The 51,260-nt window shown below is 30.2% G+C and carries 44 protein-coding genes; 33 read left to right on the top strand and 11 right to left on the bottom strand.

Going from position 1 to position 51,260, the window contains the following annotated elements; genetic code table 11:
• Window positions 1–112 precede the first annotated feature (112 nt).
• A complete protein-coding gene (locus CLOBL_RS15025) occupies window positions 113–994 on the bottom strand; it encodes a helix-turn-helix domain-containing protein (RefSeq protein ID WP_077859784.1) in 882 nt (293 codons plus the stop codon).
• Between the two features lie 203 nt (window positions 995–1,197).
• Here CLOBL_RS15025 and fabF point away from each other — a divergent pair, with 203 nt between their 5' ends.
• The 11 genes from fabF (at window position 1,198) to CLOBL_RS14970 (ending at window position 18,482) form a co-directional block, all read left to right on the top strand.
• Window positions 1,198–2,433: a beta-ketoacyl-ACP synthase II gene (gene fabF / locus CLOBL_RS15020; RefSeq protein ID WP_077859783.1), complete on the top strand. Its 1,236-nt coding sequence runs from the start codon at window positions 1,198–1,200 to the stop codon at window positions 2,431–2,433.
• A 664-nt stretch (window positions 2,434–3,097) separates the two neighbouring features.
• Window positions 3,098–3,928, top strand: a complete 831-nt coding sequence (locus CLOBL_RS15015; RefSeq protein WP_077859782.1) for a transketolase — start codon at window positions 3,098–3,100, stop codon at window positions 3,926–3,928.
• Window positions 3,921–4,853, top strand: a complete 933-nt coding sequence (locus CLOBL_RS15010; protein ID WP_077859781.1) for a transketolase C-terminal domain-containing protein — start codon at window positions 3,921–3,923, stop codon at window positions 4,851–4,853. The genes CLOBL_RS15015 and CLOBL_RS15010 overlap by 8 nt, the downstream gene beginning before the upstream one ends.
• Before the next feature lie 115 nt (window positions 4,854–4,968).
• Window positions 4,969–6,465, top strand: a complete 1,497-nt coding sequence (locus CLOBL_RS15005; protein WP_077859780.1) for a glycerol kinase — start codon at window positions 4,969–4,971, stop codon at window positions 6,463–6,465.
• A 30-nt stretch (window positions 6,466–6,495) separates the two neighbouring features.
• A complete protein-coding gene (locus tag CLOBL_RS15000) occupies window positions 6,496–6,684 on the top strand; it encodes a hypothetical protein (RefSeq protein ID WP_077859779.1) in 189 nt (62 codons plus the stop codon).
• Complete coding sequence (locus CLOBL_RS14995) at window positions 6,671–8,095, top strand: L-fucose/L-arabinose isomerase family protein (RefSeq protein ID WP_077859778.1); 1,425 nt, start codon at window positions 6,671–6,673, stop codon at window positions 8,093–8,095. The genes CLOBL_RS15000 and CLOBL_RS14995 overlap by 14 nt, the downstream gene beginning before the upstream one ends.
• A gap of 181 nt (window positions 8,096–8,276) precedes the next feature.
• Entirely contained in the window at window positions 8,277–9,557 is a 1,281-nt protein-coding gene (locus CLOBL_RS14990; RefSeq protein ID WP_077859777.1) for a DUF4038 domain-containing protein, read from the top strand.
• Between the two features lie 160 nt (window positions 9,558–9,717).
• Entirely contained in the window at window positions 9,718–10,740 is a 1,023-nt protein-coding gene (locus CLOBL_RS14985; protein ID WP_077859776.1) for a LacI family DNA-binding transcriptional regulator, read from the top strand.
• A gap of 477 nt (window positions 10,741–11,217) precedes the next feature.
• Complete coding sequence (locus CLOBL_RS14980; protein WP_077859775.1) at window positions 11,218–13,062, top strand: beta-glucoside-specific PTS transporter subunit IIABC; 1,845 nt, start codon at window positions 11,218–11,220, stop codon at window positions 13,060–13,062.
• 1,047 nt (window positions 13,063–14,109) lie between these two features.
• A complete protein-coding gene (gene helD / locus CLOBL_RS14975; protein ID WP_077859774.1) occupies window positions 14,110–16,377 on the top strand; it encodes an RNA polymerase recycling motor HelD in 2,268 nt (755 codons plus the stop codon).
• Between the two features lie 335 nt (window positions 16,378–16,712).
• Window positions 16,713–18,482, top strand: coding sequence for a carboxylesterase family protein (locus CLOBL_RS14970; protein ID WP_242953853.1), 1,770 nt, complete (start codon window positions 16,713–16,715; stop codon window positions 18,480–18,482).
• A 120-nt stretch (window positions 18,483–18,602) separates the two neighbouring features.
• Here CLOBL_RS14970 and CLOBL_RS14965 read toward each other — a convergent pair whose 3' ends face one another.
• Both CLOBL_RS14965 and CLOBL_RS14960 read right to left on the bottom strand, forming a co-directional pair.
• On the bottom strand, window positions 18,603–19,238 hold the full coding sequence (locus CLOBL_RS14965; protein WP_077859773.1) for a hypothetical protein: 636 nt from the start codon (window positions 19,236–19,238) through the stop codon (window positions 18,603–18,605).
• Between the two features lie 266 nt (window positions 19,239–19,504).
• Window positions 19,505–20,035: a nitroreductase family protein gene (locus CLOBL_RS14960; protein ID WP_077859772.1), complete on the bottom strand. Its 531-nt coding sequence runs from the start codon at window positions 20,033–20,035 to the stop codon at window positions 19,505–19,507.
• Between the two features lie 291 nt (window positions 20,036–20,326).
• Between CLOBL_RS14960 and CLOBL_RS14955 the strand changes: the two genes are divergently transcribed.
• From CLOBL_RS14955 to CLOBL_RS29160, 8 genes are all read left to right on the top strand, one after another.
• Window positions 20,327–20,719 carry a helix-turn-helix domain-containing protein gene (locus tag CLOBL_RS14955; protein WP_077859771.1) on the top strand — a complete coding sequence of 131 codons (393 nt, stop codon included), beginning with the start codon at window positions 20,327–20,329 and terminating at the stop codon, window positions 20,717–20,719.
• A gap of 266 nt (window positions 20,720–20,985) precedes the next feature.
• The gene (locus tag CLOBL_RS14950) at window positions 20,986–22,461 is read left to right on the top strand and encodes a hypothetical protein (RefSeq protein ID WP_077859770.1); all 1,476 of its coding nucleotides are present in this window, start codon (window positions 20,986–20,988) and stop codon (window positions 22,459–22,461) included.
• Window positions 22,462–22,988: 527 nt separating this feature from the next.
• Window positions 22,989–23,798, top strand: coding sequence for a TrmB family transcriptional regulator (locus CLOBL_RS14945; RefSeq protein WP_077859769.1), 810 nt, complete (start codon window positions 22,989–22,991; stop codon window positions 23,796–23,798).
• A 28-nt stretch (window positions 23,799–23,826) separates the two neighbouring features.
• Window positions 23,827–24,186, top strand: coding sequence for a sulfite exporter TauE/SafE family protein (locus tag CLOBL_RS14940; protein WP_077859768.1), 360 nt, complete (start codon window positions 23,827–23,829; stop codon window positions 24,184–24,186).
• A complete protein-coding gene (locus CLOBL_RS14935) occupies window positions 24,186–24,572 on the top strand; it encodes a sulfite exporter TauE/SafE family protein (RefSeq protein ID WP_179117765.1) in 387 nt (128 codons plus the stop codon). Before CLOBL_RS14940 ends, CLOBL_RS14935 begins: the two co-directional genes overlap by 1 nt.
• 226 nt (window positions 24,573–24,798) lie before the next feature.
• Complete coding sequence (locus tag CLOBL_RS14930) at window positions 24,799–25,098, top strand: helix-turn-helix domain-containing protein (RefSeq protein WP_242953852.1); 300 nt, start codon at window positions 24,799–24,801, stop codon at window positions 25,096–25,098.
• A gap of 156 nt (window positions 25,099–25,254) precedes the next feature.
• Window positions 25,255–25,692 (top strand): hypothetical protein, encoded by a 438-nt coding sequence (locus tag CLOBL_RS28550; RefSeq protein ID WP_143323878.1) that lies wholly within the window; start codon window positions 25,255–25,257, stop codon window positions 25,690–25,692.
• 5 nt (window positions 25,693–25,697) lie between these two features.
• Window positions 25,698–25,865 (top strand): hypothetical protein, encoded by a 168-nt coding sequence (locus tag CLOBL_RS29160; protein ID WP_347472854.1) that lies wholly within the window; start codon window positions 25,698–25,700, stop codon window positions 25,863–25,865.
• A 952-nt stretch (window positions 25,866–26,817) separates the two neighbouring features.
• On the opposite strand, the gene CLOBL_RS14915 is transcribed toward CLOBL_RS29160, so the two are convergent.
• Window positions 26,818–27,420, bottom strand: coding sequence for a LysE family transporter (locus tag CLOBL_RS14915; RefSeq protein ID WP_077859766.1), 603 nt, complete (start codon window positions 27,418–27,420; stop codon window positions 26,818–26,820).
• Between the two features lie 129 nt (window positions 27,421–27,549).
• Between CLOBL_RS14915 and CLOBL_RS14910 the strand changes: the two genes are divergently transcribed.
• Window positions 27,550–28,434, top strand: coding sequence for a LysR family transcriptional regulator (locus tag CLOBL_RS14910; RefSeq protein ID WP_077859765.1), 885 nt, complete (start codon window positions 27,550–27,552; stop codon window positions 28,432–28,434).
• Between the two features lie 380 nt (window positions 28,435–28,814).
• On the opposite strand, the gene CLOBL_RS14905 is transcribed toward CLOBL_RS14910, so the two are convergent.
• Both CLOBL_RS14905 and CLOBL_RS14900 read right to left on the bottom strand, forming a co-directional pair.
• Window positions 28,815–29,759 carry an NAD(P)-dependent oxidoreductase gene (locus tag CLOBL_RS14905; protein WP_179117764.1) on the bottom strand — a complete coding sequence of 315 codons (945 nt, stop codon included), beginning with the start codon at window positions 29,757–29,759 and terminating at the stop codon, window positions 28,815–28,817.
• A gap of 89 nt (window positions 29,760–29,848) precedes the next feature.
• Window positions 29,849–30,964 carry an alkaline phosphatase family protein gene (locus CLOBL_RS14900; protein WP_077859763.1) on the bottom strand — a complete coding sequence of 372 codons (1,116 nt, stop codon included), beginning with the start codon at window positions 30,962–30,964 and terminating at the stop codon, window positions 29,849–29,851.
• Between the two features lie 129 nt (window positions 30,965–31,093).
• Between CLOBL_RS14900 and CLOBL_RS14895 the strand changes: the two genes are divergently transcribed.
• The 5 genes from CLOBL_RS14895 to CLOBL_RS14875 all read left to right on the top strand — a co-directional run bounded on the left by CLOBL_RS14895 (window position 31,094) and on the right by CLOBL_RS14875 (window position 35,455).
• Window positions 31,094–31,990 (top strand): LysR substrate-binding domain-containing protein, encoded by an 897-nt coding sequence (locus CLOBL_RS14895; RefSeq protein ID WP_242953851.1) that lies wholly within the window; start codon window positions 31,094–31,096, stop codon window positions 31,988–31,990.
• Between the two features lie 173 nt (window positions 31,991–32,163).
• Window positions 32,164–32,721, top strand: a complete 558-nt coding sequence (locus tag CLOBL_RS14890) for an rRNA adenine N-6-methyltransferase family protein (protein WP_077859762.1) — start codon at window positions 32,164–32,166, stop codon at window positions 32,719–32,721.
• Between the two features lie 197 nt (window positions 32,722–32,918).
• Window positions 32,919–33,602 carry a response regulator transcription factor gene (locus CLOBL_RS14885; RefSeq protein ID WP_077859761.1) on the top strand — a complete coding sequence of 228 codons (684 nt, stop codon included), beginning with the start codon at window positions 32,919–32,921 and terminating at the stop codon, window positions 33,600–33,602.
• Entirely contained in the window at window positions 33,599–34,678 is a 1,080-nt protein-coding gene (locus CLOBL_RS14880) for a HAMP domain-containing sensor histidine kinase (protein WP_242953850.1), read from the top strand. Before CLOBL_RS14885 ends, CLOBL_RS14880 begins: the two co-directional genes overlap by 4 nt.
• A gap of 147 nt (window positions 34,679–34,825) precedes the next feature.
• Window positions 34,826–35,455 (top strand): VTT domain-containing protein, encoded by a 630-nt coding sequence (locus CLOBL_RS14875; RefSeq protein WP_077859760.1) that lies wholly within the window; start codon window positions 34,826–34,828, stop codon window positions 35,453–35,455.
• Between the two features lie 329 nt (window positions 35,456–35,784).
• Here the strand turns inward: CLOBL_RS14875 and CLOBL_RS14870 are convergent, their stop codons facing one another.
• Window positions 35,785–37,521, bottom strand: a complete 1,737-nt coding sequence (locus CLOBL_RS14870) for a solute:sodium symporter family transporter (RefSeq protein WP_077859759.1) — start codon at window positions 37,519–37,521, stop codon at window positions 35,785–35,787.
• A gap of 279 nt (window positions 37,522–37,800) precedes the next feature.
• Here CLOBL_RS14870 and CLOBL_RS14865 point away from each other — a divergent pair, with 279 nt between their 5' ends.
• From CLOBL_RS14865 to CLOBL_RS14855, 3 genes are all read left to right on the top strand, one after another.
• Window positions 37,801–39,540 (top strand): sensor histidine kinase, encoded by a 1,740-nt coding sequence (locus CLOBL_RS14865; RefSeq protein WP_077859758.1) that lies wholly within the window; start codon window positions 37,801–37,803, stop codon window positions 39,538–39,540.
• A gap of 98 nt (window positions 39,541–39,638) precedes the next feature.
• Window positions 39,639–41,264 carry a response regulator gene (locus CLOBL_RS14860; RefSeq protein ID WP_077859757.1) on the top strand — a complete coding sequence of 542 codons (1,626 nt, stop codon included), beginning with the start codon at window positions 39,639–39,641 and terminating at the stop codon, window positions 41,262–41,264.
• A 144-nt stretch (window positions 41,265–41,408) separates the two neighbouring features.
• Window positions 41,409–42,401, top strand: a complete 993-nt coding sequence (locus tag CLOBL_RS14855) for a substrate-binding domain-containing protein (RefSeq protein WP_077859756.1) — start codon at window positions 41,409–41,411, stop codon at window positions 42,399–42,401.
• Between the two features lie 78 nt (window positions 42,402–42,479).
• On the opposite strand, the gene CLOBL_RS14850 is transcribed toward CLOBL_RS14855, so the two are convergent.
• On the bottom strand, window positions 42,480–43,004 hold the full coding sequence (locus CLOBL_RS14850; RefSeq protein ID WP_077859755.1) for a TetR/AcrR family transcriptional regulator: 525 nt from the start codon (window positions 43,002–43,004) through the stop codon (window positions 42,480–42,482).
• A 115-nt stretch (window positions 43,005–43,119) separates the two neighbouring features.
• Between CLOBL_RS14850 and CLOBL_RS14845 the strand changes: the two genes are divergently transcribed.
• Window positions 43,120–44,148: an aldehyde reductase gene (locus CLOBL_RS14845; RefSeq protein ID WP_143323877.1), complete on the top strand. Its 1,029-nt coding sequence runs from the start codon at window positions 43,120–43,122 to the stop codon at window positions 44,146–44,148.
• Between the two features lie 280 nt (window positions 44,149–44,428).
• Here CLOBL_RS14845 and CLOBL_RS14840 read toward each other — a convergent pair whose 3' ends face one another.
• Window positions 44,429–45,334 carry an AraC family transcriptional regulator gene (locus CLOBL_RS14840; RefSeq protein ID WP_077859753.1) on the bottom strand — a complete coding sequence of 302 codons (906 nt, stop codon included), beginning with the start codon at window positions 45,332–45,334 and terminating at the stop codon, window positions 44,429–44,431.
• Window positions 45,335–45,600: 266 nt separating this feature from the next.
• On the opposite strand from CLOBL_RS14840, the gene CLOBL_RS14835 reads away from it, so the two are divergent.
• Both CLOBL_RS14835 and CLOBL_RS14830 read left to right on the top strand, forming a co-directional pair.
• Window positions 45,601–46,635, top strand: coding sequence for an NADH:flavin oxidoreductase (locus CLOBL_RS14835; RefSeq protein ID WP_077859752.1), 1,035 nt, complete (start codon window positions 45,601–45,603; stop codon window positions 46,633–46,635).
• A 40-nt stretch (window positions 46,636–46,675) separates the two neighbouring features.
• Window positions 46,676–47,152 carry a flavodoxin family protein gene (locus tag CLOBL_RS14830; protein ID WP_077859751.1) on the top strand — a complete coding sequence of 159 codons (477 nt, stop codon included), beginning with the start codon at window positions 46,676–46,678 and terminating at the stop codon, window positions 47,150–47,152.
• On the opposite strand, the gene CLOBL_RS14825 is transcribed toward CLOBL_RS14830, so the two are convergent.
• Together CLOBL_RS14825 and CLOBL_RS14820 are read right to left on the bottom strand one after the other, a co-directional pair.
• Window positions 47,138–47,374 (bottom strand): hypothetical protein, encoded by a 237-nt coding sequence (locus CLOBL_RS14825; RefSeq protein ID WP_077859750.1) that lies wholly within the window; start codon window positions 47,372–47,374, stop codon window positions 47,138–47,140. The two genes, CLOBL_RS14830 and CLOBL_RS14825, sit on opposite strands and share 15 nt — an antisense overlap.
• A gap of 437 nt (window positions 47,375–47,811) precedes the next feature.
• Window positions 47,812–49,173, bottom strand: a complete 1,362-nt coding sequence (locus CLOBL_RS14820; protein ID WP_077859749.1) for an amino acid permease — start codon at window positions 49,171–49,173, stop codon at window positions 47,812–47,814.
• Between the two features lie 255 nt (window positions 49,174–49,428).
• Here CLOBL_RS14820 and CLOBL_RS14815 point away from each other — a divergent pair, with 255 nt between their 5' ends.
• On the top strand, window positions 49,429–50,151 hold the full coding sequence (locus CLOBL_RS14815; protein WP_077859748.1) for a DUF421 domain-containing protein: 723 nt from the start codon (window positions 49,429–49,431) through the stop codon (window positions 50,149–50,151).
• Window positions 50,152–50,269: 118 nt separating this feature from the next.
• The gene (locus CLOBL_RS14810) at window positions 50,270–50,992 is read left to right on the top strand and encodes a ferritin-like domain-containing protein (RefSeq protein WP_077859747.1); all 723 of its coding nucleotides are present in this window, start codon (window positions 50,270–50,272) and stop codon (window positions 50,990–50,992) included.
• The last annotated feature ends 268 nt before the right edge of the window (window positions 50,993–51,260 follow it).

Below are 51,260 nucleotides of genomic sequence, written 5' to 3'. Positions count from 1 at the left end.
TGATGAAAAATATCCATGGCAACTTTGGACTTGTTATTTATTTTCATGTGCCTAAACTTAAAAAAGATATTACTTTTGATTAGATTAAAATCAAAGTAATATCTTTTTTTATTTAAATATCCTCTATTGGCTGAAATACATATAGCTCACAATAATTATCCTTTGATCTTGAATTATCTATATATTCAAATCTAAAGGTATCTGCAAACTTATATCCTGATTTGAAAATCCATTTTCTATATAGTTGAACTAAAAGACGTCCCAAATGCCTAGCATTAAGATTGTCAGGGCAAAAGAAGCCAACAAAGCGGAATACGACATATTTATGCGCTGGGATAGATATACTCGTCATTCCTTCTGGAACAGAATTTAAATCTGATACCTGAGCACTTGGAACATAATATATAAAACCATCGCTGCTCCAATCTGTAAATCCAAAGTATTCTTCTGGATTGATTATGTTTTGAATTTTATCCTTATGATTATAAAAGAAATCTCTTCCATATATGTTTGCACTCTTATCACCAGATTTACTTAATATTTTGTGTTTAATTCCAATTAAATTGAATTTTTGTTTGAATACAAAATGAGGAGTATAGGTGATTGAGTCGCCTATGGATAAAATATCATTAATATTAATTTTTTCTTTAAGTACTAAGCTAAGTGAAGAATTATCAGATCTCACTTTTACAGGAGTATGGCCAAAACATTTTTTAAAAGCCCTAATATAGGATTGTTCATAATCAAAGCCATAGCTTAAGGCAATATCAATGATTCGCATACTTGTATTTATAAGTTCATTAATACTATTTGTTAATTTGCGTCCTTGAACATATTCAATGATAGATTCCCCTGTTAACGATTTAAAAATCCTGTGTAGATAATACTTTGACAGTCCAGTATGAAGAGATATATTATCTAAAGTGATTTTATCATACAGGTTATCTTCAATATATTCCACGGTTTCAATAATAGTTTCTTTCAAGTCTTTCATAATTTAAACACCTTTTCTTAGAAATAATTGCAATAATAAAAAGCAACATCTGTTAATTTTAATGGATAATTTTAATTATAATTGTATTAAAGGCGATTAGGTATTATTCGTTTTAATTCATTATATAGGATTATAGTTATTAATGTAAATACTATAAGATCTAAAAATATTTATAGACTTTATACATTTAGGAGGGTTTTACTATGAAAAGAAGAGTAGTAATCACAGGGATGGGATCTGTTTCATCTCTTGGAATAGGAGCAGATAAACTTTGGGAATCAATTAAAAGCGGGAAATGTGGAATCAGTGAAATTGAAAGAATAGATGTTTCCGATATACCAGCTAAAGTTGCAGCAGAAGTAAAAGATTTTAATCCGGAAGATTTTATGGATAAAAAGGAAGCTAGAAGAACTGATAGATTTGCACAATTTGCTTTAGCAGCAGCTAAATTAGCAGTTGAGAATTCAAAGCTTGATTTAGAAAAGGTAGATAAAGATAGGCTTGGAGTGTTTATTGGAAGTGGTACAGGTGGAATTGAAACTGTAGAAAATCAATGTAATCAATTTTTAGAGAAAGGGTACAAAAGAGTAAGTCCATTTTTAGTACCAATGATGATATGTAATATGGCTTCTGGACTAGTTGCTATAAAATTTGGCGCAAAGGGTTATAATGAATGTTCAGTAACAGCGTGTGCTTCTTCAACTAATGCAATTGGAGATGCATTTAAGGTAATTCAAAGAAATGATGCAGACATTATGATAGCAGGAGGAGCAGAAGCATGTATCACAAGGCTTACTATATCAGGTTTTTGTGCTAGTAAAGCTATGACAACAAACCCAGATCCTAAAACAGCCTGCAGACCTTTTGATACTGAAAGAGATGGTTTTGTAATGGGGGAAGGTTCAGGAATACTTATTCTTGAGGAACTTGAGCATGCGCTAAGCAGAGGTGCTAATATAATTGCAGAAGTTGTTGGATATGGTTGCACAAATGATGCGTATCACATAACTGCACCATCAGAAGGTGGAGAAGGAGCGGCAAAATGTATGCAGAGCGCAATTAAAGATGCAGATATAAATCCTGCTGATATTGGATATATAAATGCTCATGGAACTTCTACACCAGCAAATGATAAAACGGAGACAGAAGCTATAAAAACTGTTTTTGGAGACTATGCACATGAAGTTCAAATTAGTTCCACAAAGTCAATGACAGGACATTTACTAGGAGCTTCAGGGGCTATTGAGGCAATAATAACAGCATCTTCAATTAAAGATGGCTTTATTCCTCCAACAATAAATTATAAGAATCCAGATCCTGAGTGTGATTTAAACTATGTTCCTAATGAAGGTAAAAAGTCAGAATTTACTTATGCTTTAAGCAATTCATTTGGATTCGGTGGACATAATGCATCAATTATTTTAAAAGCTTTTAATTAATTAAGAGAATATCTACTACACCAAAAATATTTTTTGGTGTAGTTTTTATTTTAGGAGCAACGTACTTAGGTTGTTGCTCCTAAATAAATTACACGCTATGAACTGCCCATTGAATAATAGATGTATCTAATTAAGCAATTAAAATGGAACCTATGAAATAGACACAAGAAAAGGACTATTTTATAGGTTTCTTTTTTGTTCAATAATAGTAACGTTTTGAAAAGAAATCTTTTTAAGAAATATATGTAGCTTTTCAATGTATTTGGGTAAATTTTATTGTATATAAGGTTCTATTTCTCATTCATAAATAATCATTCTGACATACACTTGACTAATCTTAATATATAAATATTTAATGAAGTCCATGTGTATAATAAATATTTAGTACAATTTGAAGTGAAAATTTAATTAATGATATCTGATAGTAGAAAATAAATTATACAGTTATTATTTAAAATAATTGGCGCTATAAGCGGAAAAGATAAATAAAGAAGGAAGAAAATTAAAGTACTGAATAAAATTCATATAAATATTTAGCAAAATAACGAAAAATATTTACTAAAATGTTTGGCGGTGTTATAATGAAATTGTAAAAAAACTAATCATATGAAAAGTAAGTATTTAAAAATTTTTAGAGATAAGCTAAATATTTAGGAGGGATGTTATGGAAACAACAGTAAAAAACTTAGAATTTAAAGCGAGACAAGTCAGGAAAGGTGTTTTGGACATGGTTTATGCATCTAAAGCGGGTCATGTTGGAGGCTCAATGTCAAGTGTAGATATACTAACAACATTATATTATAAAGTACTAAATGTTGATCCTGAAAAATTTAGTGATCCAGATAGAGATCGGTTTATATTAAGTAAAGGTCATATTGCAGAATCTCTTTATTATATCTTAGGCGATAAAGGCTTTTTCAATAAGGAAAAATTAAAAACTTATAGCCAATATGGCTCTGCACTAATAGGTCATCCTAATAATAAAAATAATGGAATTGAAGTAAACACAGGATCACTCGGGCATGGGTTACCGGTAGCTGTAGGAATGGCTTTAGCAGGAAAACGTGATAATAGAAATTATAGAGTGTTTACATTAATGGGGGATGGAGAACAAGCAGAGGGTTCTGTTTGGGAAGGTGCTATGGCAGCTGCTAACTATAAGTTGGATAATCTTATTGGAATAATTGATAGAAATGGACTTCAGATATCAGGAACTACTGAAGAAGTAATGGCATTGGATAACTTGAAAGATAAGTGGACAAGTTTTGGATGGGAAGTCATAGAAGTTAACGGGAATAACATTGGAGAATTATTGAAAGCATTTGATAATATTCCTGCTAAAATAGGAAAACCAACAATGGTTATTGCCAAAACGATTAAAGGTAAGGGAATTTCTTATATGGAAAATAAGACTAAATGGCATCATGGAGTGCTAACAGAAGAAGAATATAACCAAGCAGTTAAGGAATTAGAAGGAGGGCTATGTAATGAATAAGATTTCTAATCGTCAAATCATATGCGATACATTAATTAAACTATCAAAAGAAGATAAGGATATTATGGTTGTAACTTGTGATTCTAGAGGTTCTGCTTCCATGGAGAATTTTGCAAATGAATTTCCTGAACAATTTGTTGAGGTGGGAATTGCAGAACAAGATGCTGTTGGAATTGCAGCAGGGCTTGCAACCTGTGGAAAAAAGCCGTATGTAACATCTCCGGCTAGCTTTTTATCAATGAGAAGTGTAGAGCAAATTAAAGTTGATGTTGCCTATTCGAAAACTAATGTTAAATTAATTGGAATTAGCGGTGGTGTTAGTTATGGAGCTCTTGGAATGACTCATCATTCTCTTCAGGATATTGCAGTTATTAGAGCTATTCCAGGCATTGCAGTGTTGATTCCAGCAGATAGATTTGAAACTAAAAAGATGATTGAAGCATTTCAGAAATATAATAAACCGGCATACATTCGTATTGGAAGAAATGCAGTGGAAGATGTTCATGAAAATGAAAATTTTGAATTTGAAATTGGTAAGGCTAATCTTCTTCATGAGGGTAATGATATTACAATAATTGCTACAGGAGAAACAGTTAAAGCTGCACTAGATGCAAGCAAAGAATTAGAAACCAATGGGATAGGTTGCAGAGTTTTAAGCATGCACACTATAAAACCATTGGATGAAGAAGTGATTATAAAAGCAGCTAATGAAACGAAAGGAGTTATCACAATAGAAGAACATAGTATTTACGGAGGGCTTGGAGCAGCCGTATCAGAAGTTGTTTGTCAAACGACTCCAACAAAGATGAAAATCCTTGCAATTGCAGATGAAGCTCCTGTAACAGGAAATACTAAGGAAGTGTTCAATTATTATGGATTAACCGCAGAAAATTTAGTGAAAGTAGCAAAAGAAATGCTAAAATAATGAAGTTAAAAATTGGCTTATGTTAGTCTAGGGCGTAAGATAGTAGGAGATAAATCCTATTATGAATCGAATCGAATGCAGAAGAAGTGGGAAAAGTAGCAATGGAGTTGATTAAATGGCAAAGTATATTATTGGAATAGATCAAAGTACTCAGGGAACAAAGGCTCTTTTGTTTGATGAAGAAGGAATGCTTTTACAAAGAACAGATTTGCCACATAAGCAAATTGTTAATGACAAGGGATGGGTATCTCATGATCCTATGGAAATATATCGAAATACAATTGAAGTAGTTAAAAACTTGGTTGAAGAAACTAAGATTGATAAGAATGAAATTGTAGGCGTAGGAATCAGTAATCAAAGAGAAACCTCGCTTGTGTGGGATAAGGAAACTGGAGAGTCAATTGACAGTGCTATTGTATGGCAATGCTCGAGAGCTACGGAAATATGCGAGCGAGTAGAAAGACTAGGAAAAGCAGAGTTAATTCGTCAAAAAACTGGCATGAATTTATCACCATATTTTCCGGCATCAAAACTGGCATGGTTACTTGAAAATATCGAAAGAACAAAAAAGGGGACAGAAACTGATAAATTATGTTTTGGTACAATTGATAGTTGGTTGATTTATAAGTTAACAAATGGGTTGTCTTACAAAACGGATTATTCTAATGCTTCTAGAACTCAACTATTCAATATAATAGAATTGAAATGGGATGAGGAGATATGCGGAATATTTGGAATAAATCCCAAAAATCTAGCAGAAGTATGTGATTCTAATGCAAACTTTGGTGAAACAGATTTTGAAGGATTTCTTGATAAATGTATACCTATTCATAGTGTGATGGGTGATTCTCACGGCGCTCTTTTTGGACAAGGGTGTTTAGAGCGAGGGACGATTAAAACCACATATGGTACAGGTTCGTCAATTATGATGAATATTGGTGAAAATCCAGCTTTGAGTACTCATGGAGTAGTAACATCATTAGCGTGGGGAATGAGTGGAAAAATTAATTATGTATTAGAAGGAAATATTAACTACACAGGTGCAGTTATCACATGGCTAAAAGATAATTTGGAACTGATAATTTCACCAAAGGAAACTGAACAAGCTGCATTAGAAGCAAATCAAGACGACCAGGTATATTTGATACCTGCATTTACCGGACTTGGAGCACCTTATTGGGATAGTAAAGCGACTGCAGCAATTACAGGAATTACAAGAACGACTGGTAAAGTAGAGATAATAAGAGCTGGACTTGAATGCATTGCTTATCAAATTAGTGATGTAGTAAAAGCAATGAGTGAAGATGCAGGTATTACAGTTAAAGAGCTTCGTGTAGATGGTGGGCCGACGAAAAATAAATATTTGATGCAATTTCAAAGTGACATACTTAATATTACAGTGCAGGTTCCGGATACAGAAGAATTATCAGGAATCGGAGTTGCCTATGCAGCAGGCTTAGCTCTTGGTGTGTATGATAATACAATTTTTAACAGGATTAAGAAAAGTGAATTTAGATCTAAAATGGATGACAATTGTAGAAACAAAAAATATCAGGGATGGTTGGCAGCTGTAAAATCTGTTTTATTAAAAAATAATATAAATAAAATGTAGAAATGGATACAACATTTGGATGGCATAAATATGTTAAAGATGTTTATTCGTATATATAAATTTGGTACATCTGCTCTGGCAGAAGAGGTTATAGAAGATACGGATTTACTGTTGAAAGTATTATTTAAAGGTTTAAAAGCCTTTAATAGCATTTATGTGACAAATGTAAAAGAATATTTAGAAATAATAACAGGAGGAATTAACAATGAAGGAATTTAAAATTAAATTAGGTGTTGCAGCAACACGAAGATCAATATTTAGCAAAAATGACGCTATAAAATATAAAGATTTAACTTGCGAAAAGTTAAAAGAATTAGGAGTGGATTTTGTAAATATAGATGATATAAATGAAGAAGGTTTGTTGTTTGCAGAATCACATTTGGAAGCAGTAATAGAAAAATTCGAGAAAGAAAAGGTTGATGCTTTATTCTTTCCACATTGTAATTTTGGGACAGAGGATTTAGTTGCTAAAGTTGCTTCAAAGATGAAATTACCAGTATTATTGTGGGGACCTCGTGATGATGCTCCTTTAGAAAATGGAACAAGACTTAGAGACAGTCAATGTGGATTATTTGCAACTGGTAAAATATTAAGACGTTTCAAAGTACCATTTTCTTATATTCCAAATTCATCATTACAGGATGAAGCTTTTGAAAGAGGACTCCGAAATTTTATAGCTGCTGCTAATGTAGTTAAAGAAGTTGGTAGCTTGAGAATACTTCAAATTTCAACACGTCCATCATCATTCTGGACAATGATGTGTAATGAAGGTGAATTGTTAGAAAAGTTTGGAGTTCAAATTTACCCGATTTCAATGACAGAATTTGTAGCTAAAGTTAAAAAAGTTAAAGCTGAAGAGACTGAAAAGGTACAAGAAACTATTAAATACATGAAAGAAGTTTTGGATATTACTGTTTCGGATGAAATAGTTGAAAACGTTGCAGCATTAAAAGTTGCATATGCTGAATTAACAGGAGAATATGGGTGTAGTGCAGTTGCTATTCAATGCTGGACAGCCCTTCAGGATGAATTGAAGATTATGCCATGTATGGCTAATGCGTTGATGACTGATGAAGGAATTCCGGTTGCATGTGAAACTGATATTCATGGAGCAATAACTTCGGTTATAGCTCAAGCAGCAACTATGGGACAAGCAGCACCGTTTTTTGCAGATTGGACGGTAGTGCATCCAACTAATAAAAATGGAGAGCTTCTTCAACACTGTGGATGCTTCCCAATATCTTTAACTAAGAAAAATCAAAAGGCAAAAATTGCAACACCATTTGCTTTAGAAAGTGGATGTAGTGGAGCTTCTTATGCAGAAATAGAAGGCGGAGATATATCGTTATTAAGATTTGATGGAGATAATGGAGAGTACTCAATACTACTTGGACATGCTAAAGGCATTGAAGGGCCATATATTCAAGGAGCATATTTATGGGTTGAAGTAGAAAATCTATCAAGACTTGAAGATAAACTTGTGACTGGGCCATATGTACATCACTGTACTGGAGTTCATAAAGATATATTGCCAGTCATATATGAAGCATGTAAGTATATTCCTAATTTAAAACCGGATTTTTATGATGATGTTGAAGAAGAAGTAAAGGCTTGGATTCGCGGAGAATAAAAAGTGAGAATTATGAAAATATAGAGGGAAAAAACAAAAAAATATTTGCCTTATTTATAAATGATAAATTATGTATAATACTACTATATCGTAATTTATCATTTTTGTTATATATTTTATTTAAGAAGAAATACTTTTATTGATTGAGAATGTTAAAGAAAAAATATTTGAGGTGAAAAACATGTCACAAATTACAGTTGAAAAAAATAGTCGTATATTTAAAAAGGATGGGAAATACTTTTTTTATTTAGCAGATACTTGCTGGAGTGCATTTACTAATATAACTTTAGAAGAATGGGAATATTATTTGAATTTGAGAAAATATCAGGGGTTTAATGTAATTCAAATAAATATTCTTCCTCAATGGGATGCCAGTGGAACAGATCTAAATTTTTATCCATTACCATATAATGGCATGGAATCTAAAACATTTGAATTTACCGAATTTAATCAAGAGTATTTCAATCGTGCGAGGCATATGTGCAAAATAGCTAAAGAAAAAGGTTTTGAATTAGCTCTTGTTGTATTATGGTGTAATTATGTGCCTGGTACATGGGCAAGCAAAATATTTGGAAATAATATCATGCCTTATGATTTTGTAGATAAATATGTTGAAAAAGTACACGAAACTTTTTCGGATTTAGATCCAATCTATGTAATTAGTGGAGATACTGATCTTGATGGAGAAGATATTGAAAAGTATTATTTAAAAGTAGCAAATAAATTAAGAAAGTTAGCACCTGATTTATTGCAGACTTTGCATATAAAAGGGAGGCTGGATGTAATCCCTAAAAAATTTATTGATGTTATGGACTTTTACATGTATCAATCAGGACACAATGCTCAAAATCCAGCTATGCCGTATTTGCTTGCTGAGACTTTTTATAAAAAATATCCGGTTAAACCTATAATAAATTCAGAGCCATGTTATGAGCAAATGGGTTATAGTAGAAATATGTATGGAAGATTTTATCAATTTGATGTAAGAAGAGCTGCTTGGATGAGTCTGCTATCAGGAGCATGTGCAGGTGTTACATATGGAGCGCATGGAATCTATAGTTGGCATAAGATAGGAAAAACATTTGGTTTAAGGTTGGGAGAAGGATTTGATAGTCCTAATCCTTGGAATGATGCTGTTAAATACCCGGGGGCATGGGATTATGGATATATAAAATACTTATTAGATTTATATAGGATTCATGAATTGGTTCCAATGTATAAAATCAAAAATTCAAGTAGTGATATTAGGATGGCGTCTACTAAAAATGAAGAGAAAATATTAATTTATGTTCCCGTAAATACAAATGTTAAAATAGATAAAGATTTATCAAGATATGATATTAAAGTTATTGATTTAGTAAATAAAAATATTTGTATTCCTAATATGGAAGTTCAGGATGGAGAAACAACAGTTTATATGCATAACTTTGAACAAGATGTGTTGATTATTGCAATAAGTTAGAATTATAAGTGTACACATGCTGCAGTATGTGGTGATTGAATAAATATTTTAATAAATATTTAGCTGAGTGTGTTTTGTTTTTAGTAATAATAGGTTATACTATAGTTATGAAAATTTGAAAAAATATAATAGTAGTCAATGAATAGGTAGGAGAGTATAAATGAAAACTATAATGCAAGACATAGCTAAATTGGCAGGTGTATCTCCAGGAACAGTATCAAACGCGCTCAATGATAGAAAAGGTGTGGGAAAAGAAACTAAAACTAAAATTATTAAGATTGCAGAAGAATTAGGATATTTTCGTAATCATAAAAAGAATGAAGAAAAAGTAATGAGATTAATTCTCTTTAAGAAACATGGATATGTAGTTTCAGATACACAATTTTTCTCTGCATTACTTGAAGCATGCGAAAATGAATGCAGGCAAAATGGATATGAATTACTAATATCACAAGTGATACATGGAGAACATGATAAAGAGAATGTTTTCAAAATTATAAATCAAGGTAAGATAGATGGAATATTACTTTTGGCAACAGAAATGAATGAAGAAGATTTTTGTTACTTTGAAAATCTAGACATTCCAGTTGTTGTGTTAGATAGCTATTTTGCACTTAAAAGTTATGATTACGTGGTGATTAATAATACAAGTGGTTCTTATAGAGCTGCTAAGTATTTTATTGATAATGGACATGAGAGAATAGGGATGGTAGGAAGTTCTGTTAATATTAGCAACTTTGAGTATCGTTATAAAGGCTTTAGAAAAGCAATTGAGGAATCAGGACTAAAATTTAAGCAAGAGGACGAAATTTTAGTTGAGCCTACTTTAGAGGGGGCTTACAGAGATATGAAAAAATACTTAGAAGAGAATAAGGGAAAGGAACTCCCTACAGCTTTATTTGCTTTTAATGATATCATTGCGTTAGGCGCTATGAGAGCAATGCAGGAGCAAGATATAAACGTGCCTAAAGATATATCAATAATTGGGTTTGATGACATACCGTTTTCTTCATTGAGCAATCCTAATATGACAACCATAAAGGTTTATACGGAAGAAATGGGAAGCATAGCGGTAAGAAGACTTATAGACAAGATAAATGATGAAGATGAATCTATTACGCTAAAAATAGAAATTGATACCAAACTTATAGAAAGAAATAGTGTAGCTAAAATAGTTAAGTAAAATATCAATGTTTAATTAAAAAAAGTAGGAAGATGATTAAGAATATTATTATTAATCATCTTCTTACTTTTTTGTGTATGAAGCTAAAAATTTATAAAAATAAAACAAAAAATTTACTAAATATATATTGAAAAATTTATGAAAACGATATATAATTAAGACATACTCAATGAAGAATTATTAAAAAATTTAATTAAAATACTTATATAAAATTTAGAAAAATATATTTATAAGGGGAGTTGATAACGGATTTAAGCTGGTATTAAGTGTACTATAAGAGTCTCGCAAATATGGAAATTATAAATTTAAAATTATTAAGAAGTCAATACAAATAAATTTATTTTTTATAAATATACATTATTTATAAGTATTTTAATCAAAAATATAATAACTATTTATTTTGTTTGCAGAGCAATAAATATTTATTATATTTGTGGAAATTTATATCTATAATTAAAGATGAAGGAGAGGAAACTAATGGCTAAAAATTATGATCAATTAGCGAAAGACATAATTAAAAATATTGGTGGAAAAGAAAACGTTTTATCATTAGTACATTGTGCTACAAGGCTTAGATTTAAATTGAAGGATAAAGAAAAGGCTAATAAGTCAGCAATTCAAAGATTAGAAGGCGTTATTACAGTTGTAGAAAGTGCTGGACAATATCAAGTTGTAATTGGTAATTCAGTAGGAGCGGTTTATGAGACTATTGGAAGAGTTACAGGAGTTGTAATGAATTCTAGCAGTGAAGAAGGTTCAAAGGATAAGAGAGGATTTGTAAGTACTGCAATCGATATAATTTCATCAATATTCACACCTGTATTACCAGCTATGTGTGGTGCTGGTATTTTAAAAGGATTACTTATGCTTTTTACAACTATGGGATGGTTAGCAAATACAAGTGGTACTTATCAAATTTTATATGCAGCATGTGATAGTATCTTTTATTTTTTCCCAGTGGCTCTTGCTTTTACGGCAGCTAAGAAATTTAAGGCTAATCCCTTTATAGCAGTAGCTGTAGCTGGTGCACTTTTATATCCAGCTATTATAACAACTTTTACTAATAATCAAGCAATTGATTTTTTAGGAATTCCAGTTGTATTAGTTAGATATCAATCAACAGTAGTCCCAATTATTTTGGCTGTATTAGTTTTAGCGCAGTTAGAAAGGTTTTTTGGCAAGATACTTCCAGACGTTTGTAAAAACTTTTTGACGCCAACCTTTTGTCTAGCTATAATAGTCCCTTTAACATTTCTAGTAATAGGACCAGTAGGAGACACATTAGGTAAATGGTTAGCAGGAGGATATTCTTTCCTTTATAATATAAATCCAATGATAGGTGGTGCAATAGTTGCAACAGTTTGGCCAGTGATTATAATATTTGGACTTCATTGGGGATTTGTACCGATTGTAACAAACAATCTTGCAGTTTATGGACGTGATACTTTATTTACAATAACAGGACCAAATAATTTTGCTCAAGCTGGTGCAGCACTTGGTGTATTTTTAAAAACAAAGAATACAAAATTGAAAGCTATTGCTGGATCAGCAGCAGCAACAGGACTTTTTGGAATAACTGAACCAGCAATATATGGTGTGACCTTAAAGTATAAGAAACCATTTATAATTGCTTGTATATCATCTGGAATAGCAGGAGGAATTGTAGGTTATGTGGGAGCAGGAGCTAGTGCTCTTGTAGGAGCAAGTATTTTGACATTACCAGCATTTATAGGCCAAGGTTTTGTAGGATTTCTAATTGCTTGTGTAATAGCTTATTTTGGATCTGCAATTGGAACATATTTATTTGGATTTAATGATAAAATGCTTGGGGAGGAAGAATCATTAGAAACTACAGAAGCACACTTAAAGGAAATAGAATTAGTAAGTCCAGCGAATGGAACAGTAATGCTTTTAGCCGATGTCTCGGATAAAGCTTTTGCAAGTGAACAATTAGGTAAGGGTATTGCAATTGTTCCAAGTGAAGGAAAAGTATATTCACCAGTAGACGGTACAATTGAAGCAGCTTTTCCTACAGGACACGCTTTTGGATTAAAATCAAATTCAGGTGTAGAAGTATTAATCCATATTGGTTTTAATACAGTAGAATTAAATGGTAAATATTTTGATGTTAAAGTTCAAAGTGGTCAGATTGTTAAAAAAGGTGATTTACTTGTAGAATTTGATATTGATAAAATTAAAGCAACTGGATATGATATTACAACACCTGTCTTAGTAACAAATTACAGTGAATTTAGTGGTATAATTCAAACTAATGATACAACTAAAAAAATTGGTGAAAATATCATTTCTATAATAAAATAATCAAACCTAGCTTTGCTCAAGGTTTTAACTTATACCAATTCTATAAGAAGATATAAATTTATAAAATATAGAAGCTATCTATTAAATTGATAAGCTTCTATTATTTATTTCGGTTAAAATTTTACTATAATCTAAGAAAAATTTTATGATTGAAAAATCAATTAATAACTATTTGGAGTTATATATCATTATGGAAAATAGCTAAAAGGTCGACTTGATTTTAAAATATAAAAATAGTCACATGTGGTTAGTCAAAAGTATGAGGTTAAATATTATATATTGCAATTAGAAATGCAAAGTGTACAATTGCAACATATATAGTTAAGTATGGATAAGCATTTTATATATAGGTTGAATTAATAGTTTGGATATTTATAGAATAATTATCTACTTAAGTTAAACTTTTGCGTGTGCCTATACTAGAAATTATATACATTTTTGTGAAGCATGCACTTTAAATTGAGCTGCTAAAAGTTCTTAAGCAGAGAATCCAAATCTATGATTTGGCGTGAATCGCTTAGTGAACGAACGTGAGTCGAGTTTATTCTGAAGCTTGTTCCATTTGATGCTTGTCAAGAACTTGTTTTTGGGAGTATGCAGAAATGGGGGATGTTCACATTTAGAACTTTCAGCGAAAATTTTACAAGTCCTGCGAAATAAAGATGTACGTGATTTCGGTAAGTTACCACATAAATTCAAGGCTAAAGATGTTTATCTATAAAAAATACAAATTTATGTCTTTACAAACACTGAAAATAAAATATATACTAAATTAATGCGGTATTTTTATAATTATCTCCTAAATTACGTTGCTCGCGTGTCTCAGCGTAAAGGGTGAATGCCATGACAAGAGGCTTATAATATCTTGTATACGAGATATTTAGGAAAGGAAAATATAGTGACTTTAATAATATGCATGAAATAAGGCACATGAAAATAGGTTGGCAGATGGGCTTGTTATTTTTTGATTGTGCCTAAACTAATATTTAAATTAGTTACTCTCTTGATTGTGCTTAAGGTTAAAGGATCATTATACAATGTAGTAATATGGATGTGAATTTAAAAGAAGAAAAAGAAGTATTATTTAAAAAGAGGAATTTAATACAAGAAGAACTAAAAGAGAAAAAAACAAAGTTTCAAGCAGTGGAAGAAAAACTTAACAGACTCAATAAAGAAATAAAGACATTTAGTGAAGAGAAAGTAGCTAATGAACTAATTTTTAAGCACTTAGGTGAGGATATAGAAAAGTATGAAGAATCATTAAATGAACCTTATTTTGGAAGAGTTGATTTTAGGGAACATCGTGGATTTACAGAAAGTATTTACATTGGAAAGAAAGGGATAAACAGTAGTAAGGATGGCGAAGAGGTAGTTGTAGATTGGAGAGCACCAGTTGCAGATTTGTATTATAGCGGAACTGGTGGAGAAGCATATTATACTGCTCCAAAAGGAATTATTGAAGGAATACTTGAACTAAAGAGAAAATTTTTATATAAGGATAATGATATAGAGCAGCTATTTGATGAAGGTCTAAATGAAATCATCATAAACGGCGGGGAAGGCCAAAACTTAGTTGATGAATTTTTAAGGATTAACCTTGAAGAGAACAGAGGAAAAAAACTCAAGGAAGTTGTTGCTACAATTCAAAAAGAACAAAATGAAATAATAAGATGGCCTAAGAACCTTCCTATAATAGTTCAAGGTTCAGCAGGATCAGGAAAAACTACAATAGCATTACATAGATTGGCATACCTTATTTATAGATATAAAGAAAATATGAGCGGGAGTGAGATTTTAGTTTTAGCTCCTAATAAATTATTTCTAAACTACATCTCAGATATCCTGCCTAGCCTTGGAGCTGATGAGGTTAATCAAAGTACTTTTGAAGAACTCATTTTATCAAAGCTTAAATTAAAAGAAAAGATATTAAACAAAGATGAAAAGATAATGAAAATCATCGAGGAAAAGGATGAGCATAAGAAAAAGCTCATAGTAAATTCAAGTAAGGTTAAAGGAACCTTGGTGTTTAAAACCATGCTAGACAGATATATTTCATTGATTGAAAAGAATACTTTGAATATAGATGACATTAAAGTTAGAGATGAAATATTATTTGATAAAAAAGAGATAAAAAGATTATACTCTATGGATCTTAAAGCTTACCCAATAAATAAGAGAAAAAGTGAAATAAAGAAATATTTAAATTTAAAGATAAAGGGAAGAATTGAAACCCTGTTAATAGAGATAGATAACAAGTGGGAAAGGAAAATACGAGAAATTAGAAACGGGGAGAGAGATTCAGAAGAAAGAAGAAAAAAACTCATAAGTTTATATGAAGAACGGGATAAAATAAAAGAAAATATAAAAAATAACAGTAAAAAGGAATTTAATAATTATTTTAAAGAATGGAAAGATGTGAATTCAAGGGAGATATATTATAGCTTTTACAATGGTGATTTGTTTGAAGAAGCCACAGGTAATAAAATACCTAAAGTTTTAGCAGATTATATGAAAGAAGAATTCAATAACAACCGTGAGAAGAATATAATTGATGAGGATGATTTGGCAGCACTTGGTTATCTTAGAATTTTGCTTGAAGGAATAGATGAAAAAGAAAAATTTGAATATATCGTAGTCGATGAAGCTCAAGACTATAGTCCATTTCAAGTTTATTTAGTAAATAGTTTTGCTAAGGGGAACGCTTTAACCTTAGTTGGAGATTTAGCTCAGGGGATTTATTATTATAAAGGCTTAAAAACGTGGGAAGATATAACAGAAAGTGTTTTTGATGGGAATGCTACATATGTTCAGCTTACCCAAAGTTATAGATCAACTGTTGAAATAATAGATTTTGCTCAAAAAACATTAAATGCGCAAAATTTAGGACTTAAAGATGCAAAGCCGGTTTTAAGGCATGGAGCTAGACCAGAAATAGTGAAGGTTTCAAATGATGAAGAAGCTCTTTCTGCTATAGAAAATATAATAGAAAATGCAGTAGAACAAGGAAAACGCACTATAGCAGTAATAACAAAGGATGGAGTGGAAGCAGCTAAAATATATAAGATTCTAAAGAAGAGTAAGTATACCTTTGAATTAGTGGAAGGAAAAGAAAAAGAATTAAAGGAAGAGCTAATAGTAATTCCGTCATATTTGACTAAAGGTTTAGAATTTGACTGTACAATAATATTAAATCCAAGCAAAGAAAATTATAAAGAGAATACTTTAGATGAAAGATTACTGTATGTTTCATTAACCAGAGCGCTACATTTAGAGTATATAATTGAGAAGGATGAGATAAGTAAGTTAATAATATAGATAAATAGTGAAAGCAATATCAGTTCTTTTTAGCAGATATTGCTTTTCACATATTCAGTTTATTTGTGCAATTTTCTAATATTGAGATTTTAAAAGCCTAATAAATAGAAGGATGTAAATGTTTAAAAAATATTGACACATATTCTTCTGAATGATATCATAAGCATAAAAGATAAAATGTGTTGTAAAAGGTTGTTACAGGGTATGCTGGCAAAACTTATACTTAATTTTAATAAGTATTAGTTTTGCCTTTTTATTTTGTAAATACTTTTTAAAACACAATTTAAAGTCAAGGAAAAATACTAAATTGTATAAAGAAAGAGGGGAAGATATTAATGAAATTTATGAAAAAAACAAGTCTTTTATTAGCTATCGTTTTATCTGTTACATCTATGTCAACTTTTTCTAATGGAATTTTAGCTAAAGCTGATGAAAACGTTAATGTGATTAATTCTGTAGTGGATTCTGATGGGGGATTAAATTACACTCAGGGAACATTGCAGAATACCAAATATGGTGAAGTTAAAGGGCATGAAGAAAATGAAGGAAAAACCCTGATATGGAGCGGAATTCCATATGCAAAAGCTCCAATTGGAGAATTGAGATGGAAGGCTCCAGTAAATACTGAAAAGTGGACTGGAACTTTTGATGCAACAAAGGCTGGTAATATAGGAATCCAACTTTCAAGTGGAAAAGTTATTGGTAGTGAGGATTGCTTGAATCTAGATATTTACAGACCAAATACAAATGAAAAAAAACTGCCAGTTATTTTTTATGTACATGGAGGGAATAATCAAACAGGTTCAAGTGGAGGAGAGACTAACTTTGAAAAATTATCTGTAAATGCTAACTGTGTAGTTGTAGCTGTTAATTATAGATTAGGTGCACTTGGATTTAATAGTTTACCAGCACTTAAAACAGGAGATAAGAATGAGGATTCTGGAAACTATGCGTTATTAGACATGAGTAAATCCTTAGATTGGATAAATGAGAATATTACAGCTTTTGGAGGAAATCCCAAGAACATAACAGCTTCAGGGTTTTCAGCCGGTGGAAGAGATGTGATGGCGATGCTTATTTCACCAATTTTTAAAGGAAAATTCCAAAAGGCAATTTCCTTCAGCGGAGGAATGACAACTGCAGATCCAGAAGACAGTGCTAAAGTAATTGCAAAAGCTATTGCTCCACTTGTAGTTAAAGATAATATTAAGGCTACAGAGGATGAAGCATATAACTGGCTGCTAACTGATGGGAAGGATGTAAAAGATTATTTATATGGGCTTTCAGCAGATAGATTAGCAAGCCTCATGGGAAATGCAGGTATAAGAATGAGTGCTTTTCCACATCTATATACTGATGGAACAGTTATACCAAAAGAAGGTTTTAATACAAAGGAATATAATAGTGTTCCACTTATAATGTCAACAGGATCTACAGAATTTTCTCTATTTGCAAGGTATGATAATAAATTTGCGGCAGTAGATGATAATACTCTTTTAACTAATTCAGAATTAAATAAAGAATTAAGATTCTCAATAAATTACGGAAGTAAGTTATATGAATTATTCAATTCAGAAGAATCAGCAGAAAGAATGAATGCAAATTATAAGGCAAGAATTTATGATTGCGATTTTGAATTTGGAAATAACAAAGACGTAGTTGGAGAGAAAATGGCACAGCTGGCAGGAGCATTTCATGGTTTATGGATACCTTTTGTGACAGGTGAAACAACTGGCTTTAGTGCATTATATAAAGATTCCTTTAATAATGCAGGAGCGCAGGATTTAGGAGTGAAATTTACTAAATACATAACTCAGTTTATTTGGTATGGCAATCCAAATAGTCCAGAGTTAGTAGCATGGAAACCTTGGAATAGCACTAGTGGAGCTCCTACTCAATTGGTTCTTGATGCAGATAAAGATAAAGCAAATATTAAAATGTCAAATGAAAGAATTAATTATAATGATGTTATAAAAGAAATGGAAGCTGATACTACAGTATCAAAAGAAACTAAAGATGATTTGATAAAGAACGTCTTAAATGGCCGCTGGTTCAGTGGAAAGCTTGATGAACACTTTAATAATCAAAGTCTCTGGATAAAATAATAAAATATGAGTATTGTGCATGTTCTTACTAAAATGAAGAGCATGCATATTTTTTTATTTATGAAACATAGCTACAGTTATAGTTAACGGTTATAAACTGCTATGTGCTTTTGGAAATAATTAACTTTTTGATATATGAGAAGATTTGAATTTTCTTATGCTGTTTAAAAAATATATATAAATAAGGTCAAATACAGAGCAGAAAATTCCAATGATGAGAGCTAATCTATTTCCGTATATTATACCGAATAAAATTGTAGGAGCTAGAGTTCCAATCCATTTATTAATAGCAATAACTAAATTTTGGCCTTTTAAATCATTTCGATGAACTAGCATATTGATGAATAGTATAGACATAATAAGATTTTGAAGAAAAGCTGAGTAGACTTGCTCATAAACTCCAAATTCTATGATAAAGAAATACTGAAGGACAAAGGACATAAGAAATATAATTAGAGTCCAAGGTATAAAATATTCTCTGTTACAGTAAGGTGGAAAATATCTAGTCCCGTAGAGCAGGTAAGTAAAAATAATAAAAATATCTAAAAACAGCCATATGAAAATAATACATGTTTGAATGCTTGCATAATTATGATTTATTAAATTAAAATAGGAATATATAACTTCCCAGGAAAAGTTAAGAGCTAACGCAATAAATGGCATTCCATAAGTTTTTTCTTTGAAACCGGAAATAATCATTTTAATATAAACAATTGTCCAGCAAAAGCCACTTAATAATAATAAAAAAGTTACCATAAAAATTTTACCCCCCATAATTTCTATATATGTAAGCTAATTAAATGAATTCATAAATATTAACTCTAAATTTATCTATATATGTGGTTATATATTAATACATTTACAATTCATATTATTATAGAATATTCAGTTATACCAGAAACTAGAATTGTTAGGGTAATAATTAGTAAAGTAAATTTTATATGAAGCTAAAAAAAGAGGTGCAAAATTGTTATTAAGCAATTTTACGCCTCTTTTTAAAAGGATTATATATAAATAGATAATTATTTTATAAAAGTAGTTTCGATAGTTTGCTTTAATTCTTTTTCTGTAGTTAATGGTTCAGTTGGATAACCTATTGCTATTCCAGCAGCAAGTACAAAACCTTCAGGTAAGTTTAATTCTTTTAGTAATTCTTCATTTTTAGAAATTGCATATGTGAAACCTAATAAGTATACACTTCCTAAGCCCATATCAGTAGCAGCAAGAGACATATTCTCAATTATGCAAGATGCATTAGCTAATTCAACTGCAGGTGCCTTTTCATTTGGTTGTCCAGAAACAACTATAAGTGTAGGTGCAGCATAAAGTGGATTCATTTTAGGATTATTAAATGCTTCTCTAGTAACATTTGTGATTTTATCTAATAAATCAGAATTTTGAATTACTGTTAGATGGAGTGATTTATAAGCACCCATTCCTACTGGTGCAGCATAACCAGCCTTTAAAATAATATCTAAGGCTTCCTCACTGATTTGCTCTGATTTATAACTTCTAGTAGATTTACGTATTGCAATAGCTTTCATTAATTCCATATTAAGAAATCTCCTTTATTCTATAATTTATTCAAGTTAGGCATAAATAAAAAATAATAAATTTGATATGCAATATATATCTTTAGTTAGATAAGCAGCACTATTTTTGCAACTTAGCTGCTTGTCTAACTAAATAAAATAGAGATTAGAATTATGGCGCATACAAATGTATTATTTTGAATATGCTAAATAAACTTGGTATAATTATTATATCTACATAAAATTATATGGACAAGTACGCAGAATTTTATTATCAGGTATGATTTTTAATACCATGGAGGAGTTATAGATATGGCAAGTAATCAAGAACTGAAAAAATATTTAAAAGAACTTAGAGAAAGCAATGATACTAAGAAATGTGATGAGAATATACAATGTCCTGTAAAATACACCTTGGAAGTTATTGGAGGAAAGTGGAAACTTCGTATATTGATGCAATTATTAAAAAAAGATGTGGTACGTTTTAATGAACTAAAAAGGCTGATTGAAGGAATAACAAATACAATGTTGTCAAATTCTCTTCATGAACTGGAACAAGATGAATTGATTATTAGAAAACAATATAATGAAATGCCCTTAAGAGTTGAATATGAGCTTACTGATAAAGGGAAGAGTTTGCTGCCGTTACTTTATGAGTTATCCAGCTGGGGGAAAAGCCAAATGAACTGTAATTTAGAAGCTTAAAAAAGTCATGCGCATAAGAATAATATCTTATGCGTATGGCTTTTTTTGTGTATAGAAGTATAAATATTCTATTTTGTATCATATTACTAATAGAGTTTTATTTTAAAGGTATATCAGTCGGGGTTATGAAGATGTAGATTAAATAAACCAACAACTTAATTTATTACTTTTAATTTTGGCTTACATCACCTACAGTCATAAGTCTTATTTGTATGTCGAATATCTAGAACTTTGAGGATACATATATAATAATGGAGGAAAATCTAATGAAGATGAAAAGGAGTATAGTAAATCCATATAAGGTTTTACTCACTATAATTGCAATTTTAACAATTGCAGGAGTGCTATTTATTAAACCAGAAGTAGGTGTTGCAGATCAAGGAGATTTCGATAGGATAATGGGAATCTCTGGTCTAACCTTGCTAGATTCAGATAAGAATAACGCTGATTTTATTAGATTCTATGATTATATAGTGCCAGAGTATAAGATAAATGAAATAGATAAAATTTCTGATACCGTAAGAGGTAGCAGCTTAAGTTATTTGATTGTTTTTATAAATGCAATTTGTAAGAACTTTGGACAGAATATATTTAAGACTCAGTATTTGGCTATTATATATAGTGTCATGTATGTTATTGCGTTTGCTATTATATTAAAATCTATAAATATAAATGATGATATTAGATTGATAATAATTCCTATATTAATTATATTGATTTTTTTTGATGGCAACTATCTGATTTGGTTTAATAGTCTGTATGGGGAACCAATGATGATAGTCACATTTGCACTGTTCATTGCATCAGTTTTAAATTATATACATTATAAATATGTGATTAAGAAAAATGGAAGTATGCTGCTAAGAATAATTCCTATACTAGCTGCAGCATATTTATTTATAGGATCAAAGCTGCAGGTAAGTGTCTCTTTGCCTTTTATAGTAATTATTATAATGAAGATAATATGGGAAAATAGAGATTGTTTAAATAGAATAAGTATAGCAGCTTTATGTGTATGTGTTTATGCTATGATTCTTTATCCAGCTGGGATTTCTAGAAATAGTAACAATCTAAGTAAGGATACAGAGTATAATTCTGTTTTCTATGGAATATTAAATGGCTCTAAAACACCAAAGCAGGATTTAGCAGAATTAGGGCTTGATTCAGATTTGTATGTGGAAGCAGGAAAGCATTCTTACTTAGATACAGATGAATATTCAAAATATGTGCCAGGAATAGAAATAACAGATGAAGAGTTTTATAGTAAGATAAGTAATTTAAAACTTGCTAAGTTTTATTTAAATCATCCTGTAAGATTATTAAAGGGGATGGAATACACGGCTGGAAAAGCTTTTGATACCAGCACCTCACTAGGAAAATGCTCCCAAAGCTATAGCAAAACTCCGGTAATTGAATTTAATAGATTTACATTTTGGTCATACTTTAGAGAGCATGTAATATTTAAGAATTTATATTTTATTGGTGCAGTTTATTTCATAATAATATTAGTTTCAGTTCGTAAATACATTAATAATAAATCTAATTTAGAATTAAGAAGTAAGATATTTTTACTTTGGATTGTTATGTTAATTGGAGCAGTTCAGTTTCCTATGCCTTTTGTTGGAAATGGAAGAGCAGATACTGCAAAACAATTATTCTTATTTAATTTCATTTTTGATGGATTGTTTTTGGTCATCTTCGGTTATATTTCTTCAAAAATAATTAAATATTTCAAAAGGTAAGTAGGATACTGGATAAATTATTTTATAGTAATTTATATATGAAATATGCAATGATAAAGATATCAAGGTGAAAAAATGTTCGAAGTAAAATATCGTTAGTTACAAATATGTAGTGCTTAGACACTTGGTATGTATATAACTAGATATTTATTATACAAATAAAAGATATTTAAAGTAGTTTAGGATAATGAAGGGTGAACCATATCATAAGTGAGTGATAAATTTACTGAAATTGGATACTGAAAGAAGCTGAGATAAGAGATGGCTAGTTTTCGCTATAAGACCCACGAAATCAAAATATTAGATTTTCGTGGGTTATTTTAATTTTTGGAGTTAATTACATATTATATAATGCAATAAAAAAGGATAACTGCTAAAATGGCTTGAATACTAGAAAATAAAATGTAATATATTGTAACTATTGACAATGATGTTTAACAGTGATATAGTTACCACTATAGTAGTAACTATAATGTATTTAATTAAATATATAGAAATTTTATATTTGAAAGGAGATTGGAATAATAATGGTAGAAAACTCATTAATGAGTAAATTACAGAATTTTGGACTAAATCAATATGAAGCTAAAGCTTATGTTTCATTATTAAGCATAGGTACATCAAATGCTTATAGTATAAGTAAAGTATCTGGAATACCACGTTCACGAATTTATGATATCCTTGAATCCCTTGCTAATCGTGGAGTTGTAATGTTTGAAGAGACAAGTGATAATGTTAAAAATTATACTGGTTTACCTGCAGATGTATTTCTAGAACGTATACGTGAGGAATGGAGTAGTAATTATGATGATGTGAGGAAGGAACTTAGACAAATTGAAGCCAAAGAAAAAAAAGATGAAATTTATGTCTCAACAGTAAAAGGTGAAAAAAATATATTGACTTTTTGTAGAAATTTAATAACTGATGCAAAGGAACAAGTAGTTATTTCAATATGGGATGCTATGTATTTAGAATTGTTGCCTGATTTGCAAAAATGCATTGAACGAGGATGTAAAGTTTCTGGAATAACTTTTGGAGTAGAAAATCCAATAAGTGTTTTGGATAAGCATAGAATGAATAAAATTCATAATAGTGTTGAAAAAAAGCCATGGTTTATCCTTTCCAGTGATAGTAAGAAATTATTATATGGTCATTCTTTAGAAGTTAATGGAAATGCTTTTTACACTGAAGATTCTACTCATATTTATTTACTTGAAGATTATATTTTTCATGATATTGTGATTAATAGATTGATAAAAAAAGAGGATAATGAAAATATAGCTGTAAAAATGATATCGGAAATTTTAAATGAAATAAAAAGTGATTCTCAGAAATAAATTATTATGGAAGGATGTATTTAAGCCTATGAAAAATGAAATTAAGTCTATTTTAGTTGGAATAGCTGGCGGAATAGGTGCTGGATTGATTGGCATTGGAGGAGGTATTATAATGGTGCCTTGTATGGTATCATTACTCGGAGTACCACAACATAAAGCTCATGCTACTTCATTAGTAGCTATTACACCTTTAGCATTCATCAGTGCTATAGTTTATAACAATTATGGAAATTTAAATATATATTTAGCTTGCTTATTGTCTGTTGGAGGAGTGATAGGTGCATATATAGGTGCAAGTTTAATGCCACATGTTAATAAAATTGCATTAAGACGCTTGCTTGCAATACTATGTATAGCTATGGCAATAAAGATGGGAGGTGGTTTTTAGTGACTATTATAATATTAACAATATTAGCAGGAGTGATTACAGGAATACTTAGTGGTATGTTAGGTATTGGTGGTGGAGCAATTATGGTTGTTATCATGATATCATTATTAGGTGTTACTCAACATATAGCTCAAGCAGCGGCATTAGCTGCTATTATTCCAACAGCTTTTGTAGGTGCAGCAAAGCATCATAAAAATGGTTTGATAAATTATAAAGTTGGAATATATTTAGCTATTGGAGGCGTTATTGGGAGCCTTATTGGAGCAAATTGTGCAAATATACTTAGTGAAGATATATTGTGCAAAGTTTTTAGTGCTTTTTTTGCAATCATAGGAATCCAATTATTAATAACTTCATTTAAAACAGTAGAAAAAAATAAAATTTAGACTTATAAAAATTAAATTTTACAAATGAATAAGAGATTTATGTTAATGATGAATGGATTATATCATACATGAGTAATAAATTCACTAAAATTGGATGCTTAGTTAAGGAAAAAGCTTGCGGTATTCAATCTAGTATGGTGAGCTTTATTTTATTTAAATATAGTAATTCAAATAAATATTTAAAAGATTGACAAAAGCAACTAAGAATATTGTGATTTCCATATAAGTGGAAGGAAGTTGTTTTGTTATGAATAAAAATCTTAAACGAAGTATTAGTATTATTAGAAGTTTCAATCGCTATTATACCAATGTATTAGGTTTATTAGATCAGCATATTTTAGAAAGTGACTTATCATTATCAGAAGTACGTGTCCTGCATGAAATTGAAAAAACTAAGCAATGCACATCTAAAATGCTGGCAGATATTTTGTGTATGGATGCGGGATATTTAAGCCGAATACTGAAAAACTATAAGAGTGTTTATCTAGATACAACAAGTGATTTAGATAAAGCAATTAGCATGTAGACAAGAGCTGGATTTGTAAAGAAATTAGAGAAAGCAAATAATTCATGGCGAGAAGATTTGACTGAATTTGAGTTTGAAATGAAGCTGTAGTAAAAGAGTAAAATTCCAATTTAAGGCTGAGCGGTATTAATAGTAAACTTGAAAGGAACTTATAATATGGAAACAGAAGTAAAACTTGCTTATGAAAATAATAAAGAAATTAAAGAATTATTTTTGGAATATACAGAAATGTTGGTTAAAAATGACCATAATTTTGCAAAGCATTTGGAATTGCAAAATTATGATTCTGAACTTGAACATTTGGCAGATAAATATGGATTACCAAATGGTAGATTGTATATAGATGAAAACTATTCTGAAAACAGAGAACTAAAAGATATGGGAGGTTATATAGCACTATTGGAATCAAAAGAAGATGTTGCAGAAATAAAAGCTAATACTATAAAAGGACTACTTCCAGAGTATACAGATATTATAAAGGGTGATAATGGTATTGATTACTATTCATCACTTTTTCTATTATCTGATGATTATTCTATTGTAGTGTTTTCGGCTAAAGAGCTTCACGAAATTCAAATAGAAAAGGAGTTGTAATTGAAATGGCAAAGCAAACTGAAACTGAAATAATAAAAGAAACAAGTTATTGCAAAATATATAGTCAAGTAAGGATCGAAGATTATTATTATTATGGTTGTATAGAGAGAATTGAGGTAAAATCGAAACAGCGTGAGAAGATAATAGTTACATTACAAGAAGCCTTGATGTAACTGAGATACAGTTGTTAGAACTATTAAAGAAAGCCTTTGAAAACAAAGTATTTTCGAATGAATTTATTGACATGCTAAAACAAGAATTAAATAATAAAAAATCCTAATTGCTAAATTAATGGTGATTAAGATTTTATTATAGATTTGGGTGAAATCTATAAAGTTATTTTACTATAAAAAAATCCTTAATATGTAATGAAAAATTGAGATTAATAAATAATATTTTGTAAAAGCCACGTAGGAAAAAAGTAACGAGGTGGAATGCCCAACTTGTAAGTGTAGTAATATCAATAATTACCCCGTAAACTCCGAATCCCCCGGTAAAAATAATAGTTTCTATAAAGGCTTTTTGTAAATCTAAAATAAAAAATAAGAGTAGCACGAAAATTTGGCGGGAAAGCAGGGAGTACGGTGGAATAGACTAACTATAAGGATTTCAGAGTGGGAAATGTAAATTTGCAAATAGGGGTAATGGGGAAGCAAGAAAAGAGGAAATGTAGAGGTGAAAATGCTCAAACAGGAAAAGTGATTGGTAAGAGGATTGGTAAATATTAGATTAGATACAGTGAACCATATCATAAATAAATGATAACTTAACAATGTGTCTAATTAATAGAAGAGAACCAAGTCAAAATGAATGAGGTTCTCCTTCTTCTTTTTTTAAGAACAATATTGGTGGTAAATATCCTGATGCTAATGGTGATATTAGGAAAATTAAGATTTACATTGGTATATATTGATATGTTTTTATGCTTAGATTTAAGATATATTTTTTATTACATTCTTATTATTTTCATATTAATTGTCTGGTAGCATATTTTCTTTAATAACATTTGATAATATTTTAATAACTCCCTTATTTCAGAAGCTTCAATTGTATCACTTCTTTTTGAAAATTTAATATTCATGTTAAACATCATTCCTTTCGTTGAGTTCATGGTACAAAAAATTATCAATGAATTAGAAGTTTAAAATCGGGAACTGATAATGCACAATATACTAGGAGAAATGCCATAACAATATTGAATAACTTTCTATGACGGCTAAGAATTTTTTGAAATAATGAACCAAAAAGAGTCCAGCAGGACATCGATAGAAATCCTACGAATGCAAGGAATATAGCAAATAAGTATAATATTATGCTTGATTTATAGTAGGGTATTATAAAAATTGAAGTCACTGTTATACCATAAAGTATTGTTTTTGGATTCATGAATTGCATAAGCATTCCAGATTTAAATGTGTTAATGCTGTAATCATTAATTGCATTTGGGTTAGAATTACTTTTGAGTATCTTGATAGCTAAATATATTATGTATGCCGAACTAAATACCTCCATAGACAACTTTATATTTGGAAGAAGTTTAAATAAAAATAAGTTGAGATAACCACACAATAACATGATCACAGCCATACCAACTGTAGCGCCTAGAACAAATTTCAATGTTTTTTTATATCCAAAGTTAGTACCATTTGTCATAGACATAATATTATTTGGACCAGGGGTAAAAGTTGAAACAAGAACATAAGATAAAAGTGCAGATAAATTGAACATAGCTGACCTCCTTAATAATTAAATTTGAAAAGATAGTAGTAATATGATATCATGCTACTAATAATTAGTGAAATCAATAGTTTAAATTGTAACAATCAAAATAAATGATTGATTTGGAGGTATATACAAATGGAATTTCGTCAATTAAATGCATTTATTACCGTAGCTAAGCTGAGTAATTTTACAAAAGCAGCATTTGAACTAGGATATTCACAATCTGCTATCACTGCTCAGATACAACAGTTGGAAAAAGAATTAGGTGTTAATTTATTTGAAAGATTAGGGAAAAATATATCTTTGACTTCAGAAGGGGAACAGCTTCTTGTTTATGCTAAGCAAATAATTAAGCTTTGTGATGAAGCAAAAAGCAATTTAAGTACATCAGATGTAAAGGGAACTTTGACAATAGGGGCTAATGAATCACTTTGTGCTGTAAGGCTTCCTCCGCTATTAAAAGAATTTCATGACCGTTATCCAGAAATTGAAATTCTTTTAAAAATGGAAGGGAATAATAAATGTAAAACGTTGATAAGAGAAAATCAGATCGATGTTGCCTTTATTATTGGTCAGAAAATAAATACTTCTGAGTTAATCACAGAATTGGAATTTCCTGAACCGTTAGTTTTATTAGCAGCCCCAGGACATCCACTTACTTTCAAGAAACATGTTTATCCTGAAGATATTGCTGACTGTAACATAATTGTTGCAGAAAAAGGCTGCGGTTACCGAAATCTTTTTGAACAAAGTCTCAATGATGCTGAGGTAACTCCGAAATCAATAATGGAAATGGGCAGTATACAATCAATCAAACAATTGACAATGAGCGGACTTGGAATAACGCTGCTTCCCAAGATTGCTGCTCAGGAGGAGTTGAAACGAAATGAATTGATAGAACTTCATTTGTGGGAAGATTCCTTTTATTTGACTACGCAAATGGTATATCACAGGGATAAGTGGGTTTCAAGGGCATTAAGAGCTTTTATAAACTTGAGTAAAGAAATGATGAATAGTTAATTATAACAAAATTTTTTAAATCTTTTATTAGTATGTTAGAATTTTTGCTAGGATCTAACATATTGCTGACTCCTATCATTGATTGTTTGTCCTTTTGATGATAGAGTAACAAACTTGTTAGAGATTTTCTATTTGTAAATAATGCTAGTGAATTTAACTAGCACAACGAGTTACATTTATATAAAAGTAAATATAAAATTTATGAATTTGGGCATTTCATAGCAGTTGGTAAACATTATGCGAATTTCACGCCTTAAAAGCTATAAGATGCCAATGCCATATAGCTTTTATAACTATCACCTCATATAATTCCATCTACTTTGTATATAACATTCATATACAAAGTAGAATAAAAGGCTCTTATTTTTATTGTATCAAAGCTATAACTGATTGAGCTTGCTTTCAGGCTCTTCACCATTCTCTACACGCTTTATATTATTCACGAAGAAATCATATCTTTTTTTATGGAATTTGAGACCATCAGGCAAGCCTGCTGTATGAGGAGTAAGTATAACATTTCTTAGTTTTCGGAGTTCACTTTCAATTGGAAGAGGTTCAGATTCAAACACATCAAGGCATGCTCCTGAAATGTCCCTATTTTTTAATGCATCTATCAAGTCTCTTTCATTGACAATTCCGCCGCGGGCTGTATTGACAAAAAGTGCAGTATTCTTCATTTTCTTGAATACATCTTTGTTTATTAGCTGTTTGGTTTGCTGATTCAAGGATACATGTACACTTACTATGTCTGATGCGCTTACAAGAGTATCGAAATCCGTCATTTTCACAAAACTGTCAGACTGTACAACGGGATTTCTAGCATAAGCCAGAACATTCATATCAAAAACCCTGCAAAACTCAGCTACTTTTTTACCTACGGCGCCAAAGCCTATAATCCCGATGGTTTTGCCTTTTAATTCACTCCCTGTATACTGCAATTCATTTTCATCTATCTTATTCTTCATGAAAGAATCAAGAAACGGTATGTTTTTATAATAAGACAATATCAGCGCCATTACGTGCTCGGCAACAGCCTGTGCATTAACTCCTGCAGCATTTGCCGCCCAAATGCCGTACTGCGTACAAGCATCTATATCTACATTGTCAAATCCTGCACCCGTCTGTACCAACTTTAATTTTTTTGCTATAGAAAGCAGACTGCTGTCTACTTTAACGTGTTCAGGTATGAGTACCTGACAATCTTCAATATGATGCAACATTTCCTTTCCGGGCTGAACAATTACAATGTCCCAGTCTTTTGGAAAATGATTTACAATATTTGATTTTGAGGTCTCAGTAAAATATCCGACTATAAGAATTTTCATTTTTAAACCACCTTTCATGCTCTATATCTATTTCGAAGAAAATCCGTTTGATGTTTGGCAATTAGAATCATTGCAAAATGTCTACACTGCTATCTGGATAACAATTGCAAAATATTTGAAGTTATATCTTTACTGAATTGATACTTTTCTTTTGACATAGCAGGATTAATTGCTGCTAAAGGTATTTCCCTTTCATAAAGGGAGCCATGAGTTCGTACGTCTTTAGTATTTAAATAAATACCTTCAATTTCGGCAAATGCATAATCTTCAGAGGCAAAAATGACGTAGTCTCCTATACTATTTATTGGCAAATGATAAAGTTCAGCAGCTTCTTTTTTGTTCAAAATTTCGTCAACTGATATTTGGGTAGACACAAATTGAAAGTATTTTTCCATTTCTTCTGCATTTTTCATATATACATAAAGTGTTCCACCTTCCTGATACCCATGATTTTCAATATATCTATCTTTTATTGGAGGTACGCATACAACATGAAAACCTGCTTGTTCAGATAAATTTTGAAAATTTACAAGAGTAGTTTTTTTATTCATTCCATGATCAGCAGTAATATAAATCTGGCGGGTTGGTTCTAATTCGTATATTTTTTTGATACAGTTATCAATATCGTTTATTTGCTTTTTAGGCTGTTCAGAGTTTGGTCCATAATGATGCATAATATAGTCATTAGTAGTGCAGTACACTATTTCAGGAGATTCTTTTTGTATGCACGTATATGCTGCATCTAAAATCCATTTGCTACCTTCTACACTTTGTATTTTTGGTGGCATAGAAATGCCTAACTGCTCTAAAAGGTTAAGGTCAGGATTTTCAGCACTAATTCCAAAATCAACATCTTCTCCATATACTTCAAGAATTTTTCCTTTTACTGTCAATAAAGCGGTTTTACCACCAATACTTTTAATGTGCTGCAATATTGTAGTAGCTTTCATAAATCCTTTCTCTTGTATAAATCCAGACTTTCCTGTTATGTGATTATAAAAGAAATTTCCTACCATTTGTGTCTCATTTGGCCAAAGTCCTGACAGAATAGAAGCATGATTAACGTTGGTTACTGTAGGAACTGCACCATAAATATTTTTTATGAATCCTTTTTGCTCACATAAACCATAAATATTTGGTGCATTTTCAGAAGTAAAATACTCTGGAGAGCACCCATCAATGACAACAATCATTATTTTTTGCATAATTTACATCCCCTTTAATCAAGACACTTATTTGTTTTTAGATTATCACCTCTATAATGCTTTGTAAAATATGAATAATATAATATAATGATTAGTAAATACTTAACAATATGAAATGAGGGATTTCAATTGACAATTCGTGATTTAGAAATATTTGTAGAAGTTTGTACTCAAATGAGTATGAGTAAAGCCGCTCAAAATTTATATATATCGCCATCATCAGTAAGTCAGTCAATATCAGCGCTAGAGAATGAATATAATACAAAGTTATTTGAGCGATTATCTAAAAAACTATATTTGACTTCTAATGGAAAGGAATTGCTTTTCCATGCAAAACAATTATTATATGATTTAGGGCAAATGAACTTAAAAATGAGAAATCTTTCATATCAAGGATTAGTACGAATTGGGGTTTGTACCACAATTGGTCATAAACTGATTTACCCGATATTAGAGAAATTCCAAGACATTTATCCTTCCGTAAATATTCAAGTTGAAATTGGAAATAGCTCCTACATAGAAGAAAAGATATTATCATATGATTTGGATGTAGCCATTATTCAAATGGAATCTCCTTGCAGTGAGTTAACATATATTGATTTTTTAGATGATAAACTAATGCTTGTTTGCCATCCAGAAAATCCCCTTGCTGAACAAACAATTAAAATTAATCAATTACGTTCAGAACCAATAATAGCCCGTGAACATGGAAGTAGAACTCAAAAAATGCTTCAAGATATTTTTGATGAATCGCATATTATTCCTAATGTTACATGGATTTGCAAAAGTATTGATTCTATAAAAGAAGCTGTAATTCATAATAAAGGAATAGCACTTTTGTCTAAGTACTTAATAGAAGACGAATTAAAAAACAGAAAAATCGCAAAAATAAATTTGGAAGAGTATAACTTTACTAGGAAGTTTTATATTTCTTACCATAAAAACAAGAACTTAACAGAATATATACATAACTTTATAATGTTATGTAGTGCAATAAAGGAGGCAAATGATACAAGGGAAAAATAGGAGGAAGATTATATTAGCAGATACCATTTCTAGAAAATTTATAGAAGAAAATTAAGAAATCTTAAGAGTTTTTTTAGTATAAGCTTAATATTTGTGTTTTATACTACTTTTATAGTAAGGCACAATCAAAAAAATAATAAGTTAATGTGCCTAAAGTGGGGGGATACAGCAAAATGGATGTTAGAGATTTTATAAAACAATATATAAAAAATCCCAAAACAGTAGGTGCTATAGCACCAAGCTCAGAGAAATTAGCATACAAGATGGTTGAGGATATTAATTTCTTAAATGCTTCCTGTATTGTTGAATATGGGCCAGGGACAGGAGTTTTTACAGAAAAAATATTAAGTAAGAAGAAAGATAGTACTGTATTTATAGCTATAGAATATAATGCAGATTTTTATAAAATATTAAAAGATAGGTTCAAATATGAGACAAACTTTATACTTATAAATGATTCAGCAGAGAATTTAAAAGAATATTTAAATAAGTATAATATTGATAAGGTTGATTATATAGTTTCAGGTCTTCCATTTGCAAGTCTACCTAACGCTATGAGTAAAAAAATATTATCAATTACGAAAGATGTACTAAAAGCCAAAGGTGAGTTTATAACTTTTCAATATAGTTTATTTAAAATGAAGCTTTTTAGAATGTATTTTGATAAAATTAAAATAAAAAAGGTGCTGTTAAACTTGCCACCAGCTTATGTTTTAAAATGTAAAAGTTAAATTCCTTTACGTTTCAAAAGCTATTATATTTCGTATAGAGTTACTTTTATGGCAAGAGCGTTTCTGATAGTTTTGTGAAAAATATGTTTATATGTATATTATAGCAGGTATCATTTGAGTCATTCTAAGTTAAAATTAATATTAACAATTTTACAGGCAGGTATGTTTAAGCTTTTTCTCAGAAAGGAAGTATATTTATGGAAACAAATATTTTAGTTGTGGATGATGATAAGAGTATTCGGAATTTAATTAAAGTTTATCTTGAAAATGAGGGATATAATATTTTAGAAGCTTCTAATGGAGCAGAAGCCTTAATTATGCTAAATGAAAATAAGTTTGACTTAATTATTTTAGATGTAATGATGCCGATTTTAGATGGTATAAGTACCTGTATGAAAATTAGAGAAAGCTATATTATGCCTATAATATTTTTATCAGCAAAAGATGAGGAAATTCATAAGATAGAAGGGTTAACGGTAGGTGCTGATGATTATATTACTAAACCTTTTGGATCTATGGAGGTTATAGCTAGGGTAAAGGCTCAACTTAGAAGATATAAAAAATTTAATGCAGAGCCTCAAAATAGCAGCAGTATTACTATTGATGATTTAACTATTAATTTTGATACTCATGAAGTTACAGTGAGAGGTGATAAAATTAAGCTTACTCCAAAGGAGTTTGATATATTAGAATGTTTAGCTAAAAACAAAGGGGTGGTGTTTTCAGTTCAGAAGTTATACGAGACTATTTGGAATGAAAAATTTGCAGTATCGGACACTTCTATTGTAGTTCATATTACTAATCTTAGACAAAAAATTGAAATAGACCCTAAGAACCCGAAATATATTAAAACAGTTTGGGGAGTTGGATATAAGATATGAAGAAAGGGATCATCAACAAAGTAGGAATAAAATTACTGATATTAATTCCTATCGATATAATAATAAGTTTATTATTTTTTGGATTTCTTCTTAATATGATTCATAAGATAATTGGTGACAATATTGATTTTTACGAAAAATATGGAGCTGTCATAGCTATCGTAAGTTTTACATTGGAATTGGTGATTTTTATAGTTATTTTTCTGATTGCAATTAATGGAAGGATTAAATATTTAAAGTATATCAGTAAAAGTGTCACTAATATAAAGACACAGCACTATTTAAATCCTATAGAGACAAAGGGGAATGATGAGATTTCTCAATTAGCTAAGGATATAAATACAATGTCTGAGAGACTTAAAGAAAATTATGAAAAAGAAAAAAAGCAGGAAGAAGCTAAAAACGAGCTTATAGTTGCTGTTTCACATGACTTAAAAACTCCACTAACATCTATTATTGGATATTTGGAACTTCTTAATAAAGATAAAGAAAGTTTTACAGAAAAGCAGCAAGAGTTTTTAAAAGTAGCTTATGAAAAAAGTGAAAATTTAAAGAAATTAATTGAAGAACTTTTTGAATATACTAAGCTTTCAAATAACTATGTGAAACTAAACAGAATTCCATTTAATATAGCTGTTTTAGTAAATCAGATAGTGGGGGAGCATGTTTTATTTTTAGCTGAAAAAAATATAAAGGTTGAAATTGAATGTACTAAAAATGAATTGATTTGTGAGATCGATATGCAAAAATTTATTAGAGTTATTGAAAACTTAGTAAAAAATGCTGAAAAGTATAGCTATAAAGACTCAACATTTAAAATTATAATGTGGGAAGAAGATAAAAATATTAAACTTTCTTTTATTAATGAAGGTAATAATATTAGTAAAGATGACTTGGTGAAGATATTTGATGAAATGTATAGAATCGATAAATCTAGAAATGTTGAAATTGAAGGATCTGGCCTTGGTCTTCCTATTTCAAAGAAAATTATACAACTTCATGGAGGAAGAATTTGGGCGGAATGTACTGGAAATAAAATTAATTTTAATATAGAATTGCCTAAATGTACTAGATAAATTTATCTAAAAGAAATCTTAAGAATTCTTAAGATTTTTCTAGTCCTTTATTTAATAAATGCCATGTACAATGAATCTTGTAGTTAAAAATGTATGAAATTTATAATTTTAAATATAAAAATTACTGCAAGAATAGAGGTATTAATGATGAATAAGTTATTTAAAGGCTTTGCTTTTTTGTTTTGGATAGCAATCCTAGTTGTATTCTTTAAATATCAATTGTATATTGATGGGGCAGGAAAAATAACTAGATTTTTGCAAGCATATCCTAATTATAGTACATTGTCATTTTTAATGATTGCTTCATTTAGGATTTTTACGCTTATTCCTTGTACTGCATTTATTATCAGTGCCGGAATGTTATTTAATCCTGTAAAAGCATTTATTTTAGTTACTATAGCGAATTTATTAAGTGAGATTTTTTTATTTTTATTTGTTAAAGCCACAATTGGTATGGGGTATCAGGAAAAAATAATTAATAAATATCCCAAAATATATTCACTAATTCAAAATAATAATGTTAAAATTTTGGCTCTAGGGGTTTCATCTCCTGTAGTACCATCAGATATAGTATGTTTCTTTTCTACATTAACGGGAATGCCCTTTAGTAAATATGTTTTAACTATATTTATAGCTGATACTCCTGTTATTTTACTATATACTTTCTTGGGGATAAGCATAAACTATTCTCTGTATGTGTTTATTGCAACTCTTATTATAATAATTTTAATGAGCTATGCAAGTTACAGAAAGTGGAATAGCAAAGTTGAGTTATAAAGTTTCTATGGTTAGATGATGTGAGTATGGTTATTTAAGTGAAAAGAGGAATCTAGTATCACTTGCAACTGATACGGTGAACCATATCATAGATAAATGACAACTTTTTTTGCCTTAAGTATTACATAAATTATGTTTTGCATAATAATATATATCATTGATACAGACTTAATGAAAAAGGATTTTCTCTAACAAAGTAAATACTTTAGGTTTATTGACATTTACTAAAAGAAAAAATATTGCTAGAAATAAATATTTCCAGCAATATTTTAATGATAAATTTTCTATTAATATAAAATTATCTAGAGTTTAGATTATATTATATATTTTTATATTCCTTCCTTTACATTATTATAATTTAATTCTTCATAACCATCCTTTTTATGTCCTAAAGATCTTGCTTTTATAATTTTTACTAGTCCATACATTACAACAGCAACTAAAGCTATAGGAATAAAGGTTCTAAGGCTTATTCCACCTTCGTTTGCAAATCCTAGTTTTGAGCAGACTATATACATTGATATCATAAAGAATATTACAAATCCGCAAGCCTCATAACGGTATTTCCATGGTTTTATATCTACAACGTTATTATCTTTCAACGTATATTCTGTAGCTCTTGGTTTTATTTTACCAATAACCAGCATGATTATGCAGCTTACTACAAATAAAATAGCTAATTGATAAAGATAATGTATATCTGGTTTTATTACTAATTGGAGTGTTCCATAAGTTAATACAAATAATACTATAGATATTTTAGCAGCTATAGCTGGAACTTTCTTTGTCACATAACCAATGAATACTATTGTAAATATAGGAACATTGAAGAAGCCATTAACTGTTTGTAAGTATTCAAATAATCCTTGTGGTGCATACATTATAAATGGTGCTATAGTCATAGAAATTATAGCTAAAATAAGTCCAAATAATTTACCCTTTGATATAATTTCTTTATCAGATTTGCCCTTTCCAAATACAGGACTATACACATTTAGCGCAAATAAAGTTGAAGCACTATTTAAAACTCCATTAAATACGCTTAATACTGAACCAAACATAGCTGCTGCAAAGAAACCAATTAATGGTTTTGGTAATACATCATTTACTAGTCTTGAATATAATAAATCTGGGTTTTTAACTCCTGCTCCATAGATATGGAAGGCTATAATTCCAGGTATTATAACTACTAAAGGTGTTAATACTTTTAAAAGACCTGCAAAAATTATTCCTTTTTGCCCTTCTGCTAAGTTTTTAGCTGCTAATGCTCTTTGAATGATTGCTTGATCTGTTCCCCAATAATAAAGGTTAACTAAAATCATTCCTGTGAATATAGTTCCAAAAGGTATTGGATCATGTGATGTTCCTATGGCATTAAATTTTTCCGCATTATTTGCTAATATATTAGATAATCCAGTAGAAAAGCTGCCATGACCAAAATAAATAAGTCCGAATATAGGTACCATTAATCCACCAATAGCTAGTCCTATACCGTTTAAGGTATCAGATACTGCAACTGCTTTTAATCCACCAAGTATAGCATAAATAAATCCTATTATACCGATAACCCAAACCATAATCCAAACACTAGCTGTATAGCTTATACCAAACGTTTCCTGAACGTTAAATATTTGAGCTAGTGCAATAGCACCTGAATAAAGAGTTATTGGAAGTAAATTTGAAACATAACCTAATAAAAATAATATTGAAACTATCTTTTTAACACCTGAATCAAAACGTTCTTCAAGAAAATCGGGTACAGTTGTAACCCCTTGTTTTAAGTATCTTGGAAGTAAAAATAAAGCTACAATTACAAGGGTGACACCAGAACCAACTTCCCAGCCCATAACGCTCATATTACTGCTATAAGCCTGGGCGCTCATTCCAACAAAGTTAGATGCACTTAAATTTGTAAGTAATAAAGATGCACCAATAACGCCACCTGTTAAGCTACGTCCACCTAAGAAGTAAGAATCCTTTGAATTATTTTTCTGTCCTTTTAATTTACGATAGGTAACGGTTGCTACCAATATGATACAAAATAAAAATGAAATAATGGTTAACATGTTTTTTCCTCCTTTTAAAGTAGAAACGTTTACTAAGTCCATAATATTTTCTGAATATTTTTATGGATATTAAATCTTCACATTCCTGTAATCTAGAAGATGTTATTGTTTTCTGTAATCGTTAATCATATTATATTGAAATCGTTCTATTATAAAAATTTAAATTATTAACTTTTCTTATAAAATATTAACTTAATTAAAAATAAATTTTTAAGATGCATTTTATTCTTAACTTGTTATTTTTTTTCATGTGTCTTATAATTTCCTAAGGTGATGATTATGAAGATAAAAAAGATCACAAAAATAAGTAATAGAATAACTATATATTTTTCAATTATAATATTTGCATTAACTTTAGCTGTTACATCATCTATAAGTTATATTTTTTCTAGAGAGATAACTAAGCAGTATAATAATGTTGCGGCGGAGAAAATAAACGTAATTTCTAAAATACTTAATGAAAATTTAGATTCTATAAGAAATGATGCTTACATGATTGAAAACGATAAGAATATTTATGACTATATGTATAAAGTTAATAAAAACAATTCTGCTTATTCGGAGGCTAATACTGAATTTTTGGATAGTCTTTCGGAATATTCCAAATGGAGCAATTATATAAGTTCTGTTATTCCATTAACAACGGATAAAAAAGTAATGGATCCTTTATATTCACAATATCCTTATAGTGAATTAATTTATGGAAACAAGGAATTGGACAACTTCATTGAAAGTGGTTATTCAAACAAATTCTCAGCTCCCAACACTTTTCCATTTAATTATGAAAATCCTGATTACGAAAAAAAGACTAATATAACTTATTTTTCTAGGTATTTAGATAAAGAAAATTACTCGTTATTAGGGTATCTCATGATTAACATAAAGAAAAAGAATTTATTTACAAACATAGATGACTATTGCAATGGAGGCTTTGATAGTACTTTTATTGTTGATCAAAATGGCAATTTGATCTATAAAATAGGAAATATCGATTATGATAAAGCAATGTTAGAAAAAATTAATAATGATACTGTAAAGGTCAAAAATGAAAAATATATTGAATTTAATAGTGTCATTGAAGCATATCCAGAATGGAGAGTTATAGGATTAATATCGTTAGATTCTTTAAATAAGAACCTTAATGATATTAAAGTACTAATTTGTTGCATTGGTATTTTCAGCATTATAGTCGTACTTTTTATAAGTCATATTACTTCAAGAAAAATTACTGATCCTATATATGATATTACAAAGGCAATGAATAAATTTGAAAATGGAGAATGGCCAGATAAGTTGGAAGCTAAAACTGAGGATGAACTTAAATATCTTATAATTAGTTTCAATAAGATGATTCACAATATGAAAAATTTAGTTGAACAAATTTATAAAGAAGAGGAAGAAAATAAAAAACTAGAAGTAGAATCTATGAAAACTCAGCTGGATTTATTGCAATCTCAAATTAACCCTCATTTCATACATAATACTTTAAACACAATAAACTATTTGGCTATAAAAAATAATCAAGGAGAAATAAGAGAACTTATTCAATCATTTAACAGTCTGCTCAGACAAAGTATATCGACAAGCAAAAAGCTTATAACTTTAAAAGAGGAACTTACCTGTACACAAAATTATCTAAAAATACAAAAGTATAGATATGGAGATATAGTTAAACTAGTATGTAATATACCTGAAGAATTGAATAATTGTTTAGTACCGAAACTCATTCTCCAGCCACTTATTGAAAATTCCTTGTATCATGGAATCGTGCCTAAGGGCTATGATGGTACTATCATAATAGATATATCGCCCCAAAAAGATTTTATAAACATAAGAATTATTGATGATGGTGTGGGAATTGGTAAGAAGAAAGCTACTCACAAGGGCTTTAATGGGATAAGCTTGGATAATATAAGTGAAAGACTTAGATTATATTTTGGAAGTGAATATGACTTAAAAGTATATAGCAAAATTGGAATTGGAACTTGTATAGAATTTAATATTCCATACATTTATTAATATATATATTGCAATGCACAGTTTACAATTAACAATTTTTAATTGCAACATATATACAATGAAAAATAGCAAGTCAATGTGTAAGGGAGGTAAAAAACATGTACAAAGTAATGGTTGTAGACGATGAAATACCAGCACGGGAAATTCTATCTTACATTATAAATTGGGAAGAAACTGAATTTAAAATAGTATATAGTGCATCAAATGGTAAGGAAGCATTAGACAAATACTCTGATATAAAACCAGATCTTATTATTACAGATATACAAATGCCTATAATGGATGGTCTAGATTTAATAGAAGAAATACAAAAAATAAATAAAGCACAGAAATTCTTAATATTAAGCTGCTATGAAGATTTTACTTATGCTCAAAGAGCTATGAAAATGGGAGTAACAGACTATTTAATAAAAGATTTAATAACTCCCAATGATCTATACGGAATATTAGCCAAAACTAAAACAGATTTTGATAATATGAAGTTTAAAAGTGCTGAAACTAAAAATGAAAGTAAACTTTTAGATTTTTTTAAAAAGAATAAAGATATCACACTAAGAAAGCTTATATTTAATGACATAAGTGATGATGATTGTTATAGACTTATTGAAAACCTTAACCTTAATTTAAAGGGAAAACTTTTTGCTTTATTCTTAATACAGATAGATAATTTTTTTAAATACATAGAAGATGAAGAATTCTATACAAAAACCTTAAATAATATAATAGAAAATGTTTCTGAAGTTATGGAAGAACTGAGTATTGGAGAATGCTTTTATAGTGAAAATGGGGAATTTACTGCTATTGTGAGACTAACTCCAACCATTAGTGAAGCAGATATAATAAATGAATGTTATTATTTAGCTCAGGAAATAAGACGAAGAGTTTCTATTTTGAATAATATCAGTTTAACAATAAGTGTAAGCTCAACCTTTAAAAAGCCATTTAGAATAAAAAAATACTTTGATGAAGCCTTTAAACTCTCTAAAATGAAGGTGTTTCTAGGTAATGACACTATAATTTTAAACAATACCTTCGTTAAAAACTTAAACTTAGATACTGATACTTTAACTAAAAGAATTAACGCTATCAATATAGCTATTGAGCAGAATGATATGGAAGACTTAAAATTAGAATTAACATATTTATATGGTAAGGATATAAGGGGCTTTATGCAGTTTAATTATCTAAATTATATAAACTCTTCGCTTTTGGATTTAGTAGTAAGAACCTGCAATAGATATTCAATAACTTATGAAGATATTTTTTCAACTTCATACATACCTATAGAAATCCTATCAACAAAGGAAACCGTTGAAGAAATGAGAAGCTGGTTTATTGAGATATTTTCAAAAATAATAAATATCAAATGTAATAATTCTTTTAGAAACAAGTATAGCAAAAAAGTATCTGACTCTATTGAGTACATAAATAAAAATCTGTTTAATCAATCACTAAGTTTAACAGATATAGCAGAAAACATTAATGTACATAAAGTTTATCTTTGCAGAATCTTTAAAGAAGAAATAGGCGAAAATGTAACACAATATATATTAAAGGCTAGAATAGAGAAATCTAAAGAAATTATTATATCTACCAATTATAAGCTTTACGAAATATCAGACAAACTTGGATTTAATAGTCCTCAACAATTTAGTATGCTGTTCAAAAAAGTCACAGGCATGACCCCAAACCAATTTAGAGACTCATATTTTAAAAATTTGTAATTTCGGACTTGCTATTTATCTTTATGTACCTAATTACTATATAAGTTGAGATAATGAAGCCACATAACTATTGCTTACATGAATACGAACGCAAAATATTTAATTCAACTTATATAAAAACTTGTTGAAAGGAATTTATAGTATATGAACAAGAGAATACTTTTAGCTGTTATTTTAATTTTATCTAGTTTTGCTTTTTCCTGCGACACTGTAAGTAACAAACAGGATGCTAAAAAATCTGACTTAGTCATTGCTGTTATTTATAAAACTTTAGATGAAACTTGGTTTCAGGAAGAAAGTGAAGCTGCGAAGAGTCAGGCTTTAAAAATGGGGGCTAAAGAGGTGATTACTATAGATGCTAAAATGAATCCAGATGTGTATTTGTCTGCTTTGGACAACTTAATTACTCAAAAAGTAAACGGAATTTTAATATGCATTCCGGATCAAAAACTAAGTAAAATAACCATAGAAAGGTGTAAGAAAGCAAATATTGCCGTTATCGCCTGTGATGATCCTCTTACTGATGAAGGAAATTATCTTGCTCCATTTGTTGGAATAGATTCTAATCAAATTGGACGAGATATGACTAATCTTATGGTAGATTACTTAGAGAAAAATAATAAAATGACTAATCCGAGGTCCTCTGGACTTTTGCTTATGTCAATGGATTCGGTATCTAGCTGTATACCTAGAACAGAGGGACAATTAGAGACGTTTAAAAACAGATTTCCAAACTTTCCAAAAGAAAATATTTTTCAAGCAGAATATAATGGGCAGTCAGAAAAAAGCTTTTATTCTGCAGCTTCCACTATTACCGATAATAAAAATATTGAAAATTGGTTTGTCATGTCAGCAAACGAAGCAGGCACCATTGGTGCAATAAAGGCACTTGAACAATCAAGCCTTGCAAAAAATGCTGTAGTTGTAGGAGTTGGAGGTTATGTAGCAAAAGATGAATTTCAAAAAGAAAATTCTCCTCTTATAGCTTCTGCATATATAAGCGCTACGGAGGTAGGACAGATTGCATCGCAAGAACTTATGGAAAATCTTTTGGATGGTAAAAATATACCTGATAAGTATTTAGTTACAGACAAAATAATCACTAAAGATAATTATCAAAGCTTAATACTTAAATGATTTGGAAATAATATAAATCAGAAATATTTAGTGTTGAGATCACTAAGCATTTCTGATAACATTAATTTTATTTTAAGGTTATTCAATTGTACCTTTTATCGTTTCAAATTGCTTCAAAAAGTCCATGATCTCTTTGAGCGGTTTTTGCTGTCCATCAAGTAACCATTTCTGCCAAATCGCGTAAACACCAGCTGACATGAAGGCTGTTAGGTATTCATCGTTATCTGCGGCATAAAATCTAGTTATTTCCTCTATGAAAATCTGCTGAATAATTGGTTCATATCCACGGTCAATAGACAAGAGTAAATCATCACCAAACGTATTAAAAAATTGCAATAAGCTATCGAATTTGGAAGAGAATTGAGAGTTTTGACGAATCACATCAAAGACAGCTGCAATCTTTGGCTGATAATACTCATACAAAATCTGCTCAAGCCCGTCAAAATTGCGGTAAAAAGCCATACGGCTCACGCCTGCTTTTTTACAAACTTGAGAAACTGTCAGTGTTGATAATTTTTCTTTTGTAAGCAATTGCAGCATTGCTGTTGTGATAAAATCTTTCGTATCATTTTTGATGGCTTGTGCGTGTTTAGTTGCTGCCATTACAATACCTCCCTTACTGCCACAGATGATCGTTTATGAGTTGATTTTGTCCTAATGACAGTATATACTAAAGGCACAGAGGTTACAAGTGAAACAATAGCTAAAGGAGGAAATTATGATGGAAAAAGAATTGGTTTTAGTAACAGGTGGTAGTGGTTTCATTGCTGTTCACATAATATTGAAACTTTTGAAGCAAGGATATCGTGTTCGGACAACGCTTCGTACAATATCACGCCAAGACGAGGTTAAATCAATGCTCGCTCAAGGTGGTGTAACTGATTTTGAAAACTTGGAGTTCATCAAGGCAGATTTAACAAGTGATAGGAACTGGATGGAAGCTGCAACGGGTGCGACTTACGTTATTCATGTAGCATCGCCAACACCAGCAACCCGTCCAGATGATGGCGATGAAATGGTGAAAATGGCGGTTGATGGCACATTACGTGTGATGAAGGCAGCGAAAGCGGCAGGCGTTAAACGTGTAGTCCTAACTTCTGCTTCCGGGGCAATAATTTCAGGCCATAAATCTCACCCTGAGATTTTTACAGAGGAAGATTGGACGGACTTGTCGGGCGATATTGATGCGTATCAACGTTCAAAAACTATGGCAGAACATGCGGCTTGGGAGTTTGCGAAGAAGGAGAATATGGAGCTTTCAGCGGTAAATCCGGCGGCGGTTATGGGGCCAGTACTAGGCCAAGACTTTTCACACTCCAACCAAGTTGTTCATTTGATGTTGACTGGCAAAATGCCATTCCTTTTAAAAGCTGGCTTTGATTGCGTTGATGTGAGAGACGTCGCAGACTTACATTTGCTCGCAATGATACGTTCAGAAGCCGTAGGAGAGCGGTTTCTTGCTACGACAGGAGAAAATTTGACATATAAAGAAGAAGCGAAAATTTTGAAGAGATGCTTAGGCAGCACAGCGAAAAAGGTCCCAACCAAAGAAATACCAAATTTTATCGTGAGATTTCTAGCACTTTTTATCAAAGATTTGCGTATGCCAGCTAAGTTTTTAGGCCAAAACACCGCTTGTAGCAATGCAAAAGCTAAAAAATTGCTTGGCTGGCAGCCAAGATCAGCAGAAGAAGCAATTATAGCAACCGCGAAAAGCATGGTTGAGCTCGGGTTGATTTATAAATAGAGATTCGATGCTGACAATGCGGCAAACTAGTTGTAGTTTTAAAGAAGTTTAGCAATTTAAACAGAGTTTGATTAAAATTACAAAATGGTAAGGCTATATTTATAATGTATAGCCTTATGAATATAATAGCAAAAAGTAGCATAGGCTAGGCATTTTAAGAAAGTTAAGATGTCTAGTTTTTGTTGCACAAAAAATATTACTGGAAATTAAAATTTCCAGTAATACTCTAATAATAAATTTGCTATTATAACAAAATTATCATTCAAAAGATGAAAGAAGGCTATGTTTGAACCAATGAAGTTTGAAGTTTCTTTACATCGCTTTTAGGAGGTAGTCCGAACATACGTGTATATTCTCTGCTAAATTGGGATGGACTTTCATATCCTACCTTGAAAGCGGCATCTGCGGCATCCAAGTTTTCGGTTAGAAGTATATGTCGTGCCTCCTGCAATCTAATTTGCTTTTGATACTGCATTGGACCCATTCCAGTTACTTTTTTAAAATGACTATGCAGGGAAGAAGTGCTCATATTAACTTCTTTTGCGAGAGCTTCTATCCGTAGTGGCTTATTAAAATCACGAGTGATAACATTAATAACCCTTGCTATACTGCGAGATTGAGTTCCCATCAAGGCAAATTGGCTGACTTTATATCCTTGTTCGTCTTTTAGAACATGGTAAAAAATTTCCTTGATGATAAGGGGCGCAAGAAAGGGAATATCATCTGGGGAATCAAGCAGTAGAAGAAGCCTAGTTATAGCCTCAAGCAGTGAGGATTTATTTTTGCTCACAAATACTCCGCGGCCACAATTAATTTTTTTATGAGCTAGCTGGTTGGATTCGTTTAAGATACTTAGAATCAGATCAGCATTGAAAAAAAGTTGTATACCTAGATACGGCTTATCGTTTGAAGCATTGAGTATTTGACCTATAATCGGAAGCTGCACTGAAGCAACCAAATAGGATGAGGGATCGTATTGATATGTTTCATCTACAAGGGTTACTAATTTAGTGCCTTGCGCAACAATACATAATGATGGATCATAGACGGTATTGAGTGGTTCGGTAATATCTGACATACGAAGCAAGTATAGGGATGGAATAGCAGTTTGATGAGATCCATCGCTAGTTACCAGACGATTTAAAATGCTGGCTAAGTTCTGTTGCATCTGCAGGATTTTGTCCATTTTGTCACCTACTTTTTTATTTAATGATGACATAATTATATATATATTTGGACGATTAGGCAATAATCAAATATTTTTATGATACCTCTCTTATTCCTGTCTCTAGTATAATAAAACTGAAGTTAAGCCTGGTGACGCAAGATTATGACTTTTGTTATAAGGAATATATCAGCAATTAAAAGTGTAGCTTTTATAATATATAGCATAGCCAACTAATAGTCAGCAAAATTAACTAAATTAAAAAGTATTAAAGGAGATAAAATATTATGAGATTATTATTTGATAAGACTTTTATAAACAAATTGGAATTAAAGAATAGATTTATTCGTTCAGCTACCATTGAAAATATTGGAGGTAAGAATGGGCATTTATCAGATAAAGTTATAAAGTTGTACGAAGATCTTGCAAAAGGTGGTACTGGACTTATTATTACAAGTTCAATGTATCTTACTGAAACATCACAAATTTTTCCTGGACAGTTTGGTCTATACAATGATGAACTTGCAGAAGAGTACGCAGAGTTTACATCGATAATCCATAAATTTGGTAGTAAAATTTTTGCCCAATTTGATCACACTTGTTTTAATGGAAAAATAGTTGGACCTAATGACTTAACAATTGATGATATTAAAGTAATGGTTAGTGAATTTGGTGATGCAGCAGCAAGAGCTAAAAAAGCTGGCTTTGATGGTGTTCAAATTCATTCAGCTCATGGAGGATTATTTAGTCAATTTTTAATCCCTCGTTTTAATAACAGAAATGATGTATATGGAGGAAGTATACAGAATAGAGCAAGAATAATTTTTGAAGCGTACAAAGCTATAAGAGATAATGTAGGTTTAGATTATCCTATTGCAATAAAAATTAACTCTGAAGATTGTCTGGAAGATGGAATGTCCTTTGATGAATGTAAACAGGTATGCAAAGAATTAGAGAAACTAGGGATGGATGCTATTGAGATCAGCGGAGGTACGAATTCATCAGGACCGAATAAAAGCTTTGCAAGAAAAGTATCAAAGAATGATACACCTTATTTTAAAGCTTATGCTGAAGAAATGGCAAAGATTCTTAATATACCAGTTATTTTAGTCGGAGGTAATCGTGATTTTAATGTTATGACAAATATTTTAAATGAAACTTCAATTGAATACTTCTCAATTTCAAGACCTTTATTATGCGAAAGTGATTTAATTAACCGTTGGCAAGAAGGAAATTTAGAACCTGTTAAATGTGTTTCTTGTAATAAGTGTTTAGAGGCTATAGGAAGTGGTAACGAAGGAATTTGCATTTTTAACAGATAAATATTCTTTATCTTCAAATACAATATGAGGAGGTTATTTTATGAAATTATCTATTATATACCACAGTGAATCAGGAAAAACAAAGAAGGTTGCTGATGCCATGGCAAATACTATTAAGGAAATAGGTAATCTGGAAGTAAAAGCAATGAGTATCGATGATATTGAGGAAAGCTTCATAAATGAATCTGTTGCTGTTATTTTTGGATCTCCCACCTATTGTGGCACATGCTCCTGGCAAATGAAAAAATTCTTAGATACGTCTGTAAAAATAAATTTAAGTGAAAAATTAGGAGGGGTATTTGCCACTGGAAACTATATTGGGGGCGGCGCTGATTTTGCTGAAATCACATTATTGGGTTGTCTGCTTGTTAGAGGAATGTTAGTATATTCTGGTGGAACAAAGCAAGCACCTACACATTTTGGCGCAGTGCTTACTAATGTTGAAGATGAACTTCAAATCAATAAAGCAGAAATATTTGCTAAGAAATTTGCTAATAAGGCTTTAGAATTGTTTTAATAAAGATAATGAATTAAATCTCTCATTAAAACTTTTTTGATCTTTTTCAGTCCACCCTCGCTCTGCTAATTTTTGTAAAGCTTCTTTACTATAAGATTTTTTGCCAAATCTCTCATATATTCTCGTTGCTAAATATTTATTCATCCAAGTTGGTTTAAGTTCTATCTGTACTGCATGAACTACTTTTATAATTGATTTATAGTCATACTGATCTGCTTTCAAGAATTTTTCTGTTTCTTCAATAATATATAAAATATTTAAAATTTGTTGATTTTCTATATTATATCTCTATAATACTTCTAATTGCTCCATGTATAATAGTGCTATTTTATTCTTTTCATCAAATCACTATGTAGAGCATTAATATGTTGAATATGATATAACCCTTCTTTATGTTTACTTCTTTTTATATGTTTGTATACTAAGATAAATAAACATTTGCAGATTATTGCATAAAAATTATATGCAATTAAATAAAAAATAATTAATTAGAATATCACATTATTTGGAAATGAGTTGGTAATATTCTAATTAGTTATTTCATAGTTAGATGATTGGTGAAATATTAATATTGCCTTAAGTAAAAAGACAATCAACATATCAAGAATTAATGCTGATTGTCTTTATTTATATAAACTTATGATAATAGACTAGCTCTATTATTTTTTTATAAATTTATACGAAACAGATACTATCACAAGTATGCTGAATGCGATATAAAAACCTATTCTAAAATCGCTCACGCCTAAACTTATAATAAGTAAAACAGCTATAATGATAATTGTGATAATCGCACTTAATCTTCCTTTAATAAGTGGGGAGTCATATATTTCATTTTTTTCTCTGTGCTTTAACCAAATTATATAAGTTAATAAATTGACAGTCCAGTTAAAAAAAGAAAAATATGAGGAGGAAGATATTAAATAATTAAAAAGTTTTGTACCTAAAGCAAAAGCTATTAGAACAATTAATATTGAAATTACTCCAGTTGTAAGCCAAGAATACTTAAGTAATCCTCTGGCGGTAAAAATTTTTAACTGTTTTGGAGCATCATTTGCTTCTGACAGTGATGAAAGTATTTGAACACAACTATAATAAGTACCTATCATTACAGAAAATGTTGATACTAATATAACTGCATTTATTAAAGCAGATGCCCATCCGTAACCTATATTGCTAAAACTCTGAACAAAAGGAGATATATCAGTATTTATTAAGTTCCAAGATACTGTAGAAATAATAACAAACATAGAAAGTATATAAAGAAGAATAATTCCTATTGTTAAAAGAATTGTTGCCTTAGGTATTTCGATGCGAGGATTTCTTACTTCTGAAGTTGCCATGGCAACAGTACTAACTCCTGCATAAGTAAATATTACTATTAACATTGATTGGAGGAAACCGGATACTCCATTAGGAAAAAATGCAGTAAGACTGGTAAATGGATTTTTTGGGGGAAGAATACCATTTCCTGAAATGAAAAAAATCCCCAATGCAACAAAAAATATTATAATAGCTATTTTTGCTATAGACATTATAGACTCTATGTATCCAAAATATTTGGTTCCAAGCCTATTTATAAATATCACTATAATTAAAGCAGCTAGAGAAAATATAGAAGATGAAATGTTTGGAATCCAGTACTTTAAAAATATGCCTGCGGCAATAGCTTCAGAACCTAGTGTTAAAATTCCAGAAATAAATATTACCCATCCTAATAAGAAACCTGTAAATTTTCCCATGTATTGTTCTGCGTATACTCGGAAAGAACCTTTAACAGGCCTATTTATACTTATACTTGTCATTGAACCAAGCACCTGGGACATGATTAAACCACCAAATAAAAATGCAATTATAACTGAAGGACCAGCTTCTCTTATGGCTAAGCTTGAACCTAGAAAAAAGCCTCCACCGATTACTCCACCGATTCCTATTCCTGCTAGACTATAAGCATTCAAACCTCCTTTTGATATATTATTAGCGCCATTGTTTATATAACTTTTTTGTTTTGAATGTATCACATATAACCCTCCTTAGTACAAATTATATTTAGTATTCCACATTTTATTGTTTTTAATAGAATTAATCTAGAAATAAAATAATTAATTCAACGTTATAACATGTTTATAAATAATAAGGTGTTTATAAGTGTAACAATATTTTGATAAACTTGAAGTTTATGACGCATACTAATATAGACATTCATAAAAATCATAAATATTTATACAACAAATAATGAGTTTCCATGATATGGATAGTTAGGGGGTAATATTTAAATGTCAAACTTAGTAATTAATACAGTCATAAAGACAATTGCAGCATATGCTTTCGCATTAATCTTAGCAAGAATTTTGGGAAGGAAACTTATATCTCAAATGACATTTTTTGATTTTGTAGTAGGTGTAACGATGGGAACATTGGTAGCAAATGCAATGGTAGATTCAACAAATCTATCATCATCATCTGTAGCAGCATTATTAATAATAACAGCTTTAAGTATAGGAATCGCTTTTCTTAATATCAAAAGCTTTAAGATAAGAAAAATGACTGATTCTGAGCCTGTAACTTTAGTGAAGGATGGAAGTATTGTAGAAGAAAATATGAAAAATACTAGAATGACAGTTGGAGAATTAATGATGAAGATGAGAGAAAAAAATGCCTTTAGTTTAGCTGATGTAGAATTTGCAATAATGGAAACTGATGGAGAGTTGTCTGTGCTTACCAAAGCCGATAAAAAGCCAGTGACTCCTTTACAAATGAATATTAAAACTCAAAGTGAAGGGCTTATGAAAGATGTGATAATCGATGGTGAGTTAATGGAAGAAAATTTAAAAACTGCAGGAGTAGATAAGAATTGGATTAAGAATGAGTTGCAAAAGCAAAATGTTAAAGATTTTTCAGATGTATTTTATGCAGGTATATATGGCAATAAAAAACTACATATATCAAGAAAATCCGAGAAAGATCAGGAGAAACAGGGACAATATGGGATAGAGTAGTATAATCATTACTCCATTATTTTTACATAGGAGATTTTTATTAATATAAAAGCACACAAATTTTTATAATATTAATAAAATGGAAGTGAAAAAGTTATATTTAGGAGAAATAATATTTATGGAATACCATAATAACTTAGAGGCTACAAACGGGAAATTTCTTGAAGCAATTGGAAATTTAAATGAAGCATTTTTAGATGAAAGAAGCGATTTAGTATACTATGAATATCTTGCTAATATAGCACCAACAGCTAGAGAAAGAAATATAATATATTCTATAATGCAGGATGAACGTGTAAATGCAATTTTATTAAGAAGGATGTATCAGGAACTTTCAGGCATCGACATTACACATGAAGCAAAGGAAAAACTTGTAATGCCTCAATCGTATCTTGCAGGTATTAGCGAGATAATAAATAGAGAATCGAGGGAGATTGAGAGATATAAAAGAATTAGAAAAGGATTTCCGGATGGGTCATCATATATACAAACGCTATCTAACATAATTACAAGAGAATTAAATAACATTACTCAGCTTAATACTATACTATCATCAAACAGCACTTTAAATAATTCATCATTAAATGAGAATTACTTACAGCAGCATACAGCTAATTTCACGTTAGATGATTGGGATAGGTTTATAAGACCATTAGTTAGTAGCATTTTATCAGAAGATGGGGATAGTAACTCAATACGATTTTTTCAAAAATTAATTTTAACAGGAATACTTATTGGTTTAGGAAATAAACCTCTAGAAGCAATTGAACTGGTGGAAAGATGGCAGCAAAATGAAAATTCTGATTCCTATGGAGTTGGTAAGTTGATGTATGAAAATTAATTAGTATTATTATGAACATATATTATAAATTTTTATAATAATAATAAAGAATTCACCAAATTTAAATCTATTATTTTTGCTCCCTGCACATAGGGGGGCTTTTTGTTTTCTTAACATAACAATATGATTTTGGATATTTAATTATAAGCACACAGATATAGAAGAGTGTTTTTTGAATTATATTAAATAACCTTAAAGTTAATAGAAAATAATTTTGACCTGTTGTAAAATGAAATTGAACTAATAAAAAATCCATAGTTGATTATTC

It is taken from the genome of Clostridium sp. BL-8 (assembly GCF_002006495.1).
GTDB lineage: Bacteria > Bacillota > Clostridia > Clostridiales > Clostridiaceae > Clostridium.
This window is presented reverse-complemented; position numbering and strand designations above follow the sequence as displayed.

Bases quoted from the DNA above. Each gene is read 5' to 3' on its own strand.
- CLOBL_RS14855 (WP_077859756.1), top strand. From the start codon at position 41,409: ATGAACAAGAGAATACTTTTAGCTGTTATTTTAATTTTATCTAGTTTT.
- CLOBL_RS14815 (WP_077859748.1), top strand. From the start codon at position 49,429: ATGTCAAACTTAGTAATTAATACAGTCATAAAGACAATTGCAGCATAT.
- CLOBL_RS14915 (WP_077859766.1), bottom strand. From the start codon at position 27,420: ATGTTCAATTTATCTGCACTTTTATCTTATGTTCTTGTTTCAACTTTT.
- CLOBL_RS14945 (WP_077859769.1), top strand. From the start codon at position 22,989: ATGGTAGAAAACTCATTAATGAGTAAATTACAGAATTTTGGACTAAAT.
- CLOBL_RS14995 (WP_077859778.1), top strand. From the start codon at position 6,671: ATGAAGGAATTTAAAATTAAATTAGGTGTTGCAGCAACACGAAGATCA.
- CLOBL_RS14955 (WP_077859771.1), top strand. From the start codon at position 20,327: ATGGCAAGTAATCAAGAACTGAAAAAATATTTAAAAGAACTTAGAGAA.
- CLOBL_RS15005 (WP_077859780.1), top strand. From the start codon at position 4,969: ATGGCAAAGTATATTATTGGAATAGATCAAAGTACTCAGGGAACAAAG.
- CLOBL_RS14985 (WP_077859776.1), top strand. From the start codon at position 9,718: ATGAAAACTATAATGCAAGACATAGCTAAATTGGCAGGTGTATCTCCA.
- CLOBL_RS14860 (WP_077859757.1), top strand. From the start codon at position 39,639: ATGTACAAAGTAATGGTTGTAGACGATGAAATACCAGCACGGGAAATT.
- CLOBL_RS14950 (WP_077859770.1), top strand. From the start codon at position 20,986: ATGAAGATGAAAAGGAGTATAGTAAATCCATATAAGGTTTTACTCACT.
- CLOBL_RS14960 (WP_077859772.1), bottom strand. From the start codon at position 20,035: ATGGAATTAATGAAAGCTATTGCAATACGTAAATCTACTAGAAGTTAT.
- CLOBL_RS14865 (WP_077859758.1), top strand. From the start codon at position 37,801: ATGAAGATAAAAAAGATCACAAAAATAAGTAATAGAATAACTATATAT.
- CLOBL_RS14845 (WP_143323877.1), top strand. From the start codon at position 43,120: ATGATGGAAAAAGAATTGGTTTTAGTAACAGGTGGTAGTGGTTTCATT.
- CLOBL_RS14910 (WP_077859765.1), top strand. From the start codon at position 27,550: ATGGAATTTCGTCAATTAAATGCATTTATTACCGTAGCTAAGCTGAGT.
- helD (WP_077859774.1), top strand. From the start codon at position 14,110: ATGGATGTGAATTTAAAAGAAGAAAAAGAAGTATTATTTAAAAAGAGG.
- CLOBL_RS29160 (WP_347472854.1), top strand. From the start codon at position 25,698: ATGGCAAAGCAAACTGAAACTGAAATAATAAAAGAAACAAGTTATTGC.
- CLOBL_RS15015 (WP_077859782.1), top strand. From the start codon at position 3,098: ATGGAAACAACAGTAAAAAACTTAGAATTTAAAGCGAGACAAGTCAGG.
- CLOBL_RS14970 (WP_242953853.1), top strand. From the start codon at position 16,713: ATGAAATTTATGAAAAAAACAAGTCTTTTATTAGCTATCGTTTTATCT.
- CLOBL_RS14880 (WP_242953850.1), top strand. From the start codon at position 33,599: ATGAAGAAAGGGATCATCAACAAAGTAGGAATAAAATTACTGATATTA.
- CLOBL_RS14965 (WP_077859773.1), bottom strand. From the start codon at position 19,238: ATGGTAACTTTTTTATTATTATTAAGTGGCTTTTGCTGGACAATTGTT.
- CLOBL_RS14870 (WP_077859759.1), bottom strand. From the start codon at position 37,521: ATGTTAACCATTATTTCATTTTTATTTTGTATCATATTGGTAGCAACC.
- CLOBL_RS15025 (WP_077859784.1), bottom strand. From the start codon at position 994: ATGAAAGACTTGAAAGAAACTATTATTGAAACCGTGGAATATATTGAA.
- fabF (WP_077859783.1), top strand. From the start codon at position 1,198: ATGAAAAGAAGAGTAGTAATCACAGGGATGGGATCTGTTTCATCTCTT.
- CLOBL_RS14890 (WP_077859762.1), top strand. From the start codon at position 32,164: ATGGATGTTAGAGATTTTATAAAACAATATATAAAAAATCCCAAAACA.
- CLOBL_RS14875 (WP_077859760.1), top strand. From the start codon at position 34,826: ATGAATAAGTTATTTAAAGGCTTTGCTTTTTTGTTTTGGATAGCAATC.
- CLOBL_RS14980 (WP_077859775.1), top strand. From the start codon at position 11,218: ATGGCTAAAAATTATGATCAATTAGCGAAAGACATAATTAAAAATATT.
- CLOBL_RS14990 (WP_077859777.1), top strand. From the start codon at position 8,277: ATGTCACAAATTACAGTTGAAAAAAATAGTCGTATATTTAAAAAGGAT.
- CLOBL_RS15000 (WP_077859779.1), top strand. From the start codon at position 6,496: ATGTTAAAGATGTTTATTCGTATATATAAATTTGGTACATCTGCTCTG.
- CLOBL_RS14940 (WP_077859768.1), top strand. From the start codon at position 23,827: ATGAAAAATGAAATTAAGTCTATTTTAGTTGGAATAGCTGGCGGAATA.
- CLOBL_RS14840 (WP_077859753.1), bottom strand. From the start codon at position 45,334: ATGGACAAAATCCTGCAGATGCAACAGAACTTAGCCAGCATTTTAAAT.
- CLOBL_RS14885 (WP_077859761.1), top strand. From the start codon at position 32,919: ATGGAAACAAATATTTTAGTTGTGGATGATGATAAGAGTATTCGGAAT.
- CLOBL_RS15010 (WP_077859781.1), top strand. From the start codon at position 3,921: ATGAATAAGATTTCTAATCGTCAAATCATATGCGATACATTAATTAAA.
- CLOBL_RS14850 (WP_077859755.1), bottom strand. From the start codon at position 43,004: ATGGCAGCAACTAAACACGCACAAGCCATCAAAAATGATACGAAAGAT.
- CLOBL_RS14835 (WP_077859752.1), top strand. From the start codon at position 45,601: ATGAGATTATTATTTGATAAGACTTTTATAAACAAATTGGAATTAAAG.
- CLOBL_RS14810 (WP_077859747.1), top strand. From the start codon at position 50,270: ATGGAATACCATAATAACTTAGAGGCTACAAACGGGAAATTTCTTGAA.
- CLOBL_RS14830 (WP_077859751.1), top strand. From the start codon at position 46,676: ATGAAATTATCTATTATATACCACAGTGAATCAGGAAAAACAAAGAAG.
- CLOBL_RS14905 (WP_179117764.1), bottom strand. From the start codon at position 29,759: ATGAAAATTCTTATAGTCGGATATTTTACTGAGACCTCAAAATCAAAT.
- CLOBL_RS28550 (WP_143323878.1), top strand. From the start codon at position 25,255: ATGGAAACAGAAGTAAAACTTGCTTATGAAAATAATAAAGAAATTAAA.
- CLOBL_RS14900 (WP_077859763.1), bottom strand. From the start codon at position 30,964: ATGCAAAAAATAATGATTGTTGTCATTGATGGGTGCTCTCCAGAGTAT.